The sequence below is a fragment of the Aquibium sp. A9E412 genome, assembly GCF_030398335.1.
Classification (GTDB): domain Bacteria; phylum Pseudomonadota; class Alphaproteobacteria; order Rhizobiales; family Rhizobiaceae; genus A9E412.
The window spans coordinates 1-54916 of sequence record NZ_JAOAOP010000023.1; the positions used below are offsets into that span (position 1 = coordinate 1).

Sequence of the window (54916 nt, forward strand, 5' to 3'; positions counted from 1 at the left end):
GAAGCGCAGACGTTCCTCCATCACCGAACACTCTCTCCACGGCATCAACACCTCCGGCCAAAAGCCAAAAGTGTTACCCATGTGTCCGGTACAAAGCGTCACCTATGTCTCGGGTCGCTCAGCCCCCCTCCCGCCGCCAGGCGGACTTGTCTTCTGCCGGATGACGGCGGCGGAAGCGGTTGGGCGGCGCAGGCTGTGGCGCCGGCGGCCCTGCCGCCTTCGGCCTGGCCGCCCGGCGCGCGGCGGCAGCAGGCTCCAGCCGGGCCGCGGCGCGCGGCCTTGGCGCGCTTCCAGGCGAAACGGAAACCGGCTCGCCGTTCGGAAAACGTGTCAAAACAATGAATTAGAGCCGATCTGCGCTTCCGTGAAAAGCAGATCGGCTCCAGCCGGGGCGGCTCAGGCCTCCATCGGCGCGGTGAAGCGGCGCAGGCGCAGCGCGTTGGCGAGCACGAAGACGCTCGACAGGGCCATCGCGCCGGCCGCCAGCATCGGCGACAAAAGCAGGCCGAAGGCGGGGTAGAGCACGCCGGCGGCAACCGGAATCAGCGCCGTGTTGTAGGCGAAGGCCCAGAACAGGTTCTGCCGGATGTTGGCGAGCGTCGCCTTGGACAGCGCGATGGCGTTGGGCACGCCCTTCAGGCTGCCCGACATCAGCACCACGTCGGCCGCCTCGATGGCGACGTCGGTGCCGGTGCCGATCGCCAGGCCGATGTCGGCCTCGGCCAGCGCCGGCGCGTCGTTGATGCCGTCGCCGACGAAGGCGAGCCGGCCATGCGCGGCCTTCAGCCGCCGCACCGCGTCGACCTTGCCGTCCGGCAGCACCTCGGCGACCACCTCGTCGATGCCCAGCCGGCGGGCGATCGCCTCGGCGGTGCGGCGGTTGTCGCCGGTCACCATCGCCACCTTGAGGCCGAGATCGTGCAGCGCGGCGACGGCGGCCGGCGTGGTTTCCTTGACCGGGTCGGCGACGGCGACGATGGCGGCCAGCCGGCCGTCGATGGCGGCGTAGAGCGGCGACTTGCCCTCGTCGGCCAGCCGGCCGGCGGTCGCGGCGAAGACGCCGACGTCGTGGCCGAGCTTCGCCATGTAGCGGTCGGCGCCGATCGCCACGCGGGCGCCCTCCACCTCGGCGACGACGCCGAAGCCGGTGACCGACTCGAACTTCGACGCGGCCGGCACGGCGAGGCCCTCCGCCTCGGCCGCCGCGACGATGGCGCGGGCGATCGGGTGCTCCGACTTCGCCTCGACGGCGGCGATCGTGGCCAGCACCGCGGCGCGGTCGGCGCCGGCGGCCAGCTCGAGGTCGGTCAGCGCCGGCCTGCCCTCGGTCAGCGTGCCGGTCTTGTCGAAGGCGACCGCCTCGACCTCCTTGAGCACCTGCAGCGCCTCGCCCTTGCGGAACAGCACGCCCATCTCCGCGCCGCGCCCGGTGCCGACCATGATCGAGGTCGGCGTGGCGAGCCCCATGGCGCAGGGGCAGGCGATGATCAGCACCGCCACCGCGTTGACCAGGCCGAAGGTGAGCGCCGGCGCGGGCCCGAAGGCGAGCCAGACGCCGAAGGTGAGGACGGCGATGCCCATCACCACCGGCACGAACCACAGCGTCACCCGGTCGACCAGCGCCTGGATCGGCAGCTTGGAGCCCTGCGCCTCCTCGACCATGCGGATGATCTGGGCGAGCATGGTGTCGGCGCCGACCGCGGTGGCGGCGAAGGCGAAGGCGCCGGTCTGGTTGACCGTGCCGCCGACCACCGTGGCACCCGGCGCCTTGGCGATCGGCACCGGCTCGCCGGTGATCATCGATTCGTCGACATAGCTCTCGCCCTCGACCACGTCGCCGTCGACCGGCACGCGCTCGCCCGGCCTGACCTCGACCACGTCGCCGGGGCGCACGTCGGCCACCGCGAGCTCCTGCGTGCGGCCGTCGCGGCGCACGCGCGCGGTGCGCGGCTGCAGGCCGACCAGCCGGCTGATCGCCTGCGAGGTGCGGCCCTTGGCGCGCGCCTCCAGCCAGCGGCCGACGAGGATCAGCGTGACGATGACGGCCGCCGCCTCGTAATAGACGTTGACCGTGCCGGCCGGCAGCAGGGCGGGCGCGAAGGTGGCGACGAGCGAATAGAGGAAGGCGGCCGCCGTGCCGACGGCGACCAGGCTGTTCATGTCGGGCGCGGCGCGCAGCAGGGCGGGAATGCCGTGCCGGTAGAAGCGGCGGCCCGGCACGGCGAGCACGAAGGCGGTCAGCGCGAACTGCAGATACCAGTTGGTCTGCATGCCGATGGTCGCGGCGATCCAGCCGTGCATGCCGGGCACGAGCTTGCCGCCCATCTCGAGCAGGAAGACCGGCAGGGTGGCCAGCGCGGCGACGATCACGTCGCGCCGCAGCGCCGCCTCCTCGGCATCCTTGCGCGCGTCGCGCTCGGCCAGGCGCGCCGCGCCGCGATCGACCGGCTGCGCCTCGTAGCCGGTCGCCGCGACGGCGGCGACCAGGGCGGCGACATCGGCCGTGCCGCTGACGCGGGCGCGCTCGGTGGCCAGGTTGACGCTCGCCTCGCGCACCCCCGGAACGGCGCGCAGCGCGTTTTCCACGCGGCCGACGCAGGACGCGCAGCTCATGCCCTCGACGGCGAGCTCGACCGTGCCGGCCGGCACGTCGTAGCCCGCCTTCTCGACGGCGGCGACCAGCGCGCCGCGCTCGACCGGCCCGTCGAGCGAGACCTCGGCGTTCTCGGTCGCCAGGTTCACACGGGCCGACGCCACGCCGGGCACGGCCGTGAGCGCCTGTTCGACGCGGCCGACGCACGAGGCGCAGCTCATGCCGGCGACGGGCAGGGTGATGGTTTCGTGCGGTCGCGCACGGACGGGTGCATTCATGGTCATGGTCCTGCAACAGCGGTTGCGCGGAATGTGGAGCTTCCAGCTTCTGGAAGGTCAAGGCCGGCGCGGACAGATTTTCCCGTTGACCTTCCAGCGACTGGATATGTCAACCTGCCGGCCGACAGCACAGATAGCGGAGGCTTCATGCGATTCCATGTCGAGACGATGACCTGCGGCGGCTGCGTCAAGAGCGTGACCCGGGCGATCCATGCGGTGGACGCGAGCGCGCGGATCAACGCCGATCCCGACAGCCGCACGCTCGAGGTGGAGACCGGCACGCCGCGCGAGCGCATCGCCACGGCGCTCGAACAGGCCGGCTTTCCCGTCCGGCCGGCGGCGTAGCGCGTCGTCCCGCCCCGCGCCCGGCGCCGCCGCTGAGGCGAACTGGGCGGCGGTCATGCGGGCGAAGCGGGCGACCAGCGCGCGCCGGGCCGCCGGATCGCGCGCGAACGGCGCCGGGATGTTGAGGCCACGCAGGAAGACGCGGCAGACCGACCAGGTCTCGGCCGGCGCCGCCGCGTCGAGCCCCGTGGCGCGGTAGCCGGCGACCAGCGCGGCGTTGGTCGTTCGGAGGCAAGTGCGGTCAGCGCGCTGGTCCTCGTCTCATCGGCTGCGCGGCGGCTGCGGCTCGACAAACCGAACGATCGTTCTGTATCTCTCGCAGGCGGACCGGCGCGCAGCCGCGGCGCGGCGCTGCGGTCCGTCGCCGGGGCCGGCCGGCGAGGCTTCGGCCGCGGCCGGGCGATCCGGGAGGAGAGCGCGCATGTCCGATCTGCCCGCCTGCCAGAGCCTGCTCGTCGAGCGCGACGACGGCTGGCTGACCGTCTGGCTCAACCGGCCGGAGGCGCGCAACGCGCTGTCGGCGCAGATGGCCGACGAGCTTGCCGCGGTGGCGGCCGCGATCGCCGACGACCGGCAGATCCGCGGCGTCACCTTCCGCGGCAAGGGCGGCGTGTTCTGCGCCGGCGGCGACCTCAAGGGCTTCGAGGCGATGATGGCCGACGGCGTGACGGCGGCCGACGCCGCCGCCTTCAGCCGCCGCGGCGGCGCGCTGTTCCATGCCGTCAACGCGCTGCCGCAGGTCACGGTGATGCTGGTCGAGGGCGCGGCGATGGCCGGCGGGCTGGGGCTCGCCTGCGCCGGCGACGTGGTGGCGGCGACCGCCGACGCCCGTTTCGCCCTCACCGAGACCATGCTCGGCATTCCGCCGGCGCAGATCGCGCCGCACGTGATGCAGCGCGTCGGTCTTTCGGCGGCGCGGCGCCTCATGCTGACGGCGGCGCGCTTCGACGGCCGCGAGGCGGCGGCGCTCGGCCTCGTCGACCGGGTGGCCGACGACGCGGCGGGGCTCGACGCCTGCGAGGCGGAGATCCGCGCGGCGGTGCGCCAGTGCGCGCCGGGCGCCAACGCCGAGACCAAGGCGCTGCTGCTCGCCGCGCCGCATCTCGGGCGCGAGGCGATGCTCGACCGGGCGGCCGACAGCTTCGCGCGCTGCCTGACCGGGCCGGAGGGCCGCGAGGGCGTCGCCGCGTTCCTGGGCAAGCGCAAGCCGCGCTGGTCGCGATGAGACGGTCGGAGACGGCACGATGACCGCGAAGACGGTGCGCATCGGCGGCGCGGCCGCCGCCTGGGGCGACACGATCCACGGCGCGCGGCAGCTCGTCGAGACGGGCGCCGTCGACTATCTGGTCGGCGACTACCTGGCCGAGGTGACGATGGCGCTTCTGGCGCGCGCCAGGGCCAGGGCGCCGGACGGCGGCTACATTCCCGACTGGCTCGCCGCGGTCCGGCCGCTGCTGCCGCAGATCAGCCGGCAGGGCATCCGCCTCGTCACCAACAGCGGCGGCATGAACCCGCTGGCGCTGCGCGACGCCTTCGAGGCAGCGGCGGCCGAGGCGGGGCTGTCCTTCAGGGTCGCCGCGATCACCGGCGACGACCTGATGCCGGCCGCCGAGGCGGTCGCCGCGGCCGCGCCCAGGGAGATGTTTTCCGGCGCGCCGGCGCCCTGGCGCTTCGCCTCGCTCAACGCCTATCTCGGCGCCGGCGCGATCGCCGCCGCGCTGGCGGCGGGCGCCGACGTGGTGATCACCGGCCGGGTGGTGGATTCGGCCATGGTGCTGGGACCGCTGATGCACGAGTTCGGCTGGGACGCCGGCGCCTACGACCGGCTCGCCGGCGGCAGCCTCGCCGGCCATGTCATCGAGTGCGGCGCGCAGGCGACCGGCGGGCTGTTCACCGACTGGCAGCAGGTCGCCGACGGCTGGCCCGACATGGGCTTTCCGATCGTCGAGTGCGCCGCCGACGGCAGCTTCGTCGTCGGCAAGCCGGACGGCACCGGCGGCCTGGTCAGCGTCGGCACGGTGGCCGAGCAGATCGTCTACGAGATCGGCGACCCGCAGGCCTACCGGCTGCCGGACGTGACCTGCGACGTCTCGCAGGTGCGGCTCGAGCAGGTCGGCCGCGACCGCGTGCGGGTGAGCGGCGCGCGGGGCCGGGCGCCGGGCCCCGACTACAAGGTGTGCGGCACCCATGCCGACGGCTTCCGGCTGCTCACCACCTACATGATCGCCGGCTGGCAGGCCGGCGCCAAGGGCCGGCGCACCGCCGAGGCGCTGGTCGAGCGCACCGCGCGCCTGATCGAGGCGCAGGGGCTGGCGCCCTACCGCGCGGTCTCCATCGAGGTGATCGGCGCGGAGGACACCTACGGCGCCAACCGGCGCGCCTTCGAGGCGCGCGAGGCGGTGGTCAAGATCGGCCTCAAGCACGACGACGCCGGGGCGCTGGAGATCTTCGCCCGCGAGTTCGCCCATCCCGGCGTCGCCATGGCGCAGGGGCTGACCGGCGTGCTGCACGGCCGGCCGAAGCCGGCGCCGGTGCTGCGCGTGCACGCCTTCCTGTGGCCGAAGGACGCGGTGGCGGTGAGGCTGCATCTGGGTGGCGAGACACGCACGATCGCCGCCGCCCCGGGCGGGCCGGACACCGCGCCCGCCAGGCCGGCCGCGCCGCCGCGGCCCGCCGAGACCGGCGCGACGGCCACCGTGCCGCTGCGCGCCATCGCCTGGGGGCGCAGCGGCGACAAGGGCAACCACGCCAATATCGGCCTGATCGCGCGGCGCCCGGAGTTCTATCCCCGGCTCGTCGACCAGGCGACGGCCGAGCGGGTGGCGGGCTTCTTCGCCCACTATCTGGAAGGGCCGGTGCACGGCTACCTGCTGCCCGGCTTTGATGCCGTCAACTTCCTGCTGCACGACGTGCTCGGCGGCGGCGGCACGGCGTCGCTGCGCTACGATCCGCAGGCCAAGACCTATGCCCAGATGCTGCTCGACCTGCCGGTGACGGTGCCGGCCGACTGGCTGCGGCCGGACGGTCTTCTTGCGGGCTGGGCCGAGGCGGCGGCGGCGCCGGGCTGACGACGCGCCGCCGGGCGGCGGCCGGTGCCGCGTCACGCCGCGGCGCTCGGTGCACAATGCCCTTGACCGCGCCCGGCCGGGGCGGGCAAACGGTGTCCTCGAACAGTCGCGGGAACCGGCCGGCGCAGCGCTGCTGCCGGCGATGCGCGCCGAGGCCGTCCGGGCGGGCCGGGCGTGCGGGCGCGGCACCCGCCGGCGCACAGGAGACGGCATGACGCAGAGAACCCTGATCGCACCCTCGGTGCTCTCGGCCGATTTCGCCCGGCTCGGCGAGGAGGTGGAGGCCGTTGACCGGGCCGGCGCCGACTGGATCCATCTCGACGTGATGGACGGCCATTTCGTGCCCAACATCACCTTCGGCCCGCCGATCATCAAGGCGATCCGCGACCGCAGCGCCAAGGTGTTCGACTGCCACCTGATGATCGCGCCGACCGACGCCTATCTCGCCGCCTTCGCCGAGGCCGGCGCCGACATCATCACCGTGCACGCCGAGGCCGGCCCGCATCTCGACCGCTCGCTGCAGGCGATCCGCGCGCTCGGCAAGAAGGCCGGCGTGTCGCTCAACCCCTCGACGCCCGAAAGCGTCATCGAATACGTGCTCGACCGGCTCGACCTGGTGCTGCTGATGACCGTCAATCCCGGCTTCGGCGGCCAGGCCTTCATCCCCGCCGTGGTCGACAAGGTGCGCCGCGTGCGCGCCATGATCGGCCGGCGGCCGATCGACATCGAGATCGACGGCGGCGTGACGCCGCAGACCGCGGCCGAGGTGGCGGCGGCCGGCGCCAACGTGCTGGTCGCCGGCTCGGCCGTCTTCAAGGGCGGCAGCGAGGCCGCCTACCGCGACAACATCGCCGCCATCCGCAAGGCGGCCGACGGCGCGGCGCGCGACGCCGCCTGAGGCCGCCTGTGGCCGCCGGCTCCGCACGGCGGCACAACGCGCGAGAGGAGACAGAAGTGGCAGCCACACCCCCCGTCTGCGAATTCGGCTGGAAGGCGGTCGACGCCGCGCTTCCCGGCACCGACGGCAAGACGCACCGCCTGTTCGACCAGGCCGGGCCGAACGGCCTCGTCGTCGCCTTCATCTGCAACCACTGCCCCTATGTGAAGGCGGTGATCGGGCGCATCGTGCGCGACGCCAAAGACCTCGCCGCGCACGGCATCGGCTTCGTGGCGGTCAACGCCAACGACGCCGCGACCTACCCGGAGGATTCCTTCGACAACATGACGCGCTTCGCCGCCGATCACGGCTTCCCCTTCCCCTATCTGCACGACGAGAGCCAGGCGCTGGCGCGCGCCTACGGCGCGGCCTGCACGCCGGACTTCTTCGGCTTCAATGCCGATCTCGAGCTGCAGTATCGCGGCCGTCTCGACGCCTCGCGCAAGGAGGCCGGGCCGGCCGACCTGCGCCGCGATCTCTACGAGGCGATGGTCGCGGTGGCCGAGACGGGCCGGGGTCCGCGCGAGCAGATCCCGTCGATCGGCTGCTCCATCAAGTGGAAGGACGCCGCGTGAGCGGCCGCGCGGGCGCGGCCGGCTGGCCGCGCGCGGTGCTGTTCGATCTCGACGGCACGCTGGTCGATTCCGCACCCGACCTGCACGGCGCCGTCGACGCGGTGCTGGCGCGGCACGGGCTGGCGCCGCTCGATCTCGATGCGGTGCGCGGCATGGTCGGCGACGGCGTCAAAAAGCTCGTCGAGCGCGCCTTCGCCGCGCGCGGCCGGCCGCTCACGGGCGCCGCGCTCGACGTGGCGACCGACGAGATGATGGCCGTCTATGGCGGCCGGCTGACCGACCTCACCCGGCCGATGCCGGCCGCCGCCGCGGCCGCCCGGCGGCTTGCCGCCACCGGCGCCGGGCTGGCGGTTGTGACCAACAAGCCGCGGCGCTTCGCCGTCGACATCCTCGCCGCGTTCGGCCTCGCCGACCTTTTTGCCGTGGTCGTGGGCGGCGACGGCGCGCAGCCGCGCAAGCCCGCCCCCGACATGCTTCTGGCGGCGACCGCCGCGCTCGGCGCGACGCCGGACATGGCGCTGATGGTCGGCGACAGCGCGGCCGACGTTAAGGCGGCGCGCGCGGCCGGGATCGCCGTCGTCGCGGTGCGCGGAGGCTACACCGGCGTGCCTCCCGAAGCGCTCGGCGCCGACCGGGTGATCGATTCGCTGGCCGGCCTCGAGCCGGCCATCGCCGCACTGGCGCCCACGCCGGCGGCCGGCTAGAGCCGATCCCCCCTTCACCGAAAGCGGATCGGCTCCAAGCTCTTGTTATGGCGCGTTTGCGAACCGCGAACCGGTTTCCACGTCGCCCGTGACCGTTAGTACGGCGTGTCGCCACCGTCGATGCTGATCGCCTGGCCGCGGATGATCGTCGCCGCCTCGCTCAGCAGGAAGACGACGACGCGGCCGACCTCGGCCGGCGTGATGTGGCGGCCGAGCTGCGCCGGCACCATGGTGGAGAACAGCGCGTCGCGGTCCGATCCGGTGCGTCCCGCGATGAAGTCGGCCACCGTGCCCAGCATGTCGGTCGCCACGCCGCCCGGGCAGACCGCGTTGACGTTGATGCCGCGCTCGGCCCATTCGAGCGACAGCGAGCGCGTCAGGCTGATGACGGCGGCCTTGGAGGCGTTGTAGCCGGCCATGTTGGGATAGCCGACCTTGCCCGCATTGGAGGCGACGTTGACGATGGCGCCGCCGTCGGCCATCTGCGCGGCCGCCGCCTGCGCGGCGAGCAGCACGCCCTTGACGTTGACGGCGAACTCGGCGTCGACATCGGCCGCCGACAGCGCGTCGGCCGGGCCGAGGCGCACGACGCCGGCATTGTTGACCAGTCCGTCGAGGCGGCCGAAGCGCGCCACCGTCGCGGCAAGCGCGGCGTCGAGCGAGGCGCGGTCGGTGACGTCGGCGGCGAGGCCGATCGCCCGGTCGCCGGCCTGAAGCGCGGCCGCCGCCTCCTCGGCGCGCGCCGCGTCGAGGTCGATCAGCGCGGCGCGGCCGCCGGCCTCGATCACCGCGCCGGCGATGCCGCGGCCGATGCCGCCGGCCGCGCCCGTCACCGCGACGACGCGGTCCTTGAGCATGTCGTGCATGGATGTCTCCTGTGCTGCTTGCGTCATGATGCCGAAGAGCCCGTCGCGGCTCGCGGCATCACGGTCGGTTTCAGTGTCCGTCCGGGCGGCCGCGCTACCGCGACCGCCTACCAGGTCGGCCGCGTGCCGACGCCGCCGTCGACGACGAGGTTGGCGCCGGTGATCCAGCGCGCCGCGTCGGAGGCCAGGAACAGCACCGCGTCGCCGATGTCCTCCGGCCGGCCGAGGCGGCCGAGCGGCGCGGCCGCGCGCCAGCGCGCGACGCCCTCCGGCCAGCCCTCCTCGATGCCGTCGCGGTGGATCAGCCCCGGCGAGACGGCGTTGACGCGGATGCCGCGCGGCCCGAGCTCCATCGCCGCGGCGCGGGTGAACATGATGAGCGCGGCCTTGGAGGCGGCATAGTGGCTGTGGCCGGGCGCCGGCTGAAGCCCCTCGATCGAGGCGATGTTGACCACCGCGCCGGGCCTGTCGCCGGCTTCCGCGAGCCGCGCGGCGAAGGCCTGCACCAGCGCGAACGGACCGCCGAGATTGGCGTCCATCATCGCCCTGAGGCTGTCGGGCGCGATCGCCTCGAAGGCCTCGACGGGCTGCACGCCGGCATTGTTGACCAGGATGTCGGGCTCGCCGAGGCGCTCCGCGACGGCGCCCAGCAGCGCCGGGCAGGCGGCGGGATCGGCGATGTCGGCGGCGAACGCGGCGGCCCGGCCGCCGGCCGCGCCGATCTCCTCGGCCAGCCGCTCGGCCGCCGCGCGCGAGGCGTTGTAGTGCAGCGCGACGGCGGCGCCGGCCGCCGCCAGCCGGCGGGCGATGCCGGCGCCGATGCCGCCGCCGGCACCGGTGACGAGCGCCGTGCGGCCGGACAGGTCGAGGAGGTCCGCCACGGGCGGAAGGGTGTCGGTCATGCGTGTGTCGTCCTGTGTCTCGATGTCTTCTGGTGGCCGGCCGGGCGGCCCGCCCGGCCCGCGAACGGTGCGTCTCAGGCCGGCAGCGCCGGCAGCAGCTCGGCGAGGATGGCCGCGATCTTGCGGCCGGAAACGGCGGCGTTGGCGATCACCTCCTCGATGGTGTCGGGCTGCTGGTCGGGGCCGCCGGTCGCCTTGTTGGTGATCGCCGACAGGCCGATCACCGGCAGCCCGACATGGGCGGCGGCGATGGTCTCGTGCACCGTCGACATGCCGACCGCGTCGGCGCCCGAGGCGCGGTAGAAGCGGCGCTCGGCGGAGGTCTCCAGCGACGGGCCGGCAACGCCGGCATAGATGCCCTCTTGCAACGGTTGGCCGGCGCGCTCGGCCGCCGCGCGCACCAGCGCGCGCAGCGCGGGATCGTAAGCGCGCGACAGGTCGGGAAAGCGCGGCCCGATCGCCTCGTCGTTGGCGCCGGTCAGCGGGTCGCTGCCGGTGAAGTTCATGTGGTCGGCGATCGCCATCACCTCGCCCGGCCCGTAGCTCTCGTTGAGCGCGCCGGCGGCGTTGGTGACGATCAGCCGGCGCGCGCCGAGGCGCTGCAGCAGGTAGACGGCGAGCGCGATGTCGCGCGGCGCCCAGCCCTCGTAGAGGTGGAAGCGGCCCTGCATCAGCACCGCCTCGCGGCCGTGCAGCCGGCCGAACACCAGCCGCCCAGCATGGCCCGGCGCGGTGGAGACCGGAAAGCCGGCGATCTCCTCGTAGCCGACAGCCACCGGATCGGCGACGGCGTCGGCAAGCTGGCCGAGGCCGGAGCCGAGGATCAGCGCGGTATCGGGCGTGCGGTCGGTGGTCTTGCGCACGGCGGCGAGCGCGGCCTCGAGGCGCTGGAGCTGGGAGACGGGCATGCGGGATCGCTCCTTCGGATCGGACGGGGACGGACGGCTGGCGCGTCAGGCGATGCTGGCGGCGATCTTCGGCGCCAGCGCTTCGACCGCGGCGATGGTCTCGGCGATGTCGAGGCGCGTCAGCACGCCGTCGCGCACCACCTGCTCGCCGGCCAGGAAGACGTGGCGCACGTCGGAGCGGCCGGTCGAGTAGACGAGATGGGTGACCGGGTCGAACAGCGGCACGGCGTGCGGCCGCTTGAGGTCGACCAGCACCATGTCGGCGAACTTGCCGGGCTCGAGGCTGCCGATGCGGTCCTCCGCGCCGAGCGCGGCCGCGCCCTCGCGCGTCACCATGTCGAGCGCCTGCTGCGTCGACACCGCGTCGGCGCGGTGGTTGGCGCCCTTGTGCAGCATGGCGGCCAGCCTGAGCGCCAGCCACAGGTCGAGGTCGTTGCCGGAGATCGCGCCGTCGGTGCCGAGCGTCACGCGCACGCCGGCCTCCAGCATGTCGGGCACGCGGGCGATGCCCGAGCCGAGCTTCAGGTTGGACACCGGGTTGTGCGAGACGACGGCGCGCGTGCGCGCCAGGATGGCGATCTCCTCGTCGTCGAGATGCACGCAGTGGGCGAGCACGGTGCGCGCGTCGAGCAGCCCGTGATGGTCGAGATGGCGGATCACCGAGCGGCCGTAGCGGCCGCCGACGTCGGCCTGCTCGGCCAGCGTCTCGGCGGCATGGATCGAGAAGAGCCCGCCATGCGCGTCGGCGATGGCGCGCGCGGCGACCAGATTGTCCGGCGCCACGGTGTAGGCGCCGTGCGGCAGCACGGCGGGAAAGACGTCGTCGGCGCCCGCATGCTCGGCGAAGAAGCGCTCCGCCTCGGCCTTGCGCCGCTCCAGGCCGTGGCCGTTGACGCCCGGCGGGTCGAAGAAGATGCCGCCGGTCGACACGCGCATGCCGACGGCGCGCGCCGCCTCGACCGTCTCGCGCGGATACCAGAACATGTCCATCACGGTGGTGACGCCGGACAGGAGCTGCTCGGCGAAGCCGAGCACCGAGCCGAGCCGCGAGGTCTCGGGGTTGAGGATCGCCGCCTCCGCCTTCCACACCGTCTGCAGCCAGGCCTCGAGCGGCAGGTCCTCGACCAGGCCGCGGAACAGGCTGTCGCCGGCATGGCAGTGGGTGTTGACCAGGCCGGGCATCAGAAGCATGCCCGCCGCGTCGACCACCCGGCCGGCGCCGGCCTCGTGGGCGGCCAGCTCGGCGGCCGGCAGCACGTCGGTGATGCGGCCGGACGACACGGCGACGCCGCCGCCGTCGATGACGCGGCGCCGCGCATCCGCGGTCACCACCACGGCGTTCTTGATGACCAGGTCGGGCTCGGTTCGCGGCATCGCGGCCTCCCTCAGGCGGATCTGCGCAGGCGCCACCACGACAGCACCACCAGGACGGCGAGCGTGGCGACATAGGGCATCATGTCGGTGAACTGCTGCGGCCAGCCGAGCCCCTGGACGCGGAAGGACAGGCTGTCGACGAAGCCGAACAGGCAGACGATGGCGAGCAGCGGCAGCGGCCGGCCGCGCGTCAAAAGCACGGCGACGACGGCGATCCAGCCGCGCCCGGCGCTCATGTTCTCGACGAACAGGTTGACGTTGGCGATCGAAAGCTGCGCCCCGGCCAGCCCGCACAGCGCGCCGCACAGCACCAGCGCCCACAGCCGCACGCGCTCGGGGCTGACGCCGCCGGCGACCAGCGCGGCCGGGTTCTCGCCCGCCGCGCGCAGCCGCAGGCCGAGCCGGTGGCGGGCGAAGAAGACATGCATGAACACGGCCGCGCCGAGCGCCACGTAGAACAGCGCCGACTGGCCCGACAGCACCGGCCCGACCAGCGGGATCGCCGCGACGAGCGGAATGTGGATCGGCTCGAAGCCGACGATCGCCGGATCGCGGAAGGCGCCGGCGACGTCGAAGATGGCGCGCAGCAGATAGGTGGTCAGCCCGGCGGCGAGCAGGTTGAGCGCGATCGACACGACGATCGGGTCGCCCGGACGGCGCAGGTGGAACTCGGCGAAGATCAGCCCCATCAGCACGCCGCCGAAGACGGCCGTCAGCGCGCCCATCGCGGCCGAGCCGAAGAAGTAGGCGCCGAGCACGGCGGAGAACGCGCCGACCAGCACGAAGCCCTCCAGCGCGATGTTGAAGACGCCGGCGCGCTCGCACAGCGCGCCGCCCAGCGCGGCGAGCAGGATCGGCGTGATGAAGCGCGGCAGCGAGGCCGCGAAGGCCGGGTCGAACAGCGCCTCAAGTCCCATCGCCGCCCTCCCCCGGCCGGCCGCCCTCGCCGGCGCCGCCGCCGAAATGCAGTCCGGTCAGCCGGCTCGCCACGAACAGGATGATGACCGCCTGCATGGTGATGGCGAGCTCCTTGGGCACGCCGGCCGCGCGCTCCATGCCGGCCGCGCCGGTCTGCAGCGCGGCGAAGAAGAAGCCCGACAGCGGCACCGCCCAGGGGATCATCTTGACGAGCAGCACCGCGACGATGCCGGTCCAGGCGTAGAGCGGCTGCACCAGCATGCCGTCGATGTAGCGGTGGTGGATGCCGAACACCGCGATGGCACCGACCAGGCCGGCGATGGCGCCGCTCATCGCCAGCGTCTGCAGCGCCAGCCGCCGCACCGGCAGGCCGGAGGCCTCGGCGAAGGGCGCCGAATGGCCGGTCATGCGGGCGCGGTAGCCGTGCACGGTGGTGTGGCTGTAGACGATGGCGAAGACGGCGGCGGCGACGACGAACAGGATGCCGATGTCGAGCCGCGTGCCGGGAAAGAACGGCAGCCACGCCTCGACGGGCACCAGATGCGACTGCGGCAGGCCGGAGGCGACGTCGCGCAGCGGATGGCCGACGACGTAGGAGGCGAGGTAGCGCGCCGGATAGTTGAGCAGCAGCGAGCCGACGAGCAGCGGCACGCCGACATAGAGCTGCAGCACGCCGGCCAGCACCGCCCAGGCCGCGCCGGCGGCCATGCCGGCGAGGATGCCGGCGGCGACGACGAGCAGCGGCGGGCCGGGCAGATAGACGCCGACCAGCGCGGCGACCAGCCCACCGAGCACGAGCTGGCCCTCGCCGCCGATGTTGAACAGCCCGGCGCGGAACGACAGCATGACGGCGAGCGCCATGCCGACGATCAGCGTGGCGCGCGACAGCGTGGTCATCAGATAGGCGAAGCGGCGGCCGCCGAAGGCGCCGCTGAGGAAGCCCTCGAGGGCGCCGCCGAACGGCGCGCCGGCGGCCAGCATCAGCACGAACAGGATGGCGAGGATCCAGACGAGCACGCCGATCCACGGGGTCAGGCCGCGCACCGGCGGCGTCGAATCGAGCACGCTCACGCGGCGATCTCCGCGGCGCTGGGCCCGTGCGAGACCATGAGCTGGCCGACGGCGGTCCGGTCGGCCTCGGCCCGCGCCACCTCGCCGGAGATGCGGCCCTCGTAGAGGACGAGGATGCGGTCGGACAGCGCCAGCACCTCGTCGAGCTCGGTCGACACCATCAAAATGGCGTGGCCGGCGTCGCGCATGCGCACGAGCTCGGAATGGATGAACTCGATGGCGCCGATGTCGACGCCCCAGGTCGGGTTCTCCACGACGACCAGCGGCGTGTCGCGCGACAGCTCGCGGCCGACCACCAGCTTCTGCTTGTTGCCGCCCGACATGGTGGCGGCGCGCGCCTCCGGTCCGGCGACCTTGATGCGGTAGCGCGCGATGAGCTCGGCGGCGAAGCGGTTCATGGCGCTGCGGATGCGGAACGGGCCGCGGCGGAAGCCGGGCTGGTCCATGCGGCCGATCGCGGCGTTCTCGCTGACGCGCGCCTCGAGCGCCAGGCCGACGCGCTGGCGGTCCTCGGGAATGTAGCTCATGCCGCGCGCCCGCCGGGCGCCGACGTCGAGGCCGTCGAGCGGCCGGCCGGCAAGCCGCACGCTGCCGCCATGGGCGCGGCGCAGGCCGGTCAGCGCCTGCACGAGCTCGGCCTGGCCGTTGCCGCTGACGCCGGCCACGCCGACGATCTCGCCGGCCCGCACGTCGAAGGAGATGGGGCCGACCGTGCGGCCGCGGCTGCGCACCGTCAGCCCGTCGACCGACAGCACCACCGCGCCCGGCGCGCGCTCGGCGCGGGCGATCTCGGCCGGCAGCTCGCCGCCGACGATGTCGCGGGCGATCGCGGTCTTGGTCGTCTCGGCCACCGGTGCCGAGGAGATCAGCCGGCCGCCGCGCATCACGCTGACGCGGTCGGCGAGCTCCATCACCTCGTCGAGCTTGTGGGTGATGAGGACGATCGCCTTGCCGTCGCGGCGGAAGTTGCGCAGCACCCCGAACAGCCGGTCCTTCTCCTGCGGCGTCAGAACGGCGGTCGGCTCGTCGAGGATCAGCATGTCGGCGTGGCGGTAGAGCACCTTGAGGATCTCGACCACCTGGCGCTGGCCGAGCGACAGCGCGCCGACGGTGGCGTCGAGATCGACCTCGATGCCGTAGGCGGTCGCGACCTCGGCCATGTGGGCGCGCGCGGCGCGGAAGTCGACGAAGCCGAAGCGCCCCGTCGGCTCGTTGCACAGCACGATGTTCTCCAGCACCGTCATGGAATCCTGCAGCATGAAGTGCTGGTGGACCATGCCGAGGCCGCGGGCGATGGCGTCCTGCGGCGAGGCCCAGCGGCAGGTCTCGCCGTCGACCGCGATGGAGCCCGAAGCGCTGCGCACCAGGCCGAACAGCGCGTTCATCACCGTGGTCTTGCCGGCGCCGTTCTCGCCGACCAGCGCGTGCACCTCGCCGGAGCGGAAGTCGAGCGACACGCGGTCGACCGCCGTCAGGTCGCCGAAGCGCACGGTAATGTCGCTGAGCTCAACGCGCATGGCCTGGACCGTCGGATGAAGGAAGCGGGGCGGGAGGCCGGCCGCCGGCGGCGGCCGGCCGGCGGCAATCAGTTCTGGGCGAACATCGGGTCCTCGAGCTCGAGCGAGCCGTCCTTGATGCGGCCGGCGGCCTCGCGCATCGCCTCGACGATCTCCGGATACTCGGCGATCAGGCACTGGCTGTCGGCGAGCATGTCCTCCTCGAGCGCCACCGTCGACATGCCGCCCTCCTTGAGGCCGAGCGACATGAAGAGCTGGTTCTCGCCGGCGAGGATCGCCTCCATGGCGGTGACGATCGCGGTGTCGACGCGCTTCAGCGTGCTGTCGACGAGATGCTCCGGCGCCTCGGGGCACCAGTTGACGTCGACGGTGAAGGCCTTGAAGTCGTTCTCCTGCGCCGCCTCGAAGACGCCGAAATCGCCGCCGGCGGTGGCCGTGAAGATGACGTCGGCGCCGGCGCCGTGCATGGCGACCGCCTGCTCCTTGGCGCGCACCGGGTCGGAGAACGGGTTCTCGCCGCCGACCCAGCGGATGTCGACCTCGACGCCCTCGTTCGACGCCTTCGCGCCCTGCGCGTAGCCGTCGGTGTAGCGGTGCAGGAAGGGGATATCGAGCGCGCCGACGACGCCGACGCGGTCCTTCTGCGTCAGCATGCCGGCGGCGACGCCGATCAGGTAGCTCGCCTCGTATTCGCGGAAGACGGCGCAGTGCACGTTGTCGGGCCGGTTCTCGATGCACTGGTCGACGATCAGGAAGTCGATGTCGGGCGCCGTCGGCGCGAGCTGCGCGACGATGTCGTTGAACTCGAAGCCGAGCAGCACGACGACGTCGGCGCCCTCGTTGATGGCGGCGTTGACGTTCTCCATGCGGGCGGCGGCCGTCGAGCTCTCGAAGGTCTTGACCTCGGCGCCGAAACGCTCGCCGGCGGCCTCGGTGCCGACCTGGCCGAGCTTGAGGAAGGCGTTGACGCCGATCGGGTCGGGCGAGACGTAGACGAACAGCCGGTCCTCCTGCGCCTGGGCGGCGGTGAGGCCGGCGAGGCCGAGGCCGACGGCCGCGGCGAGCGATGCGATTGTCTTCATGTCGGAAACCCTCTCTGTTGGCAGGCTCAAGCAGGTTGCGGCAAGGCGTTCTCGCTGGCCGACGCGATGTCCGGATCGGCAAGCACCGCTTCGGCGATGGCCTCGTCGACGATCAGATGAGTGGCATAGCCGCCCTTGAGGGCGGCGACCACCGCCTCCGCCTTCTCCGCGCCGTTGGCGACCACGATGCGCACGGGAATCTCCTTCAGCGCGTCGAGCGGCAGCGAGATCAGCCGCTCGTCGATCTCGCGCACCGGGCTGCCGTCGCCGCGGATCAGGTGGCCGGCGAGCACGGCGCGCGCGCCCTCCTCGTGGTAGCGCTCGATCTCGGCGGCGCTCAAGGCGCCGCTGGTGACGATGTGGCTGTCGGCGCGGCAGGTGCCGAGCGAGAACAGCGCGATGTCGCAGCCGGCGAGCTTGGCGATGTGGTCGCGGATCACCGGCTCGGCGCGCAGCGCGGCAGCGACGCCGGCCGACGACAGGATCATCGGCGCGTAGAGGTTGCGCGGCTCGGCGCCGAGCTGGCGGGCGATGCGGAAGGTGCTGGTGTCGGGCAGCGTGCCGTAGGGCGTGCCGCCGAGATTGCCGCAGAGCTGCGCCACCTCGAGGCCGGGATGGTTGACCCGCGGCAGCACGCCGGCAATCTCGTAGACGGTGCGGCCCCAGGCGACGCCGAGACGGCGGGCGCCGGCCAGATGCGGCTCGAGCGTCAGCCAGGCGGCCGCCGCCACGTCGCGCAGCGGCTCCGCGCTCAGACCCGGCACCACCGAGACGGCGGCAAGCCCGCACGCCTCCTCGATGGCGCGCGCCTGGAACAGGCTGCGGAAGAAGTCGTCCTCCATGCGGATCTGCACGAGCCCCATCTCACGCGCCTTGCGCAGATAGAGCGCGACGCTGGCGCGCGAGATCGACAGACGGTCGGCAACCTCGTCCTGCTTCGCGCCGTGGATGTAGTAGAGCCACGCGGCGTTGAAGATCGTCCTTGCCTGTGCCGTCCATGCGTGCATTGCCACTCGCAGCCGGATTTCGGACCGTCTCTGACAAAAAACAATCTGTTTTGACATTTGTCAATCTCGCCGCTAGAAAAGCCCGACCGCGACGATGAGGCTTGGAGCGCGATGCTGCCGGAGTGGTTCGTTCCCCGCGAGGACAGACCGGAATTCTGGACCGAGGAGCGGTGCTTCATCACCGAACTGATGAACACGCCGAAGGCGCCCGAGGTCTCGCTCGCCCTGTGCCGCGTCGAGCCCGGCGTGACGACCCAGCTCCACCGTCTCGACGGGGTCGCCGAGCGCTACGTCGTGCGCCGGGGTCGCGGCGTGGTCGAGATCGACGGCGTGGCGCAGCGGCTCGCGCCCGGCGACCAGGCGCTGATCGCCGCCGGCGCGGCGCAGCGCATCACCAATGACGGCGACGGCGACCTCGAGTTCTACTGCGTGTGCACGCCGCGCTTCGAGCCGCCGAGCTATGTGAACCTCGAGGAGACGGACCGGCATGAAGATTGACGGCACGCCCTACCGCACGATCTGGCTGGACGCGGACGGCGAGACGGTCCGCATTCTCGACCAGACGCTGTTTCCGCACCGCTTCACCACCGCGGCGCTGAGCGACGTGGAGGAGGCCGCGCACGCCATCCGGGCGATGCTGGTGCGCGGCGCGCCGCTGATCGGCGCCACGGCGGCCTACGGCATGGCGCTCGCCATGCGCGCCGACCCCTCCGACGGCAACCTGGCGGCGGCGGCCGAGCGGCTGGCGGCGACGCGGCCGACGGCGATCAACCTGCGCTGGGCGCTGACGCGCATGCAGCGGCTTTTGAAGGGGCTGCCGGCCGGCGAGCGGCAGGCGGCGGCCTATCGCGAGGCGGCGGCGATCTGCGACGAGGACGTGGCGATCAATTCGGCGATCGGCGATCACGGCCTGCCGCTGATCGAGGCGCTGGCGGCCGACAAGGCGCCGGGCGAGCCGGTCAACATCCTGACCCACTGCAACGCCGGCTGGCTCGCCACCGTCGACTGGGGCACCGCCACCGCACCGATCTACAAGGCCTTCGAGAAGGGCATCGCCGTGCACGTCTATGTCGACGAGACGCGGCCGCGCAACCAGGGCGCCTATCTGACCGCCTGGGAGCTCGGCAAGCACGGCGTGCCGCACACGGTGATCGTCGACAATGCCGGCGGCCACCTGATGCAGCACGGCCGCGTCGACATGGTGATCACCGGCACCGACCGCACCACCGCCAACGGCGACGTGTGCAACAAGATCGGCACCTATCTGAAGGCGCTCGCCGCCGCCGACAACGGCGTGCCGTTCTACGTCGCGCTGCCGACGCCGACCATCGACTTCACCATCGAGGACGGCGTCGCCGAGATCCCCATCGAGGAGCGCTCGGCCGACGAGGTGCGCTATGTCGGCGGCCGCGGCGCCTCGGGCGCGCTGGAGCGCGTCGACATCCTGCCCGACGGCTCGAATGCCGCCAATCCGGCCTTCGACGTCACGCCCGGTCGGCTCGTCACCGGACTGATCACCGAGGCCGGCATCTGCGAGGCGAGCCGCGCCGGGCTGGCCCGGCTGCGCCCCGGCGCGGCCGCCTGACCGCACGCGCCTTCCCAGGACAACGGCCGCGCCGGCCCGGCGCGGCGCCACGCGATCGAGGACACGATGAAGAGCCTTTGGAACGACGCCGACGCCCGCCGGATCGTCGAGGACTACGCCGCAAGGGGCGTCGAGGAGGGCATGGCGCTGCGCGTCTACACCACCCGGCTGCTCGGCGGCGTGCCGAGCCTGGTGCTGCACGGCGGCGGCAACACCTCCTACAAGACCGAACGCAGCGACCTGATCGGCGAGCGCCACGAGGTGCTGTGCGTCAAGGGCAGCGGCTGGGACATGGCGGTCATCGAGCCGGCCGGCCTGCCGGCGGTCAAGCTGGAGCCGCTGCGCCGCGCGCGCCGGCTGGCGCGGCTCGCCGACGAGGACATGGTGGCGCTGCAGCGGCTCAACCTGCTCGACCCCAAGGCGCCGAACCCGTCGGTCGAGACGCTGCTGCACGCCTACCTGCCGCACCGCTTCGTCGACCACACCCACTCGACCGCCATCCTGGCGCTGGTCGACCAGGAGGACAGCCGCGCGATCTGCCAGGAGGTGTTCGGCGCGCGCATGGGCTTCGTGCCCTACATCATGCCCGGCTTCCAGCTCGCCAAGGCGGCGGCGGAGGTCTACGAGGCCGACCCGTCGGTCGAGGGGCTGATCCTCGACAAGCACGGCATCTTCACCTTCGGCGACAGCGCCCGCGAGGCCTATGAGCGCATGATCGCGCATGTCACGCGGGCCGAGGCGCACGTCGCGGACAACGGCCGCAGCGTGTTTCCCGCCGCCGCGCTGCCTGCCGAGACGGCCGCGCCGCAGGCGCTGGCGCCGATCCTGCGCGGCGCGGTGGCCGAAGCGCGCGGCGACGGCCGTTTCACCCGTTTCGTCGCCGACTTCCGCACCGGCGAGGCGGTGCGCAACTTCGTCGACGGCGCCGAGCTGGCCGACTACGGCACGCGCGGCGTGTCGACGCCCGACCTGACGATCCGCATCAAGAACAAGCCGCTGATCCTGCCGGCGCCGACGCCCGACGGCCTCGACGCCTGGGCCGAGGAGGCACGCCGCCGCGTCGCCGCCTACGCGGACGACTATCGCGCCTATTTCGAGCGCTGCGACGCGCTCGACGACGTCGCGCGCACCATGCTCGACCCGATGCCGCGGCTGGCGCTGGTGCCCGGCGTCGGCCTGTTCGGCTTCGGCAAGACGGCCAAGGACGCGGCGATCTCGGCCGATGTCGGCGAGATCTGGATCGAGGCTGTGACCGGCGCCGAGCGGCTCGGCCGCTTCACGCCGCTGCCCGAGGACGAGCTGTTCCGGCTCGAATACTGGTCGCTCGAGCAGGCCAAGCTGGCCGGCGCCAGGACGCTGCCGCTGACCGGCCAGGTGGCGGTGGTGACGGGCGGCGGCGGCGCGATCGGCGCGGCGACGGCCCGGCTGTTCGCGGCCAACGGTGCGCATGTCGTGGTCGCCGACCTCGACCGGACGCGCGCCGAGGCAACCGCCGCGCAAGCCGGCAACGGCGCCGTCGGCATCGCCTGCGACGTGACGGCTGGCGCCGAGGTGGCGGCGCTGTTCGAGGCCGCGGTCGCACGCTTCGGCGGCGTCGACATCGTCGTGTCGAACGCCGGCGCGGCGATCGAGGGCGAGATCGGCACGCTCGACGACGCGGTGCTGCGGCAAAGCTTCGAGCTCAACTTCTTCGCCCACCAGGCGGTGGCGCGCGAGGCGGTGCGGCTGATGAAGCTGCAGCGCACCGGCGGCGTTCTCCTGTTCAACGCCTCCAAGCAGGCGGTCAATCCGGGCGCCAATTTCGGCGCCTACGGCCTGCCCAAGGCGGCGACGCTGTTCCTGTCGCGGCAGTATGCGCTGGAATACGGCGCCATCGGCATCCGCGCCAACGCCGTCAACGCCGACCGCATCCGCTCCGGCCTGCTGACCGACGCGATGATCGCCAGCCGCGCGCAGGCGCGCAACGTGTCGGAGAAGGCCTATCTGTCGGGCAACCTGCTCGGCCTCGAGGTGACGGCCGACGACGTGGCGCGCGCCTTCTTGCACCAGGCGCTGGCCGAGCGCACCACGGCCGACGTGACCACCGTCGACGGCGGCAACATCGCGGCCGCGCTGCGCTGAACGGGCGGCGCGGCAGGCCGCGCCGCCCCGAAGGGCTTCGGCCTTCCCGCCCTCCGACGACGACCGGCCGCGGGCCGCGCGGGCATCCGCCGCGCGGCGCAGGTGCCGCGTGCCATGGACGGAGCTGCCGGCCGCGTGGATAGTGTGGCGACGACCGGCGCCGGCCTTCGTCGAACGGACGACACGAATGTCCGGCACGCTGTGCGCGGGCGACGCGGCCGGGCACCGGGCGGGCGCAGCGCCTTGATGCGGGTCAAGGCGGACGGCGCCGGGCGCGGCCATCGGCCGCCCGGACCACGGCGCGGGCGCGGACCAGAGCGAGAGGGCGAGACGGCATGACGATCCGGAACCTGGAATACGCCGCGCGGCCGCAGTCGGTCGCCGTCATCGGCGCCTCGCGGCGCGAGGGCTCGGTCGGCAACATCGTGATGCGCAACATCATCGAGGGCGGCTTTGCCGGCGACATCCTGCCGGTCAATCCGAAATATGGCGAGGTGTGGGGGCGGCCGTGCCATCGCAGCGTCGCGGCGCTGCCCGGGCCGGCCGACCTGGCGGTGATCGCCACGCCGCCCGACACCGTGCCGGGCGTCGTCGCCGCGCTCGGCGAGAAGGGCACGCGGGCGGCCGTCGTCATCACTGCCGGGCTGACGCGCGAGAACGGCCTGCGCCAGGCGATGCTCGATGCCGCGAAGCCCCACATGCTGCGCCTGATCGGCCCCAACACCGTCGGCCTGATCGTGCCGCCGGCGCGGCTCAACGCCAGCTTCGCGCACATGGCGCCGGCCGAGGGCGGGCTGGCGCTGCTGTCGCAGTCGGGCGCCATCGCCACCTCGCTGGTCGACTGGGCGGCGGAGGAGAATGTCGGCTTCTCGCACATCGTGTCGCTCGGCGACATGGCCGACGTCGATGTCGGCGACTATCTCGACATGCTGGCCGGCGACGCGCGCACGCGCGCCATCCTGATGTATCTGGAAAGCATTCCGAACCCGGCCAAGTTCATGTCGGCGGCGCGCGCGGCGGCCCGCATCAAGCCGGTGATCGCCATCAAGTCGGGCCGCCACGAGCAGTCGGCCAGGGCCGCCGCCACCCACACCGGCGCGCTGTCGGGCGCCGACCGGGTGGTCGACGCGGCGCTGATGCGCGCCGGCATCCTGCGCGTCAAGGAGCTGGCGGAGCTGTTCCACGCGGCCGAGATCCTGGCCCGCTTCCGGCCTGTCGAGCACGCCCGGGTCGGCATCGTCACCAATGGCGGCGGCGCCGGCGTGCTCACGCTCGACCGGCTGATCGACCGGGCAGGCGCGCTGGCCGAGCTGTCGGAGACGACGATGGCGACGCTCGACGCCGCGCTGCCGGCCAACTGGTCGCGCGCCAATCCGGTCGACATCATCGGCGACGCGCCGGCCGAGCGCTACGCCCACGCGGTCGCCGCCGTGGCGGCCGATCCCGGCGTCGACGCGCTGCTCGTGCTCAACTGCCCGACCGGGCTCGCCTCGCCGATCGAGGCGGCGGAGGCGGTGGCCGGGCTGGCCAGCAAGGGCACGATCTCCGGCAAGCCGGTGCTGACCTGCTGGCTCGGCGCGGCGACGGCGCGCGGCGGCCGCCACCTCTTGCAGAACGCCGGCGTGGCGAGCTTCGAGACGCCCGACGACGCGGCGACGGCGGTCGGATACCTCTACAACTGGTCGCAGCGCCAGCGCGCCCTGACGCGCGTGCCGTCGAGCGGCACGGCCGATGTCGCCGGCGACCGCGAGCGGGTGCTGGCGATCTTCCGCAAGGCCGCCGCCGAGGGCCGCCGGGTGCTGACCGAGCCGGAGGCCAAGGCCGCCGTCGAGGCCTACGGCATCGCCGTGCCGAAGACGGTGGTGGCGGAGACGCCCGAGGCGGTCGAGGAGGCGGCCGCAACGCTGCTGGCGACCGGCGGACGGCTGGTCGTCAAGCTGGTGTCGAAGGCGATCAGCCACAAGTCCGACGTCGGCGGCGTGGTGCTCGGGCTGGAGACGGCGGCGGCAGCGCGCGAGGCGGCCGAGGCGATCGGCGCGCGCGTCGCCAAGGCGCGGCCCGACGCCGACATCCAGGGCTTCGCCGTGCAGCCGATGGTCGAGCGGCGCCACGCCCACGAGGTCATCGTCGGGCTGAGCCGCGACCCGATCTTCGGCCCGGTCATCCTGTTCGGCGCCGGCGGCACGGCGGTCGAGGTGGTGGCCGACACCGCCGTGGCGCTGCCGCCGCTCGACGACGTGCTGGCCGGCGACGTGATCGACCGCACGCGCATCGGCCGGCTGCTGGCCGGCTACCGCGACCGCGCGCCGGCCGACCGGGCGGCGCTGCTGCGCACGCTCAACGCGGTGTCGCGGATGATCGTCGACCTGCCCTGCCTGGCCTCGATGGACATCAACCCGCTAATCGCCGACGCCAACGGCGTGGTGGCGCTCGATGCGCGCATCGAGATCGCGCCCGACGAGATCGACCGGCCGGCGCCGAACCCCGACCTCGCCATCCGGCCCTATCCCGAGGGCTGGGACCAGGCGGTCGAGCTCGACGGCCACCGCTATCTGCTGCGGCCGGTCAAGCCGGCCGACGTGGCGCTCTACCCGCCCTTCGTGGACAAGCTTTCCGCGCACGACATCCGGCTCCGCTTCCTGGCGCCGCGCAAGCATTTTCCCGACCAGATGCTCTTGCGCCTGACGCAGCTCGACTACGCCCGCGACATGGCCTTCGTCGCGCTCGAGGCCGACGGCGGCGCGCTCGCCGGCATCGCCCGGCTGTCCTGCGCCCCGGACGGGCTGACGGCCGAGTACGGCCTGATCGTGCGCACCGACCTGCAGGGCCACGGCCTCGGCTGGGCGCTGCTCGCCAGGCTGATCGACTATGCGCGCGCCACCGGCATCGGCACCATCGAGGGCATGATCCTGAGCGAGAACGTCAAGATGCTGGCGATGTGCCGCGAGTTCGGCTTCAAGCTGTCGCGCCACCCGAACGAACCGGGCCTGTCGCTCGCCCGGCTGACGCTCAACTGACGCCGCGCCGGCCGGCCGGCGCGGCGGCCGCCCCCTCGCCCTCCGGCCGTTCCTCGCCGAGCGCGGCGCGGATCGCCGCGACGCTGTCGGCGACCGGCCGCGCGGCGTCGACAGCCAGCCAGTCGACGGCGCCGGGATCGCGCGCGAGCTGGCGCTCGAGCACGGCGACGGTGGCGTCCGACGGCCCCTTGGCGCGGGCGGCGACGCGGGCGCGCAGCGTCTCGGCCGGCGCGGCGAGCCACACGCCGAGGAAGGCCACGCCGGCCGCCGCGGCCCGGGCGGCGACGGCGGCGCGACGCGCCGGCCGATCGTAGACCGCGTCGGCGACGACGGCGACGCCGTCGGCGGCAAGCGCCGCGGAGCGCCGCGCGAGCGCGTCATAGACCCGCTCGGAGACCTCCGAGCCATAGGCCGCATCGGGCAGCCGCGTCGCGCTCGCAACGCCGTGCATCGCCTTGCGAATGCGGTCGCTCTCGTAAAGCCGCGCGCCGGGCGGCGGGCCGACATGCGGCGCCAGCGCCTCGGCGACGGTCGACTTGCCCGAGCCGCTGAGCCCGCCGATGGCGACGACGCATCCCCGGCCCGGGACGAGCAGCGCCTGCGCCAGCGCGAAATAGGCGCGCGCGGTGCGCGCCAGCCGGCCGTCGGCGTCGCCGCTCTCGTCCGCCTGGGTCGCCGTCACGTGCGCCCGCACGGCCGCGCGCACGGCCATGAAGAAGGGCAGCAGCACGAAGCCGTCCTCGTCGCCGGTGACGTCGAGATAGCGGTTGACGACCAGGCTGGCGAAGGTCGGCAGCTCGCGATGCCACAGGTCCATCAGCAGGAAGGCGAGGTCGTAGAGCGTGTCGACCGTGGCGATGCGGTCATTGAACTCGATGCAGTCGAAGAGCTGCGGCCGCCCCTCGAACAGGCAGATGTTGCGCAGATGCAGGTCGCCGTGGCAGCGCCGCAGGCGGCCGGCCGCCGCGCGCCGGTCGAGGCGCCCGGCATGGCCCTCCAGCGCGCGGCGGAAGCGGGCGTCGAAGGCGGCCACCTCGTCGTCGCCGAACACGCGGCTGGTGGCGAAGCCGGCGGCGTTGATGTCGAGCACGCCCCGCATCACGTCGGCACCGCCCTCGCCCTCGACCACCGGCGCGGCGGCGTGGAAGGCGGCGATCTCCGCGGCCAGCCGGGCCATCAGCGGCGCGTCGAGCCGCCCCTCGCGGGCCATGCGGTCGAACAGCGCGTCCTGGGGAAACCGCGTCATCTCGACGACCGCATCGACCGTCGCGCCGTCGCCGTCGAAGGCCAGCCCGCCGTCGGCCTCGCGCGTGATGCGGCGCACGCCGCGATAGAGCGACGGCGCCGTGCGGCGGTTGAGCGCCACCTCCTTCTCGCACGCCGCCAGCCGCAGCGCCGGCGTCGAGAAGTCGGCATAGGGCAGCAGCACCGCGCGCTTCAGCTTGAAGGCGCGCGCGCCGGCCAGAAAGATGACGGAGATGTGCGTCTCCATCACCTCCACCGCGCCGTCGAGGCCGTGGCTCTCGGGCCGGCGGAGGAAGGCGACGGTCGGCGCCTGGTCCTCGACGATCACGGCGACCTCCTCGATGCTGCCCGAGACAACGCCCGGGCTGCCGCGCGCGGTTCCGCCACGGCGGGCGGACCGCTCAGAGCTTCTCGACCAGGGTGACCTGGAAGGTGTGCATGGCCCCGTCGCTGCGGACCGACACGTACTCGCCCGGCACGAAACGCTCCTCGCCGAGGCGGAAGCCGATCTCGTCGTCGTCCTCGCCCTCGGCATAGTCGAAGTACCAGGTGCCGCCCGGCTTGCGCCGCAGCCTGCCGATCAGGTCCTCCGCGCCCGGCCGGAAGCGGCGCACGCGACAGGCCTCCTGGTGCTTCTTCCACTGCGCGGCGTCGAGCCGGCCCTCGGCGTCGAGCGGCACGACGAGGTCGTAGCCGTCGCCGCGGTCGCCCATCGGGTGGCCCTTCTCGCGCGCCAGTTCCATGCGCACGTGGCGGAAGTCTTCGGTGCGTTCGCTCGCTGCTGACATCGGTGTCGATCCTCGTTTGCGTCCTGCCCAAGCCATAGGCCGGCCGGCGCGCGTCTCCTTGATGCGGATCAAAGGATCGACCGACGCGAGACGGCACAATCCGTGGCGGCCCGTGCCCTTCGGGGCCGGCAGCGCGGCGCGGCCGCACGCTCCATGACAAGGATAGTACCCATGCCCTTCAAGTCTCTTCTGTGTGTGCTCGGCGTCGACCAGTCCGACCGCGACCTCGATCTGGCGCTCGAGCTGGCGCGCGAGGCCGACGCGCATCTGTCGGTGCTGATCGTCGCGCTCGCGCCGCCGCCGCCCGGCGGCGAGTATGCCGCGGTCGCCTCCGACGTGTGGATGCAGGAGCGCGACAACGACCGCGCCGCGCTCGACGCGCGCATGGCCGCCGTGTCCGAGCGGCTCGCCGGGTTCGACGTGTCGAGCGACGTCGACAGCGCCTATCCCGAAAAGAGCCAGGCCGACGACGTGGTCGGCCGGCGGGCGCGCTATGCCGATCTCATCGTCATCGGACCGGAGCTCGCCACGCGCCCCAACCTGAAGACCGCGACGGTGAACGCGGGTCTGTTCGAATCCGGCCGGCCGGTGCTGCTGGTGCCGGAGGGCAAGCGCGCGACGCTCAAGCCCGCCACCGTGCTGGTCGCCTGGGACAGCGGCGTGGAGGCGGCGCGCGCCGTGCGCGAGGCGCTCGACCTGATGGCCGGCGCCACGGACGTGCGCGTGACGATGGTCGATCCGGCCGGCGACGCGCCGGAGCCCGGCGCCGATCTCGCCGCCTATCTGGCGCGCCACGGCGCCAGCGTCGCCGTCGACCGGCTGCCGAGCTGCGGCCACACGGTCGCCGAGGTTCTCACCCAGCATGCCGGCGACCTGTCGGCCGACCTGGTGGTGATGGGCGGCTACGGCCATTCGCGGCTGCGCGAGCGGGTGTTCGGCGGCGTGACGCGCTCGATGGTCGAGGCGCCCGCCGTGCCGGTGCTGATGGCCCGCTGAGGCCCGCCCGCCGGCCGGGCCGGCGCACATGCGGCCGCGAGCGGCCGCGCCGAGACCCCTTGTGATGGAGCGCGCCTTGCTGCACGCCGCCGAACCGTCCGGCATTGCACCGCATGAAGCGGCGGGCCTCGGCGAGGCCGAGGCCCGCGCGCGGCTTGCCAGCGTCGGCCCGAACGCGCTGCCGGAAGCGCCGCCGCCCTCGCTGGTGGCGGTCTTCCTGCGCCAGTTCCTCAGCCCGCTGATCTACATCCTGCTGGCCGCCGCGCTCGTCTCGCTGGCGCTGAGCGACATCAAGGACGCCGTCTTCATCGGCGCGGTGCTGCTGCTCAACGGCGTCATCGGCGCCGGCCAGGAATACTCCGCCGGGCGCGCGGCGGCGGCACTGCGCCAGCTCGAGGAGCCGCAGGCGACGGTGGTGCGCGACGGCCACCAGCGCGTCATCGACGCGCGCGGGCTGGTGCCGGGCGACCTGGTGCTGCTGGAGGCCGGCGCGCGGGTGCCGGCCGACCTGCGCGTCCTGGCGGCGGCGGACCTGCGTTGCGACGAATCGCTGCTGACCGGCGAATCCGAGCCGGTGCGCAAGGCGCCGAGCGACGACGCGGAGGCGCGCGGCGGCCGCGCCTTCGCCGGCTCGATGATCACGCGCGGCCGCGGCCGCGGGCTGGTGACGGCGACCGGCCGCGACACCGAGATGGGCAAGATCGCCGCCCAGATCGCCCGACGCTCGATCATGCAGCCGCCGCTCGTCATCCGCATGGAGCGCTTCTCGCGCACCATCGCGCTGACGGTGGCGGTGGCGATCGCCGCCCTGATGGGCATCGGCCTGCTGCGCGACATGGGGCTGTCGGAGCTGTTCATGATGGCCGTCGGCCTCGCCGTGGCGGCGATTCCGGAAGGCCTGCCGGTCGCCATTTCCGTGGCGCTCGCCATCGGCATGCGGCGCATGGCGCGCGTGCACGTGATCGTGCGCAAGATGCCGGCGATCGAGGCGCTCGGCTCGTGCACGATGATCGCCACCGACAAGACCGGCACGCTGACGCGCAACGAGCTCACCGTCACCGACATCTGCCTGCCCGACGGCACGCTGGTCGACCGCGGCCTTGCCAGCCCCGGCGAGGCGCTGCCGCCCGACGCGCACGAGCCGGCGACGCGCGACCGGCTGGTGGCGCTGCTGCGCGCGGCGACGCTGCCCAACGAGGCGCGGCTGATCGAGGCGGAGGAGGAGACGGTGGGCATCGGAGACACCGTCGACGTGGCGCTGCTCGAGGCGGCGCAGCGCAGCGGCATCGCCGGCGAGATCGGCGCCGACCGCGAGCCGGTCGCACGCATTCCCTACGAGCCGGACCTGCGCTACGCCGCCTCCTTCCACCGCAGCCGCGACCGCGTGCGCGTGTTCGTCAAGGGGGCGCCGGAAACGCTGATCGCCATGGCCGGGCGGATGGCCGACCGCGACGGCGTGGTGCCGGCCGACCGCGAGCGGCTGCTCGCCCAGAAGAGCGCACTCGCCGCGCGCGGCCTGCGCGTGCTCGCCTTCGCCGAGGGCGAGATCGCGACAGAGCCGGACGGCGACTACGGCGAGCACCATCTGGTCGACCTCGTCTTCCTCGGCCTGGCGGGCCTGCGCGATCCCGTTCGCCAGGAGGTGCCGCAGGCGATCGCCGACTGCCACAGCGCCGGCATCGCCGTGGCGATGGTGACCGGCGACGACGCGCGCACGGCCAGCGTGATCGCCGGTCAGGCGGGCCTGGTCTTCGACGACGACCAGGTGGTGACCGGCGAGGCGCTGCGCGCGGCCGAGACCGAGGGCGAGGCGGCGCTCGACGCGCTGACGCGGCGCGCCGTGATCTATGCCCGCGTCGACCCGGCGCAGAAGCTGTCGATCGTCATGTCGATGGCGCGCAACGGCCATTTCGTGGCGGTGACCGGCGACGGCGTCAACGACGCGCCGGCCCTCAAGCACGCCCATGTCGGCGTCGCCATGGGCCGCAAGGGCACCGACGTCGCCAAGGAAAGCGCCGACATCATCATCACCGACGACAATTTCGCTTCGATCGTGCGCGGCATCCTTGAGGGCCGGGTCGCCTACGCCAACATCCGCAAGGTGATCTTCCTGCTGGTGTCGACCGGCGCGGCGGAGGTGGTGCTGTTCCTGCTCGCCATGCCCCTCGGCCTGCCGATGCCGCTCCTGCCGGTGCAGCTCCTGTGGCTCAACCTGGTGGCCAACGGCATCCAGGACGTGGCGCTGGCGACCGAGGGGGCGGAGGGCGACGAGCTCACCTATCCGCCGCGCAAGCCGCGCGAGCCGATCTTCGACCGCCTCATGATCCGCCGCATCTGGCACGCCACGGCGGTGATGGGGGTGGGCAGCTTCGCGGTGTTCTGGTGGCTGACGAGCCAGGGCGTGGCCGAGGACGCGGCGCGCAACCTGGTGCTGCTCCTGTTCGTGCTGTTCTCCAACGTGCACGCCTTCAACAGCCGGTCCGAGCATCACTCGGTGTTCCGCCAGCCGCTTCGCGCCAACCCGTTCCTGGTCGTCGGGGTGCTGACCGCGCAGGGGCTGCACATCGCCGCGATGTACATCCCCTGGCTGAGCGGCATCCTCGGCGTGGCCCCGGTCTCGCTCGCCGAGTGGAGCGCGATGCTCGGCATCGCCTCGCTGCTGCTGGTTGTCATGGAGTTCGAAAAGTGGTGGGACAGGCGCGGCCTGCACCCGGCTGCCGGGCAACAGGCAAGATGAGCAAGGCACGGCGCGGCCCGGGGCGAAGCCGGCCGACAGCGAAGGAGCCGAACCGATGCGCATGATCACGACGCTGGCGCTGGCCGGGCTTGCCGGCGCGCTCGCCGCAGCACCGGCGAGCGCCGAGGAGCCGGCCGACATCGCCTATGGCCGCGCCCTGGTCGAGGAGAACTGCGCGCGCTGCCACGGTGTGGGCACCGACGACGAGAGCGCGCACCCGGACGCGCCGGCGTTCCGCACGCTGGCCGAGCGCTACCCGATCGACGCGCTCGAGGAAGGCTTCGCCGAAGGCATCGTCACCGGCCATCCCGACATGCCGGAGTTCATCGCCTCGCCGGAACAGATCGGCGCCATCATCGCCTATATCGAATCCGTCCAGCGCTGACGTCCGTCCAGCCCCTCGGGACTGCGACGGCGGCGTCGGCGATCGCGCGCGCTCACGCCCCCGTCGCGGCCGGCTCGCTGGCGATCTTGGAAAGCTGGATGACGGCCTGCGTGCGGCTGTCGACGCCGAGCTTCTGCAGGACGGCGGAGACGTGCGCCTTGATCGTCGCCTCCGAGACGCCGAGCTCGTAGGCGATCTGCTTGTTGAGCAGGCCTTCGCCGAGCATCGCCAGAACCCGCGTCTGCTGCGGCGTCAGCGTCTGCAGCCGGCGGATCAGGTCGGAGATCTCCGGGTCGGCCTCGACGCCGAGGTCGAGGTCCTCGGGCGTGTGGATGCCGCCGGCCAGCACCGTCTCCACCGCCTCGCGGATCTTCTCCATGCTGGCCGACTTGGAGATGAAGCCGGAGGCGCCGAGCTCGAGCGCGCGGCGAATCGTCTCGGGATCGTCATGCGCGGAAACGACGACCAGCGGCACCGCCGAGTGCAGCCCGCGCAGCGCCACAAGGCCAGACAGGCCGCTGGCGCCGGGCATGCTGAGATCGAGCAGCACCAGGTCGATCTCGTCATTGTCGGCGACCAGCGCCTTGGTGGCGGCGAAGTCGCCCGCCTCCAGGATCGTGCCGCCCTCGCCCATGCCGGCCAGCGCCTGCCTCAGCGCACCGCGGAACAACGGATGATCGTCGGCAACCACGAAGGTGAAGCCGTTGGCCAAGGCCATCCTCCCCGTTTCCCGCTTTTGCTTGTTGTGAGGGTGCGGGATCGTCTGGCGCGATTATGGAATGATCTCGACGCTTTGCAAGGGTCCGCCGCGACCGCCGGCGGCGCTTGCAACTTCCGCGCGCGCGGATATTCTCGCGCGCGCCGCCGGCCGACCAGGCCGGTCCCGCCAAAGCCGGAGCAGCGACAGCCCCGTGACGGACTTCCGCGAAAGCCACCGTTCCTTCGTCAACACGTGGGAGTGCGACGAGAACGAGCACATGAACGTGCAGTTCTATTTCAAGCGCTTCGACGAGGCGGCGCGCTTCTTCGAGCTGGACTCGGGGCACGGCCGTGCCGACCTGGCGCTGCCGCGCGACCGCCATGTGCGCTACCATGCCGAGCTGCACGCCGGCGCGCTGACGGTGGTGCGCTCGGCGGCGATCGAAGGCGGACCGCTCGACGGCCGGGTCGTGCACCTGATGGAGGACGCCGAGACGGGGCGGCTCGCCGCCACCGCGCTCGACTGGTCGTCCGGCGCCCTCCACCGGCACACGGTGGCCGCCGACGAGGCCGAGGCGGCGCTGCCGCGCGGGCTGCCGGCCGATCCGCTGGCGCCGCTCGCGCCGGACACGGTGCTCGCCATGGGCGGACTGCTGTCGCACCGCTCGATCGTGATGCCCGGCGAATGCGACCGGCGCGGCCGACTTGCCGAGCAGGGCCATATCGGCCGCTTCTCCGACGCCGCAGCCCACGCCTGGAGCCATGCCGGGGTGACCGCCGGCTGGCTGCGCGAGCACGGCCGCGGCCGCGTTGCGGTGGAGATGAAGATCACCCATCACCTGCCGGCCGCCGCCGGCGAGCCGCTGACGCTGCACTCGGCCGTCGAGCGGGCGAGCGACCGCACGGTGATCCTGCACCACATGATCCGCCGGGCGCGCGACGGCGCGGCGGTGGCGAGCGGCGCCGCCGTGGCGCTGATCCTCGACCTGAAGACCAGGCGGGCGACGACGCTGCCGGCCTGGGTCGGCGCGCGCGGTGACGGCGGCGGCGCCGGCTGAGACCGAGCGCCGTCCTGCCTCTCGCGAAACCGCAGATCGGCGCCAAGTCATTGTTCTGACACGTTTCCGCACGGCGAACCGGCATCCACTCCGCCTGGAATCGCTTTAAAAAAATGCGCGGCCCCCGGCCGGTCAGGTCTTCTCCAGGCCCTCGCCGGGGGCGCCGCCTTCGGCCGGCGGGGCGCCGAAGTCGCGCTCCAGGTCGCGCATCACGCCCATGAAGTGGCGCATGAAGCGCTCCATCAGGCCGAGCGTCTGCTCGAACTCCTCCTCGGACGGCAGCGCCTCGCCGCCGTCGGCCGGCGCGCCCTGCTCGAGCGCCGCCAGGCGCTGCTCGAGCGCGTCGAGCCGTCCGTGCAGCGCGTCGATCTCCGCGTCGTAGGCGCGGCGCTCGTCGGCCGCCAGCGTGCACACGAGCTGCTCGCCGCGCATGCGGCAGACCGACATCTCGCCGGTGCGCGTGTCCATGCGCACATAGCCCTCGCCGGACGGCTCGAGGCGGTAGCGCGCGCTGTCCTGCGCCTGCGACGGCCCGGCCAGCGCGAGGCCGGCGGCAAGGGCGGCGACGGGTGCGGCAAAGGCGATGGGGCGCATGGGCGGTCCTCCCGACGGTGGCGTGCGCGAGCACGGGGCAAGACCATGGCAGGCGAATGCGCCGCAAATTGGGTACGGCGCAGCGCAGCGGCTTCCGCCGCCGCCGGCTTGCCGCTATAGCCGGCGCATGACCACGCTCATCTACAAGATCTGCCCCGCCGGCCTGTGGGCGGAGGCCGAGGCGGCCGGCGTCTTCCACGGCGCCGAAATCGACCTGGCCGACGGCTACATCCATTTCTCGACCGCCGGGCAGGTGGCCGAGACGGCGGCCAAGCACTTCGCCGGGCGCGACGACCTGGTGCTGGTCGCGGTCGACGCCGAAGCGCTCGGCGCTGCGCTGCGCTACGAGGTGTCGCGCGGCGGCGCGCTGTTTCCGCACCTCTACGCGCCGCTGCCGCTGGCCGCCGTGAGGCACGTCGCGCCGCTGCCGCTCGGCGCCGACGGGCGGCACCGCTTCGCGGGCCTGATGCCGTGACGGCCGGGCTCGGCGCACTCGGCCGCGGCCTCTTGTTCCGCTTCGATCCGGAAACCGCGCACGGCCTGTCGCTGAAGGCGCTGAAGACGGGGCTGCCGCTCGGCGCGCCGCACCGGGCGAGCGCCCGGCTCGCCACGCGCGTGGCCGGCATCGACTTCGCCAACCCGCTCGGCCTCGCCGCCGGCTACGACAAGAACGCCGAGGTGCCGGACGCGCTGCTGGCGCTCGGCTTCGGCTTCGTGGAATGCGGCACGCTGACGCCGCGGCCGCAGGCCGGCAACCCGCCGCCGCGCATCTTCCGGCTGACGGCCGACCGCGCCGTCATCAACCGGCTCGGCTTCAACAATGACGGCCACGCCGCCGCGCTCGCGCGGCTCGCCGCCCGGCGCGGCCGGCCGGGCATCGTCGGCGTCAACATCGGCGCCAACGCCGACAGCCCCGACCGCGTCGCCGACTACGCGGCCGGCGTGCGCACCTTCGCGCCTCTCGCCAGCTATCTGACCGTCAACATCTCCTCGCCCAACACCGCCGGCTTGCGCGCCCTGCAGGGCGCCGACAGCCTGCCGGCGCTGCTCGCCGCGGTGACGGCGGCGCGCAGCGACGCCACCGAGCCGGGCGCCCGCCCCGTGCCGCTGTTCCTCAAGATCGCGCCCGATCTCGACGAGGCCGGCCTCGACGCCATCGCCGAGGCGGTGCTCGCGGCCGGCATCGAGGGCGTCATCGTGTCGAACACGACGCTGGCGCGGCCGCCGCTCGAAAGCCGCGAGGCCGGCGAGACGGGCGGGCTGTCGGGGGCGCCGCTGTTCCGCCGCGCCACCGCCGTGCTGGCGCGCATGCGCCGGCGCGTCGGCCCGCAGACGGCGCTGGTCGGCGCGGGCGGCGTCGAATCGGTCGACACCGCGCTCGACAAGATCCGCGCCGGCGCCGATCTGGTGCAGCTCTACACCGGCATGATCTTCGCCGGACCCGCCCTGCCCGGCCGCATCGTCGCCGGGCTCGACGCCTACGCCGCGCGCGCCGGGCTCGAACGGCTGTCGGCGCTGCGCGACAGCGCGCTCGACGAGTGGGCGGCCGTGCCGCTCGAGTGAGGCTGCCGGCAGCCGGGCGGACGCCTCAGGCGAAGCTCTCGCGGGCACGCCGCGGCAGGATGGCGAGCAGGCTGAGGCCGCGCACGATCAGGAAGACGTGCAGCGCGGCCCACAGGCCGGCATTGCCGAACGCGGCCGACAGCGCGAACAGCGCCGCCACGTAGACAGCCAGCGACAGCAGCATCATGTTGCGCATGTCGCGCGACCAGGTGGCGCCGATGAACACGCCGTCCATCTGGAAGGCGAGCACGCCGCTAACGGCGGTGAACGCGGCCCAGGGCAGGAAGGCGCCGGCCAGCGCGCGCACCGCCTCGGCCGTGGTCACCACGGCGATCAGCATGTCGCCGAAGGCGAGGAAGACGGCGGTGGCGAAGAACGCCAGGCCGAAGCCCCAGACCGCGGTCAGCCGCACGGCACGGCGGAAGGCCGGCTCGTAGCGCGCGCCGAGCGCCCGGCCGGCGAGCTGCTCGGCGGCGGTGGCGAAGCCGTCGAGGAAGTAGCCCGAGATCAGGAAGAAGTTCATCAGGATCGCGTTGGCGGCGAGCTGCAGCGTGCCGAGCTGCGCGCCCTGCCGCGTCAGCAGCGCGAAGGCGGCGAGCAGCGAGAAGGAGCGGATCATGATGTCGCGGTTGAGCGAGATCATGCGCGACATCGCCGGCACGTCGAAGACGCGGGCGAGCGTCAGCCGCGGCGCGCGGCGGAAGCGGCCGACCACAACGGCAAGCCCGACAGCAGCGCCGAACAGCTCACCGCCGACGGTGCCCCAGGCGACGCCCTCGATGCCCCAGCCGAGCGCGAGCCCGAGATGCATCGACAGCGCGATGTTGGCGCCGTTGAGCAGGATCTGCAGCATCAGCCCGAGCGCGCCCTCGCCGCGGCCCAGCACGTAGCCGAGGATGGCATAGTTCATCAGCGTCAACGGTGCGGCGAGGATGCGGATGACGATGTAGCTCGCCATCGCGTCGGCGACACGCGGCTCGGGATCGATGAACCACACGCCGCCGGCCACGATGAGCGGCGCCAGCAGCACCAGCGCCACGCCGCAGACCAGCGCGATGATCGCCGCGCGCCAGAACACCGCCTGCTCCTCCGCCGCGTCGTCGCGGCCGAAGGCCTGCGCGACGAGCCCTGTGGTGCCCGAGCGCAGGAAGTTGAAGGTGGTGAAGACGACGTCGAAGACGATGGCGCCGGCGGCGAGGCCGCCGAGCAGCGCGGCGTCGCCGAACTGGCCGACCACCGCGGTGTCGACGATGCCGAGCAGCGGCGTCGTCAGATAGGCGAAGGTCATCGGCACGGCGATCGCCAGCACCGAGCGGTGGGTCACGTCGAAGGGCCGCACGCGCCCGGCGGCCGCCGCCAGGGGTTGGGTCACGTCGCCGCTCCGCCGATCGGGGTCCATGGCCGGTTTGCACGCCGGCGCGCCGGCGCGCAAGCGCGGCCGGCCGGTGGACCAAACGCCGGCCCGGCTGTGCCTGCCGGCGCGGCGCCCTACATAAAGCGTTTCCAAGCGACGTGGAAACCGGTTCGCCGTCCGCAAACGCGTCGAAACAAGGACTTGGACCCGATCTGCGCTTCCGTGAAGAGCAGATCGGCTCTACCAGGCTCCGTCCCTCGTCCCGCCAGGCCCGTATGCCGCTGCCGATCGTCCACCACACCGACTACGACGCCCGCTTTCCGGCCAGCCATCGCTTTCCGATGGGCAAGTACCGCCAGCTCATGCTGGCGCTGCAGGCGCGCGGGCTGACCGACGGCGGTGCGCTGCACGTGCCCGAGCCCGCCGCGCCGGAGCGGCTGCGGCTCGTGCACGACGCGGCCTATGTCGAGCAGGTGCTGGCGCAGACGGTGCCGGTCGCCGTCGAGCGCGAGATCGGCTTTCCGGTCAACGCGCTGGTGGCGCGTCGCGCCAGGCTCGCCGTCGCCGGCACGGTGCTCGCCGCGCGGCTGGCGCTCGCCGGCGGGCTCGCCTGCAACACGGCCGGCGGCAGCCACCACGCCCGCCGCGCGCAGGGCGCCGGCTTCTGCACCTTCAACGACGTGGCGGTGGCCGCCGCCGTGCTCCTCGGCGAGGGCGTGGCGCCGATCCTGGTCGTCGACCTCGACGTGCACCAGGGCGACGGCACGGCCGAGATCTTCGCCGGCGAGCCGCGCGTCTTCACCTTCTCGATGCACGCGGCGCGCAACTATCCCGTGCGCAAGGTGCCCTCCGACCTCGACGTGGCGCTGCCCGACGGCACCGGCGACGCGGCCTATCTGCGCCGGCTGGAGGCCGCGCTCGCCTTCCTGGACCGCACGCAGGCGCCGCGCCTCGTGTTCTACAACGCCGGCGTCGACCCGCATGCCGACGACCGGCTCGGCCGGCTGGCGCTGAGCGACGCTGGGCTGAAGGCGCGCGACGCGATGGTGATCGGCCATTTCCGCGACCGCGGCATCCCGCTGTGCGGCGTCATCGGCGGCGGCTATGCGCACGACGTCGCCGCGCTCGCCGCGCGCCACGCCATCCTGTTCGAGACGGCCGCGCGCTTCGCCTGAGCCGCAGGCTCAGCGGCGGTAGCTCAGAAGCCGCAGGATCAGGAAGGCCGGCACGACGATCGCCGCGCCGAGCAGGATGTAGCCGAAGAAGCGCTCGAAGGCGGCGAAGCCCATGTTCCACACGCGCAGCACCGCCTCGCGCACCGCCTCGACGACGTCCCAGGGGGACCAGTCGAAGGCGCTCATCACGATGCCGACGATGAAGGACAGCACGAGCAGCTTGAGCGCCACGCGCAGCGGGCTGTCGCCGAGAAAGCGGTTGATGGCCGACACGGGGGTTCTGGCTCCGTTGAACGCCCCGCAGATACGGCCTGGCGCCGCCGAGTTCAACCGCCGGCGCCCCGGCACCGAAGGAACCGGCCGCGCCGACCGCACGTTGCCGGCGCACGACGCCGCCGCTCGCCCGCGCGACGGCGACGACCGCCTCGCCCGAAAAGCCCGGAGACCGCCGCCGTGTGGCAGTTCATCAGCGACAACAGCGCGCCGCTCAACACGATCGCCAACGCCCTCATGCTGGTCGTGTGGGCGCTCTACTTCCAGCTCCTGCTCAACGCGCACCGGCGCCAGCGGCGCGCCAAGGTGCTGATCAACCGCAGCGCCGGCCACGACCTGTCGTCGAACTGCGTGGTCTCCAACATGAGCGCCGAGCCGGTCTATCTGGAAAGCGTGGTGGTCACCACGGAGCGCGACGGCGAGCGCAGCGAATGCTCGCTCACCGACCTCGACACGCTGACGCGGCAGCCCGGCGAGGACCCGCGCCGCTTCTGGTTCCAGGGGCCGCTGATGACGGGCGAGTACATCACCCTCGGCTCCTTCGAGACGCTGTTGTCGTCGTGCTGTCCGAAGGACTGCGCGCCGACGGAGCTCAGCGCCTTCGAGATCATGGTGGTGGCGACCTACGGTCCCGACCACGCGCCGGTCGGCACCAGGCGGCGCTTCCGCCGGGTCGCCGAACCGGGCGCGAACGGCGGCTGGACGGCGGAGCCGGCGCACCAGATCCGCTCCTTTTGGCATCGCCGGGCGCTGCGCGCCTATCTGCGCGACGCCTGAGCGCCGCCGCGCGTCAATCGATCAAGGGCCGGTATGGACCGCGAAAGGGCTGGAGCGGGCGATGGGGATCGAACCCACGACATCAAGCTTGGGAAGCTTGCGTTCTACCACTGAACTACACCCGCGAACCGGCGGCTAGAATGGCGTGTCGGCGGCGCGTGTCAAGCGCCGTGTTGGCCGGCGGCGGCGCGGGGCCGGCGATCGGCGATCGTCGCCGGCAGTTGCCGCTTGACGGCGCGCCCGCCGCGTCCCACCTGTCGGCGGTTGCCGAATCCGCAGGAGCGCAGCACCCCGTGCAGACCGTCAAGAGCCTCGTCGAATCGCGCCGTTTCGAGGCGGCCATCACCGTTCTGATCGTCATCAACGCGGTCACGCTCGGTCTCGAGACGTCGGAAACGGCGATGGCGGCGGCGGGGCCGACGCTGATCCTGATCGACCGGCTGATCCTCGGCGTCTTCGTCGTCGAGCTCGCGCTGCGCTTCGTCGCCTATCGCGGCGCCTTCTTCCGCGATCCGTGGCGCATCTTCGACCTGTTCGTCGTCGGCATCGCGCTGGTGCCCGCCACGGCCGGACTTTCTGTGCTGCGCGCGCTGCGCATCCTGCGCGTGCTCCGGCTGGTCTCGGTGGTGCCGTCGCTGCGCCGCGTTGTCGGCGGTCTGATCGCCGCGCTGCCCGGCATGGGCTCGATCGTGCTGTTGCTCGGGCTCGTCTACTACGTGTTCGCGGTGATGGCGACCAAGCTGTTCGGCAGCGCCTTCCCCGACTGGTTCGGCACGATCGGCCTGTCGGCCTACTCGCTGTTCCAGATCATGACGCTGGAAAGCTGGTCGATGGGCATCGTGCGGCCGGTGATGGAGGTCTATCCCTGGGCGTGGCTGTTCTTCATCCCGTTCATCGTGTCGACCACCTTCACCGTGCTCAACCTGTTCATCGGCATCATCGTGTCGGCCATGCAGGCCGAGCACGACGCCACCGCGGCGGCCGAGCGCTCGGCGCTGCACGACGAGCAGGCGACGATCCTGGAGGAGCTGCGGGCGCTGCGCGCGGAGGTGCGCGCGCTGCGCGCGGCGGACGCGGAGGAACGGACCGGCTGAGCCGGCGGCTCAGCCGGCGCGGAAGTGCTTCGACAGCTTGAGGGCCTGGCCCTGGTAGTGCGACTTCAGCGCCGCGCCGTAGAGCGCGCCGGGCCGCGCCAGCATGTGCTCGTAGACCAGCCGGCCGACGATCTGGCCGTGGTCGAGGATGAAGGGCACCTCGTGGCTGCGCACCTCGAGCACGGCGCGGCTGCCGCCGCCGCCGGCCGGCGTGTGGCCGAAGCCGGGATCGAAGAAGCCGGCGTAGTGGACGCGGAACTCGCCGACCAGCGGGTCGAACGGCGTCATCTCGGCGGCATGCAGCGGCGGCACGTGCACCGCCTCGCGCGACACCAGGATGTAGAACTCGTCCGGATCGAGCACCAGCTCGCCGCGGCCGCGGGCGCGGATCGGCTCCCAGAAGTCCTCCAGGTCGTAGGCGTCGCGCCGGTCGACGTCGATCAGCCCGGTGTGGTGCTTGGCGCGGTAGCCGATCAGCCCGTCGCCGCCGCCGCCGAGATCGATCGACAGCGCGATGCCGCCGCCGGTGATGTTCGGCGCGGCCGAGGCGACCAGCGTCTCGCGCGCGTGCAGCGCGGCGAGCGCCGCCTCGTCGAGCGCCGCCACGCCGCGCCGGAAGCGGATCTGCGACAGCCGCGAGCCGGCGCGCACGACGATCGGGAAGGTGCGCGGGCTGACCTCGATATAGAGCGGGCCGCGATAGCCGGCGGGGACCTTGTCGAACTCCTGGCCGTGGTCGCTCATCACCCGGGTGAAGATGTCGAGCCGGCCGGTCGAGCTCTTCGGGTTGGTCGAGGCGGCGATGCCGTCGGGCAGCGCCAGCCGCTCGACCAGCGGCACGATGTAGACGCAGCCGGTCTCCAGCACCGCACCGCCGGTCAGGTCGATCTCGTGCAGCGAGAAGCGGGCCAGCTTGTCGGCGACGCGGTGGTCTGGTCCCGGCAGGAAGCTGGCGCGCACGCGGTAGGCTACCGCGCCGAGCCGCAGGTCGAGGCTCGCCGGCTGGATCTGGTCGCCGTCGAGCGGCCGCTCGGCGGCGAGCGCCCCGGTCTCGAAAAGTGCGGCGATCTCGCCGTCCGGCAGGATGCCCGTGTCGCGCAAGCCGTTGTCTCCTTGCTGGTCGGCGGAGGTTTAATGAAGCGGCCGATTGACGCAAGCGCGCGCGCCGGCTATGGAGCGCTTATCCCGTGGTGATTTGGCCGGTCGGCTTGCAGCCACGTTAAAGAAGTCGCTAAAAGGCCGCGCTCGACACACCGGCTCGCGGCTGCGCGGCCGGTTTTTTTGTTGGGCGGAGCCATGACAGACGATCCTTCACGACACTGGAAGCCGCAGACGGCGCTGGTCCACGGCGGCACGCAGCGCTCGGCCTTCGGCGAGACCTCCGAGGCGCTCTACCTCACCCAGGGCTTCGTCTACGACAGCGCCGAGGCGGCCGAGGCGCGCTTCAAGGGCGAGGCGCCGGGCTTCATCTATTCGCGCTACGCCAACCCGACCGTGGCGATGTTCGAGCAGCGCATGTGCCTGCTGGAGGGGGCGGAGGACGCGCGCGCCATGGCCTCCGGCATGGCCGCGGTGACGGCCGCGCTGCTGTGCTCGCTGCGCGCCGGCGACCATGTGGTGGCGGCGCGCGCGCTGTTCGGCTCGTGCCGCTGGGTCGTCGAGACGCTGATGCCGCGCTACGGCATCGAGTCCACGCTCGTCGACGGCACCGACCCGGCGCAGTGGGAACGCGCGGTGCGGCCGAACACGCGGCTGTTCTTCCTGGAAAGCCCGACCAACCCGACGCTCGAGATCATCGACATCGCGCATGTCGCGCGGCTGGCCGAGGCGAACGGCGCGCGGCTGGTGGTCGACAACGTGTTCGCCACGCCGCTGCAGCAGAAGCCGCTGGCGCTCGGCGCGCATGTCGTCGTCTACTCCGCCACCAAGCACATCGACGGCCAGGGCCGCTGCCTCGGCGGCATCGTGCTGTCGGACAAGGCCTGGATCGACGAGCACCTGCACGACCATTTCCGCCACACCGGCCCCAGCCTGTCGCCGTTCAATGCCTGGACGCTGCTCAAGGGGCTGGAGACGCTGCCGGTGCGCGTCACCCAGCAGAGCGCCAGCGCGGCGCGCATCGCCGACCGGCTGGCCGACCACCCGGCGGTGGCGCGGGTCGTCTATCCCGGCCGCGACGACCACCCCCAGGCCGCTCTCGCGAAGCGCCAGATGAGCGGCGGCTCGACGCTGCTGTGCCTCGACATCGCCGGCGGCAAGGCGGCGGCCTTCGCCTTCCAGAACGCGCTGCGCCTGATCGCCATCTCCAACAATCTCGGCGACGCCAAGAGCCTGATCACGCATCCCGCCACGACGACGCACAAGAACCTGTCCGACGCAGCGCGCGCCGAGCTCGGCATCGGTCCCGGCACACTGCGCCTGTCGGTCGGGCTGGAGGACGTCGACGACCTGCTGACCGACCTCGACCGGGCGCTGGCGGCGGCGTAGCCGCGCCCGCGACGGCCGCGGCCGGCACCTGCCGTCTTGATGGCAGCAATGGGCGCACCTATACTGCGGGCGGAGGCTTTCGATGGCCGAGCCGCAACTGTCCGTCCACAGCGCCCGGGCACGCGACCTGGCGCACCGCCTCGCCCGCCGCGAGAACCGCTCGATCGCGGAGATCGTGGAGCGTGCCCTGGAAGCCTATGAGGTGCGCGAGGCGGGCCGCGAGCCGGCCGCGACGTTCTACGAGCGGATTTCGCAAAGCTACGGCACCGACATCGACCTGGAATCGGTCGTCAGCCAGAACCGTCGGCCCCATCCGGGACCGGAGCTTTGATCTTTCTGGACACCAACGTCGTTTCCGAGACGCTGCGCAAATCCCCCGACGACGCCGTGCGCGGCTGGCTGGTGCGCCACGATGCGGAGCTGGCGCTTCCCACCGTCACCATCGCGGAGATCGCCTTCGGCATCCGCAAGATCGCGCCGGACCAGCGCGCCGCATTGCTCGAGCAGAGGCTTGCGGAATGGCGCCGCCGCTTTGCCGGCCGGATTTTCGGCCTCACCGAGGAGGCCGCGATGGCATACGGCGCGATGATGGGTGATGCGTCCCGCCGGGGCAAGGCGATGTCGGTGCCCGACGGCATGATCGCCGCCATCGCACGGGTGAACGGCGGACGTCTGGCGACGCGCAACCTGGACGATTTTCGCACGACGGGGCTCGACCTCGTGCCGCCGTGGGCGGCCTAAACGGGGCGACGGGGCGCGCGCGTTCGGCCCGCGTGCATCCGGAGCGGCGCGCCGGACCGCCTCAGCCGAAGGTCCGCGCGGCCAGCACGATGCGCGAGACGGCGGTGTAGAGCGTGAGCGCGGCGAACGCATAGGCGAGCGGCGCGAACCAGTCGGGAAACAGGCAGAACAGGACGAAGACGGCGATCGTCTCGGTCGCCTCGGCCAGCCCGGTGGTGAAGAACAGCGACTTGGCACCGCGCGCCTCGCCGCGCATGCCGCGCCGCTCGGCCATCACCGCATAGGCGAGGAAGCTGGCGCCGTTGACGTAGAACGACAGGACGAGCACCGCGCCCGCCACCGCGTTGGCCGCAGGATCGGCGAGCACGAAGCCGACCGGCAGCGCGCCGTAGACGGCGAAGTCGAAGACGATGTCGAGATAGCCGCCGAGATCGGTGCGCCCGGCGATGCGCGCCACCGCGCCGTCGAGCCCGTCGCCGAGCCGGCTCGCCAGCAAGAGCGCGAGGCCGAGCCAGTAGGCCTGCAGCGCAACCGCGGCGGCCGCGCCCAGGCCGAGGGCGAAGCTGGCCACGGTGATCTGGTTGGCGCTCACGCCGGCCGCGGCCAGCCGCCGCGCCATGACGCGCAGCGCCGGGTCGATCCTCTGCCGCGCCCATCCGTCCAGCATGCCGTCGTCTCCCGCGCGCTCGTCGGCCCGTTGCGCGCCCGAGCTATAGCGGGCGCCACGGCCGGGCGCATTCACATTGCCGTCAGCGGCGGGCGGTCCGCGCCGGCCCGACGGCTTGACCGCATGCCCGCGGTCGGCGACCCTTCGGGCCCGTGCCTGGAAGCGAGCGCATGTACCGTTCCGTGACGCATGACATCGAGGTTCGCGTGGAGCCGTTCTTCCTCGCCGACCGGTCCGACCCGGACGACAACCGCTTCGTGTGGGCCTACCGCGTGACGATCGCCAACCACTCGCGCGAGCGGGTGATGCTGGTGTCGCGCTACTGGCACATCACCGACGCGCGCGGCCGGGTCGAGGAGGTGCGCGGGGCGGGCGTCGTCGGCGAGCAGCCGGTGCTCGATCCCGGCGACAGCTTCCAGTACACCTCGGGCTGCCCGCTCTCCACGCCGTCGGGCATCATGGTCGGGCGCTACCTGATGCGCGACGCGCGCGGCCGCGAGTTCCAGGTCGACATCCCCGCCTTCTCGCTCGACCTGCCCGGCGAGGCGCGCTCGGTGAACTGACGGCCCGGCCGGCTCAGGCGAAGTCGGCGGGATCGAACAGATAGCGCTTGGAGCAGAACTCGCAGCTCACCTCGATCTCGCCGTCGCGCGTGCTCTCGGCGATCTCCTCGGCGGAAAAGCCCTCGAGGATGGTGCGGATCTTCTCGCGCGAGCACGAGCAGCGGTCGACCACGCCGTGGCCCTCGAAGACGCGCACGCCGTGCTCGTGGAACAGCCGGTAGAGCAGCCGCTCGGTGCCGACCGTGGGATCGACGAGCTCGGCCGGCTCGACGGTCGCCATCAGCGCCAGCACCTCCTGCCAGGCGTCGTCGACCTGCGGCCCGCCGGCCTCCTCGCCGCCGTCGCCGCCCGGCAGGTCGGGCATGCGCTGGCGCTCCTCCGATTCGGGCAGGAACTGCACCAGCAGGCCGCCCGCCCGCCAGGCCGAGCCGGCGCCGTCGCGGCCGGGCGTGACGAGCCGCGCCACGCCGAGGCGCACCTCGGTGGGAATCTGCTCCGACTGGCGGAAGTAGACGCGCGCCACGTCCTCGAGCGAGGTGCCGTCGAGCTCGACGATGCCCTGGTAGCGGCGCATGTGCACGCCCTGGTCGATGGTCAGCGCCAGGACGCCCTTGCCGAGCAGATCCTCCGGCCCGGCGCGGCCGGCGGCCACCGCCTCCTCGAGCCGCGCGGCATCGTAGCGGGCATAGCCGCGCAGCCCGTCGGGCGTGGCGAAGTCGGCGACCAGCATGTCGACCGGGCCGTCCGAGCGGGTCTGGACGATGAACTTGCCCTCGAACTTGAGCGAGCTGCCGAGCAGCACCGTCAGCACCATCGCCTCGGCGAGCAGGCGCGCCACCGGCTCGGGATAGGCGTGGCGCTCGAGGATGCGGTCGAGCTCGGCGCCGAGCTGCACGCTGCGGCCGCGGATGTCGAGGCCGCCCACCTCGAACGGCACGACATGGTCGTCGCCGGCGAAGTCGAACTCGCCGAGTTTCGCTTGCGGTTTGCTCACCGGATCAGGCTCCCGACAGGCACCAGGCCAGCACCGCCTTCTGGGCGTGCAGACGGTTCTCCGCCTCGTCGAACACCACCGAGTTCGGCCCGTCGATGACCGCGTCGGTGACCTCCTCGCCGCGATGCGCCGGCAGGCAGTGCATGAACAGCGCGTCCGGCGCGGCCCCGGCCATCAGCTCGGCGTTGACCTGGTAGGGCATGAACACGTTGTGGCCGCGCGCGCGGTGCTCCTGGCCCATCGACACCCAGGTGTCGGTCATCACGCAGTCGGCACCGGCGACCGCCTCCTGCGGCGAGCGGGTCAGCGTCACGCGGCCGCCATTGGCGCGCGCCCAGTCGACGTAGCGCGCGTTCGGCTCGCTGCCTTCGGGCACCGCGACGTTGAGGCGGAAGCCGAAGCGCGCCGAGGCCTCGATCAGCGAGTGCAGCACGTTGTTGCCGTCGCCCGACCAGGCGAACAGCCGGTCGGCGACGGCGCCGCGATGCTCCTCGAAGGTCATCACGTCGGCCATGATCTGGCAGGGATGGGTGTCGTCGGTCAGCCCGTTGATGACCGGCACGGTGGCGTTCTGCGCCAGCTCGACGAGCCGCGCGTGCTCGGTGGTGCGGATCATGATGATGTCGACATAGCGCGACAGGACGCGCGCGGTGTCGGCGATCGTCTCGCTGCGGCCGAGCTGCATCTCGGTGCCGGTCAGCATCAGCGTCTCGCCGCCGAGCTGGCGCATCGCGACGTCGAAGGAGACCCGCGTGCGCGTCGACGGCTTGTCGAAGATCATCGCCAGCACCTTGCCGGCGAACGGCTTGTCCGCGCCGACCTCGGCGCGCCGCGCCTTGCGCTGCCGCGCGTCGTCGAGCATGCCGCGCAGCACGTCGCCGGACAGGGCGGAAAGGTCGAGGAAGTGCCGGGGGGCCGATGTCATGCCGGGTCTCCGGTGGATGTCAGCGCGCCGCGGCGCCGGCGCCGAGCGACAGGTCTTGCGCGGCGGCGCGGATGCGCTCGAGCGCCAGGCGGATCTCGTCCTCGCTGACCGTCAGCGGCGGCAGCAGCCGCAGGACGTTGTCGCCGGCCGGCACCGAGAGCAGCTTCTCCTCGCGCAGCGCCTGCTGCAGCATGGCGTTGGGCACCTTGCACCTGAGCCCGATCATCAGGCCCTCGCCGCGGATGCCCTCGATCACGTCGGGGAAGTCGTCGGCGATCGCCGCCAGGCCCTGCTTGAGCAGCAGGCCCTTGTGCGCCACCTGGTCGAGGAAGCCCTCCTCGAGCACGACGTCGAGCACGGCGTTGCCGACCGCCATGGCGAGCGGGTTGCCGCCGAAGGTAGTGCCGTGCACGCCGGCCGTCATGCCGGCGGCCGCCTCCTCGGTGGCCAGGCACGCGCCGACCGGGAAGCCGCCGCCCAGCGCCTTGGCGACCGCCGCGATGTCGGGCGTCACCTCGGTCCACTGATGGGCGAAGAAGCGGCCGGTGCGACCGAGCCCGCACTGCACCTCGTCGAAGATCAGCAGCAGGTCGTGCTCGTCGCACAGCGCGCGCAGGCGCTTCAAGGTGGCGTGCGAGAAGCCGCGCACGCCGCCCTCGCCCTGGATCGGCTCGAGCAGGATGGCCGCGGTCTCCGGCGTGATGGCGCGCTCGGCGGCGGCCGCGTCGTCGAAGGCCACCTGGTCGAAGCCGTCGACCTTGGGGCCGAAGCCCTCGATGTACTTCTTCTGGCCGCCGGCGGCGATGGTCGCCAGGGTGCGGCCGTGGAAGGCGCCCTCGAAGGTGATGATGCGGTAGCGCTCGGGCCGGCCGTTCACATGGTGGTAGCGCCGCGCGGTCTTGATCCCCGCCTCCAGCGCCTCGGCACCGGAATTGGCGAAGAACACGCGGTCGGCAAACGACACCTGCGCGAGACGCTCGCCGAGCCGCTTCTGGCCGGGAATCTCGTACAGGTTGGAGATGTGCCACAGCTTGCCGGCCTGCTCGGTGAGCGCGGCGACGAGATGCGGATGGCCGTGGCCGAGCGCGTTGACGGCGATGCCGCCGGCGAAGTCGAGATAGCGCACCTCGTCGGCCGTGACGAGCCAGGACCCCTCGCCCCGCTCGAAGGCCAGGGGCATGCGCGCATAGGTATCGAAAAGCGCCGAACCGCTCATAGCACCTGTCTCCCGAAGCGGCCGCCGGCGCGGGCGCCGCGGCCTGCCGCGCGGCCCGCGAAAGGCACGCATGGAGGACGATCAAACCAAAAAGCCGCCCGATTGGGCGGCGCTGCGACCCTATATCACGGCTTTGCGCCACAAAGTCAACGCAACGCCGCGGCAGGAGGGCTTTCCGTCGCCTTCGTGACGGTGCGGCGCCCAAGTTGGGGAAAACCGGCAAAAGAGATTCGGGGGGCCATGCGGACTCTTGTCATGGAGTCAACCGATACGGTAGCTTGCGGGCTGAAATTGCAGATTTCGTGCGGCGGACCAATCATTCGCGTAGATGTGGTGTCCCACCTGGCCGGTGCCGGGACGGGAAGCGATTCCGATTCCGCACGCCAGACGAGGAGCGTTTTGGCGATGAACTGGACCGATGAACGCGTCGAGACCCTGAAGAAGCTGTGGGCCGAGGGCCTGAGCGCCAGCCAGATCGCGGCGCAGCTCGGCGGCGTCAGCCGCAACGCGGTGATCGGCAAGGTGCACCGCCTCAAGCTGTCGGGCCGCGGCCGCGCCGGCGGCGCGCAGGCGCGGCAGAAGAAGCCGGTGGCGGCGACCGCCGCGCCGAAGCCGTCGCGCGGCGGCGGTGGCGGCGGGCGGATGACCACGACGACCGTCGGCGCCACGGCGCTGCAGGCGCAGTACGAGGCCGAGCCGGTGGCGCGCCAGCAGCTCCGCCCGGTCGAGGACGTCGTCGTGCCGATCTCGCGCAAGCTCAAGCTGGTCGAGCTCGGCGAGCACACCTGCAAGTGGCCGAACGGCGACCCGCTGATGGACGACTTCAGCTTCTGCGGCAACGAGTCGGGCGAAAGCAGCCCCTATTGCAGCTACCACGCGCGCATCGCCTACCAGCCGGCGAGCGAGCGGCGCCGCCAGCGCTGAGGCGCGACAAGCAGGCCGCGCAACGCGGCCACGCCGGCGCGCCGGCATCCCGTGCACTCCCGAGCAGGAAACGGCCCGGCCGCGGCAGTCGCGGCGCGGTGCCGCGCGTCGGGTCGGGCTATTCGCGCTCGGCCGGCAACCTCTCGACGACCACCGTGTGGGTGTCGTCCTCCTTGGGCCGCTCCGGCGGCATCTCCGCGCCGGTGGCGATGTGGTAGACCGTCTCGGCGATGTTGGTCGCGTGGTCGCCGATGCGCTCGATGTTCTTGGCGCAGAACAGGAGATGCGTGCAGGCGGTGATGTTGCGCGGGTCCTCCATCATGTAGGTCAGCAGCTCGCGGAACAGCGAGGTGTACATCGCGTCGATCTGCTCGTCGCGGTCGCGCACGGCGGCCAGCTTGTCGGGCGACCGCCCGGCATAGGCGTCGAGCACCTCCTTGAGCTGCGTGGCGGCGAGATCGGCCAGCGCCTGCAGGCCGCGCAGCAGCCGCACCGGCTGGCGCGTCTGGCTGACGGCGGCGACGCGCTTGGCGATGTTCTTGGCCAGGTCGCCGACGCGCTCGAGGTCGGCCGAGATGCGGATGGCGCCGACGATCTCGCGCAGGTCGCCGGCCATCGGCTGGCGCTTGGCGATGACGATGATCGTCTTGTCGTCGATCTCGCGCTGCGCGGCGTCGAGCACGGCGTCGTCGGCGACGACCTTGCGGGCGAGATCGGCATCCTCGCTGACCAGCGCCTGCACCGCCTGCTCGAGCATGCGCTCGGCATGGCCGCCCATGGCGGCGATGCGGTTGGCGAGGAACTTCAGCTCCTCGTCGTAGGAGCGCATGATGTGCTGGCTTCGCATGATTCCCACGCCCGACGTTTCGCGTGTCCGAGTGATACGCCAGACGGGTGACGAAAAAAAGAAAGGCCGTCGGCCGCAGGCGCGGTCAGGCGGCCGGCAGGTGAATGGTGAAGGCCGCGCCCGCGCCGAGCTCGGAGCGGATCGACAGCCGCCCGCCGTGGCGCGTGAGAATGTGCTTGACGATCGCCAGGCCGAGGCCGGTGCCCTTCTGCGCCCGGCTCGCCTCGACGTCGACGCGGTAGAAGCGCTCGGTCAGCCGCGGGATGTGCTCCTTCGGGATGCCGGGGCCGAAATCGGTGACGGTGACAGTCACCTCCGGCGGCTCGGTCGCCGCGTCGCGGGTGGCCGACACGACGATGCGGCCGCCGTCGCCGGCATATTTGCAGGCGTTCTCGACCAGGTTCTCCAGCACCTGGGTGAGCTCGTCGGCATGGCCGGCGACCATCAGCGGCGCGTCCGGCAGACGGGTCTCGATGACCAGCCCGGAATCGGCGGCGAGACGGGCCAGCGATTCGCTCACCTGGCGGGCGAGCCGGGCGAGATCGACGCGCGAATCGGGATCGATGTAGGGCTTCACCTCGAGTCGCGACAGCGACAGCAGGTCGTCGATCAGCCGGGCCATGCGGGCGGTCTGCGCCTGCATGATCTGCAGGAAGCTGTCGCGCGCGGCGGCATCGTCGCGCGCCGGCCCGCGCAGCGTCTCGATGAAGCCGGCGATCGAGGCGAGCGGCGTGCGCAGCTCGTGGCTGGCATTGGCGATGAAGTCGGCGCGCATGCGGTCGATGCGGCGCGCCTCGCTCTGGTCCTCGAACATCAGCACGAACAGGCCGCTCGCCTCGCCGATCGGCCGCGCCGAGACGCGATAGAGGCGCTCGATCGGCACGCGCTCCATGTAGTCGGCGAGCGCCTGCGCCCGGCCCGCCTGCAGCACGCCGTCGAGCAGCGCGTGCATCTCCGGCGTGCGGAAGCGCAGCGGCAGCGCGGTGCCGACCGGCAGGGCGCCGAAGGCGGCGACCGCCGGCGCGTTGGCGAACAGCAAGGTGCCGTCGCGGTCGAAGACGATCAGCGGGTCGGGCACGGCGGCCGCCAGGTGCCGCGCCGGCAGGCGCTCGAAGCCGCCCTCGCGGCGCTCCTCGCGCGGCCGGCGGCGCGGCACGTCCGGCGCCGGCGCGACGAGCGCCGCGACGGCAAGCACGGCCGCGAAGGCGAGCGCGGCGCGCAGGCCGCTGCCGCCGGCCCACAGGTCGAGCGCCAGGATGGCGAGCCCGGCGGCGGCCAGCGTGCGGCGTGCGGCGGCAAGCCGCGCGCGCACCGGGGCCAGTGGTTTCGCGCCGCCCGCCTCGCCGTTCATCGCCATGTGCCCTCCGCCGCGCGCGGCGCCTCTGGACCGGGCGCCATCCAGCCAATAGCATCCCGCCCGCCAACAGGATCGCCGCGATGACCGAGACCGCCCCGACCGCCGAACGGCAGCTGACGAGGCCCGTTACCATAAGCGTCGGCGGTGTTGAACGCGTGTTCGACATCGAGGAGCCGAAGCTGCCCGAGTGGGTGACGGACGCCGCGCTGACCGACGGCGGCTACCCCTACGACGAGAAGATGCCGCGCAAGGCCTACGAGCAGCGTCTCGAGGCGCTGCAGATCGAGCTCGTCAAGCTGCAGTACTGGCTGCAGGCGAGCGGCGAGCGGGTAATGATCCTGTTCGAGGGGCGCGACGCGGCCGGCAAGGGCGGCACCATCGCGCGCATCCGCAAGTACATGAACCCGCGCAGCGCGCGCAACGTGGCGCTGTCGAAGCCGAGCGAGACGGAGCGCGGGCAGTGGTACTTCCAGCGCTACGTCGCGCACTTCCCCACCTCCGGCGAGTTCGTCACCTTCGACCGCTCCTGGTACAACCGCGGCGGCGTGGAGCCGGTGATGGGCTTCTGCACGCCGGCCGAGCACGCCCGCTTCCTCGAGGAGACGCCGGACTTCGAGCGCGCGATCTGCAACGACGGCATCCACTTCTTCAAGTTCTGGCTCAACATCGGCCAGGTGACCCAGCTCAAGCGCTTCCACGACCGGCGGCACGATCCGCTGAAGACGTGGAAGTTCTCGCCGATCGATGTCGCCGGCATGACGAAGTGGGACGACTACACGCAAAAGCGCGACCTGATGATCGCCCGCACCCACACCGAGCACGCGCCGTGGACGGTGGTGCGCGCCAACGACAAGCGCCGCGCGCGGCTCGCGGCCATGCGGCGTATCCTGCTCACGCTGCCCTATGCCGGCCGCGACCTGGCGGCGATCGGCGAGGAGGACCCGCGCATCATCGGCTCCGGGCCGCGCGCGCTCGACTGAGGCGGCGCGCCGCGCTCGAGCGCTTGTGCGGCGTCTTCTCCCAGAGATGCGGATGCCTGACGAGCTGCCACGCCGCGCGCCATGCGGCGAGCGACATCAGCACCCAGTAGCCCGGCACCGCGACCGCCATCCGCCAGAAGCCGCGCCGCCGCGCCGGCTCGAGGGTCAGCCAGCCGAGCGCCAGAAAGGCGCCGTAGCCGCCCACCACGTTGACGACGTCGAGCACCATCAGCCCGGAATAGACGTCCGGCAGCGCATGGCCGAGGGCGAGCCGCAGCGCGACCGCCAGCGCGGTGACGACGAACAGCGGATGGACGAGCGCCGACACCACCATGCCGGCGAACAGGATCTGGCTGACGAGGAACGAGCCGGGACCGAGCTCGCGGGCAAGGCGCAGCGGCCGGCGCATGTGCACCAGCCAGGTCTGCAGCCAGCCCTTGAACCAGCGGGTGCGCTGCGGCAGCCACACGCCGATCGCGTCGGGCGCGTCCTCGTAGGTCGGGTAGCCGATGGTCGACACGCGATAGCCGAACCGCGCCAGACGCAGGCCGAGATCGGCATCCTCGGTGACGTTGTAGGGGTCCCAGGCGCCGGCCGCCTCAAGCGCGGTGCGGCGGAAATGGTTCGACGTGCCGCCGAGCGGCAGCACCAGGCCGCGGCGGGCGAGCCAGGGCAAGATGCCGCGGAACAGCGCCGCGTATTCGAGCGCGAACAGGGCGGCGAGCCGCGCCTCGCGCACGTTGGCGATGACCAGCGGCGCCTGCAGGCAGGCGAGGTCGGCGCCCTCGCTGCAGAAGCGCTGCCAGGCTTCCAGGAGCTGCAGCGGGTGCGGCCGGTCTTCCGCGTCGTAGAGCACGACGAGCGAGCCGCTGGTCATGGCGAGCGCGTACTGAAGCGCCTTCGGCTTGGTGCGCGGCAGGCCGGGCGGCACGCGGATCAGCTCGACATGCGGCCGCAGCGCATGCGCCTCGATGGCGGCGAGCGTGGCCGCGTCGTCGGCCTCGCAGACCAGCTTGATCTCCAGCTTGGCGCGCGGCCAGACCAGCTTGCCGAGCGCGACGAGCAGGTCGGGCACGATCTCGGCCTCGCGGTAGAGCGCCACCAGGACCGTGTAGACCGGCATCTCGGCCGGCGACAGCGGGCCGGCGAGCCGCGGCAGCGGCGGCGCGACGGCGCGCGAGACGGCGAGCCGCAGCCCGACGCAGGCGAAGAAGAACAGCGAGAACAGGCCGTGCAGCGCGAGCAGCGCGGCGACCGGTGCCAGCGCCAGCGCGACCGGCAGCGCCACCGCCGCCGCGCCGAAGGCGGCCGCCTGCCACGGCACGAGCACGAAGCGGGCGGACAGCTCCGGCCGGGTCTCGAACAGACGCTCGCGCGCCCGGCGCGTCAGCGGGCCGCGCACGCGCGCGGCGACCGCCCGGCGCAGGACCGCCGGCGGCGTGATGCAAAGACGCGCCGCGATGCCGGGAAAGCGGCGCAGATGCTCGCGCAGGGCGACGATGTCGACGGCCGTCGGCGCGAGCACGTGCACGGTGCCGCCGCCCGGCGCGAGCATCAGCGCCCGCTCGGCGCCGCGCGGCCGGCGCAGCGCGGCGAGCGCGTCGCGGTCGCGCATCACCAGGCGGGCCGGATCGATGTCTGCGCGAAAGGGCAGGCCGAGCTCCTCGGCGAGCGCGCGCAGCAGCACCGCCTCCGAGACCAGGCCGGAGGCGACGAGCTCCGCCTGGAAGGGCACGCGCGCGGCGGCCGCCCGCCGGGCGACGGTGCGCGCGGCCTCGGCCGGCACGCGCAGCCGGGCGAGCACCGGCCACCAGCCGGGCGGCACCGCCGGCGGCCGGCGCCCCGGCGCAACCGCCGGGCGGCGTTGCGTCTCCCGTGCCGGCAGGCCGGCCGGGAGTGCCGGTCCCCCGCCGGCTCGCTCGATGCCTCGCAGATCCATCGGCGCGCACGCGGATCGCGCCGGCGGCCGGCCGCGGTCGCGTGCGACCGGCCGCCGATGCGGGCTCCGCGCCCCCTCCCCTTGCGCGGGCCCGCCGTCAGGCCGCCATGCGCGCGACGCGCTTGAGCCGCCGCAGCGTCTTTTCGTCCTGCAGCGCGTGGTGGAACAGCGTGATCTCGCGGTCGATGCGCCGGCACAGCGCCTCGGCATCACCCTTGAGCAGCGCCTTGGTCTGCGTCAGCGAGCGCACCGGCTTCTTGGCGAGCACGCGCGCGGTGGCGAGCGCCTCGGCTTCGGGATCGTCCTCGGCGATCGAGGAGACCAGCGCCATGGCGCATGCCCGGTCGACGTCGAGCGCCTCGCCGAGGCAGAAGAACCGGAAGGCGCCGGCGTAGCCGAGCTTCTCCGGCGCCAGGATGCTGGTCGCCGCGTCGGGCACCAGGCCGAAATCGACGAACGGCACGCGGAAGGTCGACTTGCGCGAGGCGATGACGAGATCGCAGTGGAACAGGATGGTGCAGCCAACGCCGACCGCGTCGCCGTCGACGCTGGCGATCAGCGGCTTGGGAAACGTGGCGAGCGTGCGGAACATGTCGGTGACGGCGCCGATCAGCGCCTGGTGCTTGGAGGGATCGACGAATTCGCCGAAATCGCCGCCGAGACAGAAGCAGCCGGCCAGGCCGCGCAGCACGACGACGCGGGTCTCGTCGTCCTCGGCCGCCTCGCGCAGCGTGCGCGCCAGCCGCGCATAGGCGGCGGCGTCGAGCACCGGGCGGCCGCTGTCGGACGACACGGTGATGACGAGGGCGTGGTTGGTAAATTCGGTTTGCGGTCGGATGTCCATTTTGCCTTACCCCATTTGCTTGGAAAAATGCGGACGTCGCGCCGGCCTTACGAGGCGCGGCGGAGACCGACGGTCTCGGGCATGCCGCCGGCGAGCACCGGGGCGTCGTAGTTGCGGCGCTCGCGCACGGTGGCGAGCGTGTGCTCGTTGAAGGTGAGCAGCGTGGCGACGACCTGCTGGCGGCCATAGGTGCGCTGGTAGCCGAGCGGCCGGGCGAGGAAGCGAAGCTGCAGTGCGCGCAGGACCCACATCGGCTCGAACTCGATGATGACCTGGTCGACGCCCGTCCGCATGCCCCATTCGATGAAGCCGGCGATCAGCTCGCTGCCGACGCTCGACACGCCCCAGCGGCCCTCGCGGTAATGCGGCGCGACGGCGTAGCGGGTCAGCTCGTAGATGTTCGGCCCGGTCGGCGTCGGCCCCTCGCACAGATCGCCGAGCACGTCGGTGAGAAGATGCGGCCGGGTGGTCGGCAGCATGCGCTGGTAGCCGGCCAGCTCGCCGTTGCGGATGGCGAGGTGGTGCACCGCGTCCTCGTGGTCGAACTGGTCGATCTCCAGGCCGTCCGGCCGGCGCAGATCGTCCCAGCCCATCTCCTCGACGAAGATGCGGTAGCGCAGTTCATGGACGGCCCGCCAAAGATCGGGCCGCTCCATCAACTCGGCGGTTTTCAGAGCATAGAGCATTGAACGTACCTCCTGTTGTTGAGGAGGCAAGTCTAGAAGCGCAAACTGGCCGGAAAATTACGTGATCGCGTAGTATTTTAGCGCGTTTCGCGGTTGCGAACGCGGTCTCGCCGTCCGCCGGACGGCGCTGCCCGGCGGGC

The 54916-nt window shown here is 72.6% G+C and carries 51 protein-coding genes, 1 tRNA gene and 1 riboswitch; of the genes, 25 read left to right on the plus strand and 27 right to left on the minus strand.

Translation table 11 applies throughout. The features are described from left to right. Positions 1 to 396: 396 nt before the first annotated feature. Positions 397 to 2871 (minus strand): heavy metal translocating P-type ATPase, encoded by a 2475-nt coding sequence (locus N1F89_RS10500; RefSeq protein WP_290083892.1) that lies wholly within the window; start codon positions 2869 to 2871, stop codon positions 397 to 399. 147 nt (positions 2872 to 3018) lie between these two features. Between N1F89_RS10500 and N1F89_RS10505 the strand changes: the two genes are divergently transcribed. The 6 genes from N1F89_RS10505 to gph all read left to right on the plus strand — a co-directional run bounded on the left by N1F89_RS10505 (position 3019) and on the right by gph (position 8500). Further along, positions 3019 to 3216, plus strand: a complete 198-nt coding sequence (locus N1F89_RS10505; protein WP_290083895.1) for a heavy-metal-associated domain-containing protein — start codon at positions 3019 to 3021, stop codon at positions 3214 to 3216. Between the two features lie 421 nt (positions 3217 to 3637). After that, positions 3638 to 4441 (plus strand): enoyl-CoA hydratase-related protein, encoded by an 804-nt coding sequence (locus tag N1F89_RS10510; protein WP_290083897.1) that lies wholly within the window; start codon positions 3638 to 3640, stop codon positions 4439 to 4441. A 19-nt stretch (positions 4442 to 4460) separates the two neighbouring features. Next, entirely contained in the window at positions 4461 to 6284 is a 1824-nt protein-coding gene (locus N1F89_RS10515; RefSeq protein ID WP_290083899.1) for an acyclic terpene utilization AtuA family protein, read from the plus strand. Between the two features lie 211 nt (positions 6285 to 6495). After that, entirely contained in the window at positions 6496 to 7182 is a 687-nt protein-coding gene (rpe, locus tag N1F89_RS10520; RefSeq protein WP_290083901.1) for a ribulose-phosphate 3-epimerase, read from the plus strand. A gap of 56 nt (positions 7183 to 7238) precedes the next feature. Continuing rightward, positions 7239 to 7796 carry a thioredoxin family protein gene (locus N1F89_RS10525; protein ID WP_290083902.1) on the plus strand — a complete coding sequence of 186 codons (558 nt, stop codon included), beginning with the start codon at positions 7239 to 7241 and terminating at the stop codon, positions 7794 to 7796. Continuing rightward, a complete protein-coding gene (gene gph, locus N1F89_RS10530) occupies positions 7793 to 8500 on the plus strand; it encodes a phosphoglycolate phosphatase (RefSeq protein WP_290083903.1) in 708 nt (235 codons plus the stop codon). Before N1F89_RS10525 ends, gph begins: the two co-directional genes overlap by 4 nt. Before the next feature lie 95 nt (positions 8501 to 8595). On the opposite strand, the gene N1F89_RS10535 is transcribed toward gph, so the two are convergent. The 9 genes from N1F89_RS10535 to N1F89_RS10575 all read right to left on the minus strand — a co-directional run bounded on the left by N1F89_RS10535 (position 8596) and on the right by N1F89_RS10575 (position 18145). Further along, on the minus strand, positions 8596 to 9366 hold the full coding sequence (locus N1F89_RS10535) for an SDR family NAD(P)-dependent oxidoreductase (protein ID WP_290083905.1): 771 nt from the start codon (positions 9364 to 9366) through the stop codon (positions 8596 to 8598). Positions 9367 to 9473: 107 nt separating this feature from the next. Continuing rightward, entirely contained in the window at positions 9474 to 10268 is a 795-nt protein-coding gene (locus N1F89_RS10540) for an SDR family NAD(P)-dependent oxidoreductase (RefSeq protein WP_290083907.1), read from the minus strand. A gap of 74 nt (positions 10269 to 10342) precedes the next feature. Further along, positions 10343 to 11176, minus strand: a complete 834-nt coding sequence (locus N1F89_RS10545; RefSeq protein WP_290083908.1) for a purine-nucleoside phosphorylase — start codon at positions 11174 to 11176, stop codon at positions 10343 to 10345. A 45-nt stretch (positions 11177 to 11221) separates the two neighbouring features. Then, on the minus strand, positions 11222 to 12550 hold the full coding sequence (locus tag N1F89_RS10550) for an amidohydrolase (RefSeq protein WP_290083910.1): 1329 nt from the start codon (positions 12548 to 12550) through the stop codon (positions 11222 to 11224). A gap of 11 nt (positions 12551 to 12561) precedes the next feature. Further along, a complete protein-coding gene (locus N1F89_RS10555; protein ID WP_290083911.1) occupies positions 12562 to 13467 on the minus strand; it encodes an ABC transporter permease in 906 nt (301 codons plus the stop codon). Beyond that, complete coding sequence (locus N1F89_RS10560; RefSeq protein ID WP_290083913.1) at positions 13457 to 14539, minus strand: ABC transporter permease; 1083 nt, start codon at positions 14537 to 14539, stop codon at positions 13457 to 13459. The genes N1F89_RS10555 and N1F89_RS10560 overlap by 11 nt, the downstream gene beginning before the upstream one ends. Next, complete coding sequence (locus N1F89_RS10565) at positions 14536 to 16056, minus strand: ABC transporter ATP-binding protein (protein ID WP_290083915.1); 1521 nt, start codon at positions 16054 to 16056, stop codon at positions 14536 to 14538. Before N1F89_RS10565 ends, N1F89_RS10560 begins: the two co-directional genes overlap by 4 nt. A gap of 68 nt (positions 16057 to 16124) precedes the next feature. Next, positions 16125 to 17138: a BMP family ABC transporter substrate-binding protein gene (locus N1F89_RS10570; protein WP_290083917.1), complete on the minus strand. Its 1014-nt coding sequence runs from the start codon at positions 17136 to 17138 to the stop codon at positions 16125 to 16127. A gap of 26 nt (positions 17139 to 17164) precedes the next feature. Continuing rightward, positions 17165 to 18145, minus strand: a complete 981-nt coding sequence (locus tag N1F89_RS10575; RefSeq protein WP_290083918.1) for a sugar-binding domain-containing protein — start codon at positions 18143 to 18145, stop codon at positions 17165 to 17167. Positions 18146 to 18256: 111 nt separating this feature from the next. Between N1F89_RS10575 and N1F89_RS10580 the strand changes: the two genes are divergently transcribed. The 4 genes from N1F89_RS10580 (at position 18257) to N1F89_RS10595 (ending at position 24868) form a co-directional block, all read left to right on the plus strand. Further along, positions 18257 to 18643, plus strand: a complete 387-nt coding sequence (locus N1F89_RS10580; protein WP_290083919.1) for a cupin domain-containing protein — start codon at positions 18257 to 18259, stop codon at positions 18641 to 18643. Continuing rightward, on the plus strand, positions 18633 to 19730 hold the full coding sequence (mtnA, locus tag N1F89_RS10585) for an S-methyl-5-thioribose-1-phosphate isomerase (RefSeq protein WP_290083921.1): 1098 nt from the start codon (positions 18633 to 18635) through the stop codon (positions 19728 to 19730). The genes N1F89_RS10580 and mtnA overlap by 11 nt, the downstream gene beginning before the upstream one ends. 66 nt (positions 19731 to 19796) lie before the next feature. Beyond that, positions 19797 to 21851, plus strand: coding sequence for a bifunctional aldolase/short-chain dehydrogenase (locus N1F89_RS10590; protein ID WP_290083922.1), 2055 nt, complete (start codon positions 19797 to 19799; stop codon positions 21849 to 21851). A 335-nt stretch (positions 21852 to 22186) separates the two neighbouring features. After that, entirely contained in the window at positions 22187 to 24868 is a 2682-nt protein-coding gene (locus tag N1F89_RS10595) for a bifunctional acetate--CoA ligase family protein/GNAT family N-acetyltransferase (protein ID WP_290083924.1), read from the plus strand. Here N1F89_RS10595 and N1F89_RS10600 read toward each other — a convergent pair. Continuing rightward, positions 24861 to 26441: a bifunctional aminoglycoside phosphotransferase/ATP-binding protein gene (locus tag N1F89_RS10600; RefSeq protein WP_290083925.1), complete on the minus strand. Its 1581-nt coding sequence runs from the start codon at positions 26439 to 26441 to the stop codon at positions 24861 to 24863. The two genes, N1F89_RS10595 and N1F89_RS10600, sit on opposite strands and share 8 nt — an antisense overlap. 73 nt (positions 26442 to 26514) lie before the next feature. Beyond that, positions 26515 to 26901 carry a hypothetical protein gene (locus tag N1F89_RS10605; RefSeq protein ID WP_290083927.1) on the minus strand — a complete coding sequence of 129 codons (387 nt, stop codon included), beginning with the start codon at positions 26899 to 26901 and terminating at the stop codon, positions 26515 to 26517. Positions 26902 to 27072: 171 nt separating this feature from the next. Between N1F89_RS10605 and N1F89_RS10610 the strand changes: the two genes are divergently transcribed. From N1F89_RS10610 to N1F89_RS10620, 3 genes are all read left to right on the plus strand, one after another. Beyond that, positions 27073 to 27897, plus strand: coding sequence for a universal stress protein (locus N1F89_RS10610; protein WP_290083929.1), 825 nt, complete (start codon positions 27073 to 27075; stop codon positions 27895 to 27897). Between the two features lie 64 nt (positions 27898 to 27961). Beyond that, positions 27962 to 30634 carry an HAD-IC family P-type ATPase gene (locus tag N1F89_RS10615; protein WP_290083930.1) on the plus strand — a complete coding sequence of 891 codons (2673 nt, stop codon included), beginning with the start codon at positions 27962 to 27964 and terminating at the stop codon, positions 30632 to 30634. Between the two features lie 55 nt (positions 30635 to 30689). Further along, positions 30690 to 31019: a cytochrome c gene (locus N1F89_RS10620; RefSeq protein WP_290083932.1), complete on the plus strand. Its 330-nt coding sequence runs from the start codon at positions 30690 to 30692 to the stop codon at positions 31017 to 31019. A gap of 52 nt (positions 31020 to 31071) precedes the next feature. Here N1F89_RS10620 and N1F89_RS10625 read toward each other — a convergent pair whose 3' ends face one another. Next, on the minus strand, positions 31072 to 31731 hold the full coding sequence (locus N1F89_RS10625; protein WP_290083973.1) for a response regulator transcription factor: 660 nt from the start codon (positions 31729 to 31731) through the stop codon (positions 31072 to 31074). A gap of 199 nt (positions 31732 to 31930) precedes the next feature. On the opposite strand from N1F89_RS10625, the gene N1F89_RS10630 reads away from it, so the two are divergent. Continuing rightward, the gene (locus N1F89_RS10630) at positions 31931 to 32776 is read left to right on the plus strand and encodes a thioesterase family protein (protein WP_290083934.1); all 846 of its coding nucleotides are present in this window, start codon (positions 31931 to 31933) and stop codon (positions 32774 to 32776) included. Positions 32777 to 32908: 132 nt separating this feature from the next. Here the strand turns inward: N1F89_RS10630 and N1F89_RS10635 are convergent, their stop codons facing one another. Further along, entirely contained in the window at positions 32909 to 33370 is a 462-nt protein-coding gene (locus N1F89_RS10635; RefSeq protein ID WP_290083935.1) for a hypothetical protein, read from the minus strand. 127 nt (positions 33371 to 33497) lie between these two features. Between N1F89_RS10635 and N1F89_RS10640 the strand changes: the two genes are divergently transcribed. Next, complete coding sequence (locus tag N1F89_RS10640; protein WP_290083936.1) at positions 33498 to 33845, plus strand: DUF952 domain-containing protein; 348 nt, start codon at positions 33498 to 33500, stop codon at positions 33843 to 33845. Continuing rightward, positions 33842 to 34933, plus strand: coding sequence for a quinone-dependent dihydroorotate dehydrogenase (locus N1F89_RS10645; protein ID WP_290083938.1), 1092 nt, complete (start codon positions 33842 to 33844; stop codon positions 34931 to 34933). The genes N1F89_RS10640 and N1F89_RS10645 overlap by 4 nt, the downstream gene beginning before the upstream one ends. 25 nt (positions 34934 to 34958) lie before the next feature. Here the strand turns inward: N1F89_RS10645 and N1F89_RS10650 are convergent, their stop codons facing one another. Then, on the minus strand, positions 34959 to 36221 hold the full coding sequence (locus N1F89_RS10650) for an MATE family efflux transporter (RefSeq protein WP_290083974.1): 1263 nt from the start codon (positions 36219 to 36221) through the stop codon (positions 34959 to 34961). A gap of 341 nt (positions 36222 to 36562) precedes the next feature. On the opposite strand from N1F89_RS10650, the gene N1F89_RS10655 reads away from it, so the two are divergent. Further along, positions 36563 to 37462, plus strand: a complete 900-nt coding sequence (locus N1F89_RS10655; protein WP_290083940.1) for a histone deacetylase — start codon at positions 36563 to 36565, stop codon at positions 37460 to 37462. A 9-nt stretch (positions 37463 to 37471) separates the two neighbouring features. On the opposite strand, the gene N1F89_RS10660 is transcribed toward N1F89_RS10655, so the two are convergent. After that, the gene (locus N1F89_RS10660; protein WP_290083941.1) at positions 37472 to 37735 is read right to left on the minus strand and encodes a DUF6460 domain-containing protein; all 264 of its coding nucleotides are present in this window, start codon (positions 37733 to 37735) and stop codon (positions 37472 to 37474) included. A gap of 180 nt (positions 37736 to 37915) precedes the next feature. Here N1F89_RS10660 and N1F89_RS10665 point away from each other — a divergent pair, with 180 nt between their 5' ends. After that, on the plus strand, positions 37916 to 38512 hold the full coding sequence (locus N1F89_RS10665; RefSeq protein WP_290083943.1) for a hypothetical protein: 597 nt from the start codon (positions 37916 to 37918) through the stop codon (positions 38510 to 38512). A gap of 50 nt (positions 38513 to 38562) precedes the next feature. On the opposite strand, the gene N1F89_RS10670 is transcribed toward N1F89_RS10665, so the two are convergent. Further along, positions 38563 to 38637: transfer RNA gene (locus N1F89_RS10670), tRNA-Gly, on the minus strand. 168 nt (positions 38638 to 38805) lie between these two features. Between N1F89_RS10670 and N1F89_RS10675 the strand changes: the two genes are divergently transcribed. Further along, positions 38806 to 39606, plus strand: a complete 801-nt coding sequence (locus N1F89_RS10675) for an ion transporter (RefSeq protein WP_290083944.1) — start codon at positions 38806 to 38808, stop codon at positions 39604 to 39606. Positions 39607 to 39615: 9 nt separating this feature from the next. On the opposite strand, the gene N1F89_RS10680 is transcribed toward N1F89_RS10675, so the two are convergent. Then, positions 39616 to 40707 carry a 2'-deoxycytidine 5'-triphosphate deaminase gene (locus N1F89_RS10680; protein ID WP_290083946.1) on the minus strand — a complete coding sequence of 364 codons (1092 nt, stop codon included), beginning with the start codon at positions 40705 to 40707 and terminating at the stop codon, positions 39616 to 39618. Between the two features lie 76 nt (positions 40708 to 40783). After that, a riboswitch (SAM riboswitch) is annotated at positions 40784 to 40861 on the plus strand. A 41-nt stretch (positions 40862 to 40902) separates the two neighbouring features. Here N1F89_RS10680 and N1F89_RS10685 point away from each other — a divergent pair. From N1F89_RS10685 to N1F89_RS10695, 3 genes are all read left to right on the plus strand, one after another. Then, a complete protein-coding gene (locus N1F89_RS10685) occupies positions 40903 to 42093 on the plus strand; it encodes an O-succinylhomoserine sulfhydrylase (RefSeq protein WP_290083947.1) in 1191 nt (396 codons plus the stop codon). Positions 42094 to 42175: 82 nt separating this feature from the next. Continuing rightward, complete coding sequence (locus N1F89_RS10690; protein WP_290083949.1) at positions 42176 to 42424, plus strand: type II toxin-antitoxin system VapB family antitoxin; 249 nt, start codon at positions 42176 to 42178, stop codon at positions 42422 to 42424. Beyond that, complete coding sequence (locus N1F89_RS10695) at positions 42421 to 42834, plus strand: type II toxin-antitoxin system VapC family toxin (protein ID WP_290083951.1); 414 nt, start codon at positions 42421 to 42423, stop codon at positions 42832 to 42834. The genes N1F89_RS10690 and N1F89_RS10695 overlap by 4 nt, the downstream gene beginning before the upstream one ends. A gap of 61 nt (positions 42835 to 42895) precedes the next feature. Here the strand turns inward: N1F89_RS10695 and N1F89_RS10700 are convergent, their stop codons facing one another. Continuing rightward, positions 42896 to 43501 carry a CDP-alcohol phosphatidyltransferase family protein gene (locus N1F89_RS10700; RefSeq protein ID WP_290083953.1) on the minus strand — a complete coding sequence of 202 codons (606 nt, stop codon included), beginning with the start codon at positions 43499 to 43501 and terminating at the stop codon, positions 42896 to 42898. Positions 43502 to 43671: 170 nt separating this feature from the next. Between N1F89_RS10700 and apaG the strand changes: the two genes are divergently transcribed. After that, complete coding sequence (gene apaG, locus N1F89_RS10705) at positions 43672 to 44064, plus strand: Co2+/Mg2+ efflux protein ApaG (protein WP_290083955.1); 393 nt, start codon at positions 43672 to 43674, stop codon at positions 44062 to 44064. Between the two features lie 13 nt (positions 44065 to 44077). Here the strand turns inward: apaG and N1F89_RS10710 are convergent, their stop codons facing one another. From N1F89_RS10710 to N1F89_RS10720, 3 genes are read right to left on the minus strand one after another with little or no spacing between them, the layout of a single operon-like run. Then, positions 44078 to 45058: an Hsp33 family molecular chaperone gene (locus N1F89_RS10710; protein ID WP_290083957.1), complete on the minus strand. Its 981-nt coding sequence runs from the start codon at positions 45056 to 45058 to the stop codon at positions 44078 to 44080. A gap of 4 nt (positions 45059 to 45062) precedes the next feature. Further along, entirely contained in the window at positions 45063 to 45983 is a 921-nt protein-coding gene (gene argF, locus N1F89_RS10715) for an ornithine carbamoyltransferase (protein ID WP_290083959.1), read from the minus strand. A gap of 19 nt (positions 45984 to 46002) precedes the next feature. Further along, complete coding sequence (locus N1F89_RS10720) at positions 46003 to 47199, minus strand: aspartate aminotransferase family protein (RefSeq protein ID WP_290083960.1); 1197 nt, start codon at positions 47197 to 47199, stop codon at positions 46003 to 46005. A 405-nt stretch (positions 47200 to 47604) separates the two neighbouring features. Here N1F89_RS10720 and N1F89_RS10725 point away from each other — a divergent pair, with 405 nt between their 5' ends. Continuing rightward, complete coding sequence (locus N1F89_RS10725) at positions 47605 to 48123, plus strand: GcrA family cell cycle regulator (protein ID WP_290083962.1); 519 nt, start codon at positions 47605 to 47607, stop codon at positions 48121 to 48123. A gap of 118 nt (positions 48124 to 48241) precedes the next feature. On the opposite strand, the gene phoU is transcribed toward N1F89_RS10725, so the two are convergent. After that, positions 48242 to 48970 (minus strand): phosphate signaling complex protein PhoU, encoded by a 729-nt coding sequence (gene phoU, locus N1F89_RS10730; RefSeq protein ID WP_290083963.1) that lies wholly within the window; start codon positions 48968 to 48970, stop codon positions 48242 to 48244. An 85-nt stretch (positions 48971 to 49055) separates the two neighbouring features. Then, positions 49056 to 50327, minus strand: coding sequence for an ATP-binding protein (locus N1F89_RS10735; protein ID WP_290083965.1), 1272 nt, complete (start codon positions 50325 to 50327; stop codon positions 49056 to 49058). An 80-nt stretch (positions 50328 to 50407) separates the two neighbouring features. Here N1F89_RS10735 and ppk2 point away from each other — a divergent pair, with 80 nt between their 5' ends. Next, a complete protein-coding gene (gene ppk2 / locus N1F89_RS10740; protein ID WP_290083966.1) occupies positions 50408 to 51307 on the plus strand; it encodes a polyphosphate kinase 2 in 900 nt (299 codons plus the stop codon). Here the strand turns inward: ppk2 and N1F89_RS10745 are convergent. The 3 genes from N1F89_RS10745 to N1F89_RS10755 form a co-directional block, all read right to left on the minus strand. Then, on the minus strand, positions 51276 to 53132 hold the full coding sequence (locus N1F89_RS10745) for a glycosyltransferase family 2 protein (protein ID WP_290083967.1): 1857 nt from the start codon (positions 53130 to 53132) through the stop codon (positions 51276 to 51278). The two genes, ppk2 and N1F89_RS10745, sit on opposite strands and share 32 nt — an antisense overlap. A gap of 211 nt (positions 53133 to 53343) precedes the next feature. Next, positions 53344 to 54090, minus strand: coding sequence for an enoyl-CoA hydratase-related protein (locus N1F89_RS10750; RefSeq protein WP_290083969.1), 747 nt, complete (start codon positions 54088 to 54090; stop codon positions 53344 to 53346). Between the two features lie 47 nt (positions 54091 to 54137). Then, complete coding sequence (locus N1F89_RS10755; protein WP_290083971.1) at positions 54138 to 54776, minus strand: acyl-homoserine-lactone synthase; 639 nt, start codon at positions 54774 to 54776, stop codon at positions 54138 to 54140. Positions 54777 to 54916: the final 140 nt, after the last annotated feature.

Excerpts from the sequence above, each read along its gene's own strand:
- N1F89_RS10615 (WP_290083930.1), top strand. The coding sequence starts at position 27,962 with ATGGAGCGCGCCTTGCTGCACGCCGCCGAACCGTCCGGCATTGCACCG.
- argF (WP_290083959.1), bottom strand. The coding sequence starts at position 45,983 with ATGACATCGGCCCCCCGGCACTTCCTCGACCTTTCCGCCCTGTCCGGC.
- N1F89_RS10565 (WP_290083915.1), bottom strand. The coding sequence starts at position 16,056 with ATGCGCGTTGAGCTCAGCGACATTACCGTGCGCTTCGGCGACCTGACG.
- N1F89_RS10545 (WP_290083908.1), bottom strand. The coding sequence starts at position 11,176 with ATGCCCGTCTCCCAGCTCCAGCGCCTCGAGGCCGCGCTCGCCGCCGTG.
- N1F89_RS10550 (WP_290083910.1), bottom strand. The coding sequence starts at position 12,550 with ATGCCGCGAACCGAGCCCGACCTGGTCATCAAGAACGCCGTGGTGGTG.
- N1F89_RS10690 (WP_290083949.1), top strand. The coding sequence starts at position 42,176 with ATGGCCGAGCCGCAACTGTCCGTCCACAGCGCCCGGGCACGCGACCTG.
- N1F89_RS10685 (WP_290083947.1), top strand. The coding sequence starts at position 40,903 with ATGACAGACGATCCTTCACGACACTGGAAGCCGCAGACGGCGCTGGTC.
- phoU (WP_290083963.1), bottom strand. The coding sequence starts at position 48,970 with ATGCGAAGCCAGCACATCATGCGCTCCTACGACGAGGAGCTGAAGTTC.
- N1F89_RS10655 (WP_290083940.1), top strand. The coding sequence starts at position 36,563 with ATGCCGCTGCCGATCGTCCACCACACCGACTACGACGCCCGCTTTCCG.
- N1F89_RS10700 (WP_290083953.1), bottom strand. The coding sequence starts at position 43,501 with ATGCTGGACGGATGGGCGCGGCAGAGGATCGACCCGGCGCTGCGCGTC.
- N1F89_RS10540 (WP_290083907.1), bottom strand. The coding sequence starts at position 10,268 with ATGACCGACACCCTTCCGCCCGTGGCGGACCTCCTCGACCTGTCCGGC.
- ppk2 (WP_290083966.1), top strand. The coding sequence starts at position 50,408 with ATGACCGAGACCGCCCCGACCGCCGAACGGCAGCTGACGAGGCCCGTT.
- N1F89_RS10650 (WP_290083974.1), bottom strand. The coding sequence starts at position 36,221 with ATGACCTTCGCCTATCTGACGACGCCGCTGCTCGGCATCGTCGACACC.
- N1F89_RS10605 (WP_290083927.1), bottom strand. The coding sequence starts at position 26,901 with ATGTCAGCAGCGAGCGAACGCACCGAAGACTTCCGCCACGTGCGCATG.
- N1F89_RS10735 (WP_290083965.1), bottom strand. The coding sequence starts at position 50,327 with ATGGCGATGAACGGCGAGGCGGGCGGCGCGAAACCACTGGCCCCGGTG.
- N1F89_RS10620 (WP_290083932.1), top strand. The coding sequence starts at position 30,690 with ATGCGCATGATCACGACGCTGGCGCTGGCCGGGCTTGCCGGCGCGCTC.
- N1F89_RS10720 (WP_290083960.1), bottom strand. The coding sequence starts at position 47,199 with ATGAGCGGTTCGGCGCTTTTCGATACCTATGCGCGCATGCCCCTGGCC.
- N1F89_RS10595 (WP_290083924.1), top strand. The coding sequence starts at position 22,187 with ATGACGATCCGGAACCTGGAATACGCCGCGCGGCCGCAGTCGGTCGCC.
- N1F89_RS10505 (WP_290083895.1), top strand. The coding sequence starts at position 3,019 with ATGCGATTCCATGTCGAGACGATGACCTGCGGCGGCTGCGTCAAGAGC.
- rpe (WP_290083901.1), top strand. The coding sequence starts at position 6,496 with ATGACGCAGAGAACCCTGATCGCACCCTCGGTGCTCTCGGCCGATTTC.
- apaG (WP_290083955.1), top strand. The coding sequence starts at position 43,672 with ATGTACCGTTCCGTGACGCATGACATCGAGGTTCGCGTGGAGCCGTTC.
- N1F89_RS10535 (WP_290083905.1), bottom strand. The coding sequence starts at position 9,366 with ATGCACGACATGCTCAAGGACCGCGTCGTCGCGGTGACGGGCGCGGCC.
- N1F89_RS10580 (WP_290083919.1), top strand. The coding sequence starts at position 18,257 with ATGCTGCCGGAGTGGTTCGTTCCCCGCGAGGACAGACCGGAATTCTGG.
- N1F89_RS10755 (WP_290083971.1), bottom strand. The coding sequence starts at position 54,776 with ATGCTCTATGCTCTGAAAACCGCCGAGTTGATGGAGCGGCCCGATCTT.
- N1F89_RS10640 (WP_290083936.1), top strand. The coding sequence starts at position 33,498 with ATGACCACGCTCATCTACAAGATCTGCCCCGCCGGCCTGTGGGCGGAG.
- N1F89_RS10610 (WP_290083929.1), top strand. The coding sequence starts at position 27,073 with ATGCCCTTCAAGTCTCTTCTGTGTGTGCTCGGCGTCGACCAGTCCGAC.
- N1F89_RS10725 (WP_290083962.1), top strand. The coding sequence starts at position 47,605 with ATGAACTGGACCGATGAACGCGTCGAGACCCTGAAGAAGCTGTGGGCC.
- N1F89_RS10510 (WP_290083897.1), top strand. The coding sequence starts at position 3,638 with ATGTCCGATCTGCCCGCCTGCCAGAGCCTGCTCGTCGAGCGCGACGAC.
- N1F89_RS10590 (WP_290083922.1), top strand. The coding sequence starts at position 19,797 with ATGAAGAGCCTTTGGAACGACGCCGACGCCCGCCGGATCGTCGAGGAC.
- N1F89_RS10750 (WP_290083969.1), bottom strand. The coding sequence starts at position 54,090 with ATGGACATCCGACCGCAAACCGAATTTACCAACCACGCCCTCGTCATC.
- N1F89_RS10570 (WP_290083917.1), bottom strand. The coding sequence starts at position 17,138 with ATGAAGACAATCGCATCGCTCGCCGCGGCCGTCGGCCTCGGCCTCGCC.
- N1F89_RS10555 (WP_290083911.1), bottom strand. The coding sequence starts at position 13,467 with ATGGGACTTGAGGCGCTGTTCGACCCGGCCTTCGCGGCCTCGCTGCCG.
- N1F89_RS10515 (WP_290083899.1), top strand. The coding sequence starts at position 4,461 with ATGACCGCGAAGACGGTGCGCATCGGCGGCGCGGCCGCCGCCTGGGGC.
- N1F89_RS10575 (WP_290083918.1), bottom strand. The coding sequence starts at position 18,145 with ATGCACGCATGGACGGCACAGGCAAGGACGATCTTCAACGCCGCGTGG.
- mtnA (WP_290083921.1), top strand. The coding sequence starts at position 18,633 with ATGAAGATTGACGGCACGCCCTACCGCACGATCTGGCTGGACGCGGAC.
- N1F89_RS10635 (WP_290083935.1), bottom strand. The coding sequence starts at position 33,370 with ATGCGCCCCATCGCCTTTGCCGCACCCGTCGCCGCCCTTGCCGCCGGC.
- N1F89_RS10500 (WP_290083892.1), bottom strand. The coding sequence starts at position 2,871 with ATGAATGCACCCGTCCGTGCGCGACCGCACGAAACCATCACCCTGCCC.